This window comes from Mesorhizobium sp. M1365 (genome assembly GCF_040317865.1).
Lineage (GTDB): Bacteria > Pseudomonadota > Alphaproteobacteria > Rhizobiales > Rhizobiaceae > Mesorhizobium.
Window position 1 is genome coordinate 1 of sequence record NZ_JAMYLG010000017.1, and the last position, 54,603, is coordinate 54,603.

Annotated in this window: 58 protein-coding genes, 1 tRNA gene and 2 pseudogenes (1 of these 61 only partly in view); 34 read left to right on the plus strand and 27 right to left on the minus strand. The window is 61.7% G+C overall.

Translation table 11 applies throughout. From position 1 onward, the window contains the following. Nucleotides 1-355: 355 nt before the first annotated feature. The 3 genes from NKH04_RS18985 to rimO all read left to right on the plus strand — a co-directional run bounded on the left by NKH04_RS18985 (nt 356) and on the right by rimO (nt 3,066). On the plus strand, nt 356-763 hold the full coding sequence (locus NKH04_RS18985; RefSeq protein ID WP_353044784.1) for a DUF930 domain-containing protein: 408 nt from the start codon (nt 356-358) through the stop codon (nt 761-763). 188 nt (nt 764-951) lie between these two features. Further along, nucleotides 952-1,611: a TerC family protein gene (locus NKH04_RS18990; protein WP_352834953.1), complete on the plus strand. Its 660-nt coding sequence runs from the start codon at nt 952-954 to the stop codon at nt 1,609-1,611. A gap of 141 nt (nt 1,612-1,752) precedes the next feature. Beyond that, nucleotides 1,753-3,066: a 30S ribosomal protein S12 methylthiotransferase RimO gene (gene rimO, locus NKH04_RS18995; protein ID WP_353044754.1), complete on the plus strand. Its 1,314-nt coding sequence runs from the start codon at nt 1,753-1,755 to the stop codon at nt 3,064-3,066. 63 nt (nt 3,067-3,129) lie between these two features. On the opposite strand, the gene NKH04_RS19000 is transcribed toward rimO, so the two are convergent. From NKH04_RS19000 to NKH04_RS19035, 8 genes are all read right to left on the minus strand, one after another. Next, on the minus strand, nt 3,130-4,197 hold the full coding sequence (locus NKH04_RS19000) for a BMP family ABC transporter substrate-binding protein (protein WP_353044755.1): 1,068 nt from the start codon (nt 4,195-4,197) through the stop codon (nt 3,130-3,132). A 47-nt stretch (nt 4,198-4,244) separates the two neighbouring features. Next, nucleotides 4,245-5,219 (minus strand): ABC transporter permease, encoded by a 975-nt coding sequence (locus tag NKH04_RS19005; protein WP_352448916.1) that lies wholly within the window; start codon nt 5,217-5,219, stop codon nt 4,245-4,247. After that, on the minus strand, nt 5,219-6,331 hold the full coding sequence (locus NKH04_RS19010) for an ABC transporter permease (RefSeq protein ID WP_352636755.1): 1,113 nt from the start codon (nt 6,329-6,331) through the stop codon (nt 5,219-5,221). The genes NKH04_RS19005 and NKH04_RS19010 overlap by 1 nt, the downstream gene beginning before the upstream one ends. After that, a complete protein-coding gene (locus NKH04_RS19015) occupies nt 6,328-7,920 on the minus strand; it encodes an ABC transporter ATP-binding protein (RefSeq protein WP_502906898.1) in 1,593 nt (530 codons plus the stop codon). The genes NKH04_RS19010 and NKH04_RS19015 overlap by 4 nt, the downstream gene beginning before the upstream one ends. Before the next feature lie 152 nt (nt 7,921-8,072). Next, nucleotides 8,073-9,050 (minus strand): quinone oxidoreductase family protein, encoded by a 978-nt coding sequence (locus NKH04_RS19020; protein WP_352919744.1) that lies wholly within the window; start codon nt 9,048-9,050, stop codon nt 8,073-8,075. An 18-nt stretch (nt 9,051-9,068) separates the two neighbouring features. Continuing rightward, entirely contained in the window at nt 9,069-9,845 is a 777-nt protein-coding gene (pcsA, locus tag NKH04_RS19025; protein WP_502896505.1) for a phosphatidylcholine synthase, read from the minus strand. A gap of 35 nt (nt 9,846-9,880) precedes the next feature. Next, nucleotides 9,881-10,495 (minus strand): DUF1326 domain-containing protein, encoded by a 615-nt coding sequence (locus NKH04_RS19030; protein ID WP_352471871.1) that lies wholly within the window; start codon nt 10,493-10,495, stop codon nt 9,881-9,883. Nucleotides 10,496-10,509: 14 nt separating this feature from the next. Then, on the minus strand, nt 10,510-11,406 hold the full coding sequence (locus tag NKH04_RS19035) for a DUF2182 domain-containing protein (RefSeq protein WP_352919741.1): 897 nt from the start codon (nt 11,404-11,406) through the stop codon (nt 10,510-10,512). Nucleotides 11,407-11,509: 103 nt separating this feature from the next. Between NKH04_RS19035 and NKH04_RS19040 the strand changes: the two genes are divergently transcribed. Together NKH04_RS19040 and hspQ are read left to right on the plus strand one after the other, a co-directional pair. Further along, nucleotides 11,510-12,718: a UbiH/UbiF family hydroxylase gene (locus tag NKH04_RS19040; protein WP_352502442.1), complete on the plus strand. Its 1,209-nt coding sequence runs from the start codon at nt 11,510-11,512 to the stop codon at nt 12,716-12,718. A gap of 221 nt (nt 12,719-12,939) precedes the next feature. Further along, nucleotides 12,940-13,263, plus strand: a complete 324-nt coding sequence (hspQ, locus tag NKH04_RS19045) for a heat shock protein HspQ (protein WP_023675043.1) — start codon at nt 12,940-12,942, stop codon at nt 13,261-13,263. Nucleotides 13,264-13,373: 110 nt separating this feature from the next. Here the strand turns inward: hspQ and NKH04_RS19050 are convergent, their stop codons facing one another. Then, on the minus strand, nt 13,374-14,003 hold the full coding sequence (locus tag NKH04_RS19050; protein WP_352873374.1) for an invasion associated locus B family protein: 630 nt from the start codon (nt 14,001-14,003) through the stop codon (nt 13,374-13,376). A 231-nt stretch (nt 14,004-14,234) separates the two neighbouring features. Between NKH04_RS19050 and NKH04_RS19055 the strand changes: the two genes are divergently transcribed. Both NKH04_RS19055 and NKH04_RS19060 read left to right on the plus strand, forming a co-directional pair. Then, entirely contained in the window at nt 14,235-16,055 is a 1,821-nt protein-coding gene (locus NKH04_RS19055; RefSeq protein ID WP_353044756.1) for an extracellular solute-binding protein, read from the plus strand. A 23-nt stretch (nt 16,056-16,078) separates the two neighbouring features. Next, a complete protein-coding gene (locus tag NKH04_RS19060; RefSeq protein WP_352471875.1) occupies nt 16,079-16,756 on the plus strand; it encodes a DsbA family oxidoreductase in 678 nt (225 codons plus the stop codon). Between the two features lie 6 nt (nt 16,757-16,762). Here the strand turns inward: NKH04_RS19060 and NKH04_RS19065 are convergent, their stop codons facing one another. After that, the gene (locus tag NKH04_RS19065; RefSeq protein WP_352613631.1) at nt 16,763-17,197 is read right to left on the minus strand and encodes a hypothetical protein; all 435 of its coding nucleotides are present in this window, start codon (nt 17,195-17,197) and stop codon (nt 16,763-16,765) included. 624 nt (nt 17,198-17,821) lie between these two features. Here NKH04_RS19065 and NKH04_RS19070 point away from each other — a divergent pair. Further along, entirely contained in the window at nt 17,822-19,711 is a 1,890-nt protein-coding gene (locus NKH04_RS19070) for an ABC transporter ATP-binding protein/permease (protein ID WP_352682747.1), read from the plus strand. A gap of 268 nt (nt 19,712-19,979) precedes the next feature. Beyond that, nucleotides 19,980-21,344 (plus strand): magnesium transporter, encoded by a 1,365-nt coding sequence (mgtE, locus tag NKH04_RS19075; protein ID WP_353014113.1) that lies wholly within the window; start codon nt 19,980-19,982, stop codon nt 21,342-21,344. Nucleotides 21,345-21,400: 56 nt separating this feature from the next. On the opposite strand, the gene gor is transcribed toward mgtE, so the two are convergent. From gor to rpiA, 3 genes are all read right to left on the minus strand, one after another. Further along, nucleotides 21,401-22,789 carry a glutathione-disulfide reductase gene (gene gor / locus NKH04_RS19080; protein WP_353044757.1) on the minus strand — a complete coding sequence of 463 codons (1,389 nt, stop codon included), beginning with the start codon at nt 22,787-22,789 and terminating at the stop codon, nt 21,401-21,403. A 117-nt stretch (nt 22,790-22,906) separates the two neighbouring features. Next, on the minus strand, nt 22,907-23,485 hold the full coding sequence (locus tag NKH04_RS19085) for a DUF2059 domain-containing protein (RefSeq protein WP_352542027.1): 579 nt from the start codon (nt 23,483-23,485) through the stop codon (nt 22,907-22,909). Further along, complete coding sequence (rpiA, locus tag NKH04_RS19090; RefSeq protein WP_023675034.1) at nt 23,472-24,203, minus strand: ribose-5-phosphate isomerase RpiA; 732 nt, start codon at nt 24,201-24,203, stop codon at nt 23,472-23,474. Before rpiA ends, NKH04_RS19085 begins: the two co-directional genes overlap by 14 nt. A gap of 144 nt (nt 24,204-24,347) precedes the next feature. Here rpiA and NKH04_RS19095 point away from each other — a divergent pair, with 144 nt between their 5' ends. Both NKH04_RS19095 and NKH04_RS19100 read left to right on the plus strand, forming a co-directional pair. Continuing rightward, nucleotides 24,348-25,031: a phosphoglycolate phosphatase gene (locus tag NKH04_RS19095; protein ID WP_352873387.1), complete on the plus strand. Its 684-nt coding sequence runs from the start codon at nt 24,348-24,350 to the stop codon at nt 25,029-25,031. 103 nt (nt 25,032-25,134) lie between these two features. After that, nucleotides 25,135-25,209 (plus strand) — tRNA-Val (locus tag NKH04_RS19100). A gap of 34 nt (nt 25,210-25,243) precedes the next feature. On the opposite strand, the gene NKH04_RS19105 is transcribed toward NKH04_RS19100, so the two are convergent. Next, nucleotides 25,244-25,456 (minus strand): hypothetical protein, encoded by a 213-nt coding sequence (locus NKH04_RS19105; protein ID WP_023717618.1) that lies wholly within the window; start codon nt 25,454-25,456, stop codon nt 25,244-25,246. 257 nt (nt 25,457-25,713) lie between these two features. Between NKH04_RS19105 and NKH04_RS19110 the strand changes: the two genes are divergently transcribed. Continuing rightward, nucleotides 25,714-25,965, plus strand: a complete 252-nt coding sequence (locus tag NKH04_RS19110) for a PepSY domain-containing protein (RefSeq protein WP_023675031.1) — start codon at nt 25,714-25,716, stop codon at nt 25,963-25,965. 127 nt (nt 25,966-26,092) lie between these two features. Then, complete coding sequence (locus tag NKH04_RS19115; RefSeq protein ID WP_353044785.1) at nt 26,093-26,569, plus strand: hypothetical protein; 477 nt, start codon at nt 26,093-26,095, stop codon at nt 26,567-26,569. An 11-nt stretch (nt 26,570-26,580) separates the two neighbouring features. Here NKH04_RS19115 and NKH04_RS19120 read toward each other — a convergent pair whose 3' ends face one another. Both NKH04_RS19120 and NKH04_RS19125 read right to left on the minus strand, forming a co-directional pair. Beyond that, nucleotides 26,581-28,473, minus strand: a complete 1,893-nt coding sequence (locus NKH04_RS19120) for a L,D-transpeptidase family protein (RefSeq protein WP_353044758.1) — start codon at nt 28,471-28,473, stop codon at nt 26,581-26,583. A gap of 219 nt (nt 28,474-28,692) precedes the next feature. Beyond that, nucleotides 28,693-29,439: a 3-oxoacyl-ACP reductase family protein gene (locus NKH04_RS19125; protein ID WP_352471883.1), complete on the minus strand. Its 747-nt coding sequence runs from the start codon at nt 29,437-29,439 to the stop codon at nt 28,693-28,695. A 98-nt stretch (nt 29,440-29,537) separates the two neighbouring features. Between NKH04_RS19125 and NKH04_RS19130 the strand changes: the two genes are divergently transcribed. Then, the gene (locus NKH04_RS19130; RefSeq protein ID WP_352471884.1) at nt 29,538-30,152 is read left to right on the plus strand and encodes a TetR/AcrR family transcriptional regulator; all 615 of its coding nucleotides are present in this window, start codon (nt 29,538-29,540) and stop codon (nt 30,150-30,152) included. A gap of 33 nt (nt 30,153-30,185) precedes the next feature. Here the strand turns inward: NKH04_RS19130 and NKH04_RS19135 are convergent, their stop codons facing one another. After that, a complete protein-coding gene (locus NKH04_RS19135; protein WP_353044759.1) occupies nt 30,186-31,094 on the minus strand; it encodes an alpha/beta hydrolase in 909 nt (302 codons plus the stop codon). Between the two features lie 47 nt (nt 31,095-31,141). Here NKH04_RS19135 and NKH04_RS19140 point away from each other — a divergent pair, with 47 nt between their 5' ends. Then, on the plus strand, nt 31,142-31,594 hold the full coding sequence (locus NKH04_RS19140; RefSeq protein ID WP_352502431.1) for a MarR family winged helix-turn-helix transcriptional regulator: 453 nt from the start codon (nt 31,142-31,144) through the stop codon (nt 31,592-31,594). A 27-nt stretch (nt 31,595-31,621) separates the two neighbouring features. Here NKH04_RS19140 and NKH04_RS19145 read toward each other — a convergent pair whose 3' ends face one another. Continuing rightward, nucleotides 31,622-32,233 carry a pyridoxamine 5'-phosphate oxidase family protein gene (locus NKH04_RS19145; protein ID WP_023675024.1) on the minus strand — a complete coding sequence of 204 codons (612 nt, stop codon included), beginning with the start codon at nt 32,231-32,233 and terminating at the stop codon, nt 31,622-31,624. Between the two features lie 159 nt (nt 32,234-32,392). Between NKH04_RS19145 and NKH04_RS19150 the strand changes: the two genes are divergently transcribed. After that, nucleotides 32,393-32,821, plus strand: coding sequence for a nuclear transport factor 2 family protein (locus NKH04_RS19150; RefSeq protein WP_353044760.1), 429 nt, complete (start codon nt 32,393-32,395; stop codon nt 32,819-32,821). A gap of 24 nt (nt 32,822-32,845) precedes the next feature. On the opposite strand, the gene NKH04_RS19155 is transcribed toward NKH04_RS19150, so the two are convergent. Further along, a complete protein-coding gene (locus tag NKH04_RS19155) occupies nt 32,846-33,199 on the minus strand; it encodes a gamma-butyrobetaine hydroxylase family protein (RefSeq protein ID WP_023717628.1) in 354 nt (117 codons plus the stop codon). 199 nt (nt 33,200-33,398) lie between these two features. Here NKH04_RS19155 and moaA point away from each other — a divergent pair, with 199 nt between their 5' ends. Together moaA and NKH04_RS19165 are read left to right on the plus strand one after the other, a co-directional pair. After that, complete coding sequence (moaA, locus tag NKH04_RS19160) at nt 33,399-34,394, plus strand: GTP 3',8-cyclase MoaA (protein ID WP_352568644.1); 996 nt, start codon at nt 33,399-33,401, stop codon at nt 34,392-34,394. A 94-nt stretch (nt 34,395-34,488) separates the two neighbouring features. Next, nucleotides 34,489-34,923, plus strand: a complete 435-nt coding sequence (locus NKH04_RS19165; protein ID WP_353044761.1) for a hypothetical protein — start codon at nt 34,489-34,491, stop codon at nt 34,921-34,923. A 51-nt stretch (nt 34,924-34,974) separates the two neighbouring features. On the opposite strand, the gene NKH04_RS19170 is transcribed toward NKH04_RS19165, so the two are convergent. After that, nucleotides 34,975-35,703 (minus strand): DUF1579 family protein, encoded by a 729-nt coding sequence (locus NKH04_RS19170; RefSeq protein ID WP_353044762.1) that lies wholly within the window; start codon nt 35,701-35,703, stop codon nt 34,975-34,977. 196 nt (nt 35,704-35,899) lie between these two features. Between NKH04_RS19170 and NKH04_RS19175 the strand changes: the two genes are divergently transcribed. The 11 genes and pseudogenes from NKH04_RS19175 to NKH04_RS19225 all read left to right on the plus strand — a co-directional run bounded on the left by NKH04_RS19175 (nt 35,900) and on the right by NKH04_RS19225 (nt 43,967). Next, nucleotides 35,900-36,256, plus strand: a complete 357-nt coding sequence (locus NKH04_RS19175) for a hypothetical protein (RefSeq protein WP_352448884.1) — start codon at nt 35,900-35,902, stop codon at nt 36,254-36,256. 121 nt (nt 36,257-36,377) lie between these two features. After that, nucleotides 36,378-37,298 (plus strand): DMT family transporter, encoded by a 921-nt coding sequence (locus tag NKH04_RS19180; protein ID WP_352540518.1) that lies wholly within the window; start codon nt 36,378-36,380, stop codon nt 37,296-37,298. A 58-nt stretch (nt 37,299-37,356) separates the two neighbouring features. Further along, the gene (gene mobA / locus NKH04_RS19185) at nt 37,357-37,986 is read left to right on the plus strand and encodes a molybdenum cofactor guanylyltransferase MobA (RefSeq protein WP_352744194.1); all 630 of its coding nucleotides are present in this window, start codon (nt 37,357-37,359) and stop codon (nt 37,984-37,986) included. Further along, nucleotides 37,983-38,492 (plus strand): molybdopterin-guanine dinucleotide biosynthesis protein B, encoded by a 510-nt coding sequence (mobB, locus tag NKH04_RS19190; RefSeq protein WP_352471893.1) that lies wholly within the window; start codon nt 37,983-37,985, stop codon nt 38,490-38,492. The genes mobA and mobB overlap by 4 nt, the downstream gene beginning before the upstream one ends. A 212-nt stretch (nt 38,493-38,704) precedes the next feature. Further along, a complete protein-coding gene (locus tag NKH04_RS19195; protein WP_352471894.1) occupies nt 38,705-39,487 on the plus strand; it encodes an ABC transporter substrate-binding protein in 783 nt (260 codons plus the stop codon). Nucleotides 39,488-39,605: 118 nt separating this feature from the next. Continuing rightward, nucleotides 39,606-40,319, plus strand: a complete 714-nt coding sequence (locus tag NKH04_RS19200; RefSeq protein ID WP_352471895.1) for an ABC transporter permease — start codon at nt 39,606-39,608, stop codon at nt 40,317-40,319. Beyond that, nucleotides 40,316-41,143: an ABC transporter permease gene (locus tag NKH04_RS19205; protein ID WP_352502421.1), complete on the plus strand. Its 828-nt coding sequence runs from the start codon at nt 40,316-40,318 to the stop codon at nt 41,141-41,143. Before NKH04_RS19200 ends, NKH04_RS19205 begins: the two co-directional genes overlap by 4 nt. Before the next feature lie 58 nt (nt 41,144-41,201). After that, nucleotides 41,202-42,077 (plus strand): annotated as a pseudogene (locus NKH04_RS19210) (NAD(P)-dependent oxidoreductase); the annotation flags it as partial. A gap of 9 nt (nt 42,078-42,086) precedes the next feature. Further along, entirely contained in the window at nt 42,087-42,791 is a 705-nt protein-coding gene (locus NKH04_RS19215; RefSeq protein WP_353044763.1) for a DNA alkylation repair protein, read from the plus strand. After that, complete coding sequence (locus NKH04_RS19220; RefSeq protein WP_353044764.1) at nt 42,751-43,332, plus strand: GNAT family N-acetyltransferase; 582 nt, start codon at nt 42,751-42,753, stop codon at nt 43,330-43,332. The genes NKH04_RS19215 and NKH04_RS19220 overlap by 41 nt, the downstream gene beginning before the upstream one ends. Before the next feature lie 62 nt (nt 43,333-43,394). Then, a complete protein-coding gene (locus NKH04_RS19225; protein WP_352471902.1) occupies nt 43,395-43,967 on the plus strand; it encodes a DUF3299 domain-containing protein in 573 nt (190 codons plus the stop codon). Nucleotides 43,968-43,978: 11 nt separating this feature from the next. Here NKH04_RS19225 and NKH04_RS19230 read toward each other — a convergent pair whose 3' ends face one another. The 4 genes and pseudogenes from NKH04_RS19230 to NKH04_RS19245 all read right to left on the minus strand — a co-directional run bounded on the left by NKH04_RS19230 (nt 43,979) and on the right by NKH04_RS19245 (nt 46,579). After that, nucleotides 43,979-44,470: an Lrp/AsnC family transcriptional regulator gene (locus NKH04_RS19230; RefSeq protein ID WP_023675006.1), complete on the minus strand. Its 492-nt coding sequence runs from the start codon at nt 44,468-44,470 to the stop codon at nt 43,979-43,981. A gap of 201 nt (nt 44,471-44,671) precedes the next feature. Then, nucleotides 44,672-45,289: pseudogene (locus tag NKH04_RS19235) on the minus strand (uracil-DNA glycosylase family protein); the annotation flags it as partial. A 13-nt stretch (nt 45,290-45,302) separates the two neighbouring features. After that, entirely contained in the window at nt 45,303-45,914 is a 612-nt protein-coding gene (locus tag NKH04_RS19240; RefSeq protein WP_352540524.1) for a glutathione S-transferase, read from the minus strand. Between the two features lie 41 nt (nt 45,915-45,955). Next, nucleotides 45,956-46,579 carry a thermonuclease family protein gene (locus NKH04_RS19245; RefSeq protein WP_352997021.1) on the minus strand — a complete coding sequence of 208 codons (624 nt, stop codon included), beginning with the start codon at nt 46,577-46,579 and terminating at the stop codon, nt 45,956-45,958. A gap of 75 nt (nt 46,580-46,654) precedes the next feature. On the opposite strand from NKH04_RS19245, the gene NKH04_RS19250 reads away from it, so the two are divergent. After that, complete coding sequence (locus NKH04_RS19250) at nt 46,655-48,169, plus strand: sensor histidine kinase (RefSeq protein ID WP_353044765.1); 1,515 nt, start codon at nt 46,655-46,657, stop codon at nt 48,167-48,169. Between the two features lie 4 nt (nt 48,170-48,173). On the opposite strand, the gene NKH04_RS19255 is transcribed toward NKH04_RS19250, so the two are convergent. Continuing rightward, nucleotides 48,174-49,172: a nicotinate-nucleotide--dimethylbenzimidazole phosphoribosyltransferase gene (locus NKH04_RS19255; RefSeq protein ID WP_353044766.1), complete on the minus strand. Its 999-nt coding sequence runs from the start codon at nt 49,170-49,172 to the stop codon at nt 48,174-48,176. Nucleotides 49,173-49,369: 197 nt separating this feature from the next. On the opposite strand from NKH04_RS19255, the gene NKH04_RS19260 reads away from it, so the two are divergent. Both NKH04_RS19260 and NKH04_RS19265 read left to right on the plus strand, forming a co-directional pair. After that, nucleotides 49,370-49,603, plus strand: coding sequence for a DUF1289 domain-containing protein (locus tag NKH04_RS19260; RefSeq protein ID WP_352471906.1), 234 nt, complete (start codon nt 49,370-49,372; stop codon nt 49,601-49,603). Between the two features lie 13 nt (nt 49,604-49,616). After that, nucleotides 49,617-50,321 carry a TIGR02281 family clan AA aspartic protease gene (locus NKH04_RS19265; protein ID WP_352540527.1) on the plus strand — a complete coding sequence of 235 codons (705 nt, stop codon included), beginning with the start codon at nt 49,617-49,619 and terminating at the stop codon, nt 50,319-50,321. 8 nt (nt 50,322-50,329) lie between these two features. Here NKH04_RS19265 and dusA read toward each other — a convergent pair whose 3' ends face one another. After that, on the minus strand, nt 50,330-51,322 hold the full coding sequence (gene dusA / locus NKH04_RS19270; protein ID WP_352815609.1) for a tRNA dihydrouridine(20/20a) synthase DusA: 993 nt from the start codon (nt 51,320-51,322) through the stop codon (nt 50,330-50,332). Nucleotides 51,323-51,487: 165 nt separating this feature from the next. Then, nucleotides 51,488-52,159, minus strand: coding sequence for a GntR family transcriptional regulator (locus tag NKH04_RS19275; RefSeq protein ID WP_023674997.1), 672 nt, complete (start codon nt 52,157-52,159; stop codon nt 51,488-51,490). Nucleotides 52,160-52,299: 140 nt separating this feature from the next. On the opposite strand from NKH04_RS19275, the gene NKH04_RS19280 reads away from it, so the two are divergent. Both NKH04_RS19280 and NKH04_RS19285 read left to right on the plus strand, forming a co-directional pair. Next, entirely contained in the window at nt 52,300-52,887 is a 588-nt protein-coding gene (locus NKH04_RS19280) for an amino acid synthesis family protein (RefSeq protein ID WP_352815611.1), read from the plus strand. Then, nucleotides 52,880-54,603, plus strand: the 5' portion of a protein-coding gene (locus NKH04_RS19285; RefSeq protein WP_353044767.1) for an alpha/beta fold hydrolase. The gene runs 76 nt beyond the window's last position; only the first 1,724 of its 1,800 coding nucleotides appear in the window; the start codon lies at nt 52,880-52,882; its stop codon lies off the right edge, out of view. Before NKH04_RS19280 ends, NKH04_RS19285 begins: the two co-directional genes overlap by 8 nt.

Here is a 54,603-nt window from a genome sequence, read left to right on the forward strand (position 1 = left end):
CCACGGCATCAACACCTCCGGCCAAAAGCCAAAAGTGTTACCCATGTGTCCGGTACAAAACGTCACCTATGTCTCAGGCCGCGCACCAATTTCTTCAATCCTGCAGGCATGATGTCGAGTTTTCCGCTCGTCGGATTCTTTGACTGCCTGGGTTTAACAGGCCGGCCCGCTTCGGGCAGAACCGCCGCTCTGCCCATGCAGCGCACCACCTCAGCGTCGCTGAGATGCGACAGGTGCTGATCGTGGCAACGATACCAAAGTACCGGTGACACCATTGCGTAATCAACAACCTGCCACAAAGCGAAGACTGTCACCCGCCGCGCCGCGCTCGTCGGGTTGCTTTCTCCGCGCGAATATGGAGCTTCTCCCGCCTATGAATAAACTATTTTCTGCGGTCCTCGCATGGATGATACTGGCTTGGCCGGCCAGCGCGATGGACAGCGCATTGCGCGCCGGCCTGCTGAAACTCGACCCGCAAACCCGGCTGGAGCAGCGATGCGACGCCGAAATTCTCGACCGGATTACCCGCGACGACCACAAATACAAAGCCGATCGTGTCGTCGCCTACGCTTTTGCGACGCCCGAAATGGGCGCCGATGCGATCAAGAGCCCGGGTGCTGCGTTTCGCAGCAAGGGACAGTGGTACCGGCTGAAATTCAAATGCGAAACAGCGCCGGACCATATGGAAGTCCTGCAGCTCCGCTACCGGATCGGTGATGAAATTCCGGAAAGCGACTGGCCCAAATACAATCTCTATAACTAGGCATTCACGACCTGTGGCCGCATTTTGCCGGTGTTCGGGCCGATCGTCGCAAACTCTGTATATCGCCGCAATAACGGGCGGTTTGCCGACCGTGTTCCAACCAGTCCCTTGACGCGCGGGAACCATACACGTTAGGCCCTCCAGGCATTCGACGCGAACGCGGCCAACCAGCAAGGGACTTCCAGTCGATGGAAATTTTCACTGCCGCGGGCTTCTCTGCCCTGCTCCAGGTCATCGCCATCGACCTCGTGCTTGCAGGCGATAACGCCATCGTCATCGGCTTGGCCGCGGCCGGCTTGCCCATCGAGCAGCGCAAGAGAGCGATTCTCATCGGTGTGGTGGCGGCGACGGTGCTGCGCATCGGTTTTGCCGCGATCACCGTCACTCTGCTGCAGATTGTCGGCCTGCTGCTGGCCGGCGGCATCTTGCTGCTGTGGGTGTGCTGGAAGATGTATCGCGAGCTGCGCACGTCGCATGCCGACGAGGTGGAGGCGACCGAAGCGCTGTCCAATTCCGATATCAACAGCGATGCTATGGTGGCCGGCAAGGCGCGCAAAAAGACCTTGGGTCAGGCGGCATTGCAGATCGTCATCGCCGACGTGTCGATGTCGCTCGACAACGTGCTGGCGGTCGCCGGCGCGGCGCGCGATCACTTCCAGGTGCTGGTGATCGGCCTCGTCCTGTCGATCGCGCTGATGGGCCTTGCCGCGAGCTTTATCGCCAAGCTGCTGCACCGCCATCGCTGGATCGCCTACATCGGCCTTTTGATCATCTTCTATGTCGCACTCGATATGATCTATCGAGGCGCTGTGGAAGTATTGCCGCATGTCAGCAGTGCGATGAGCTGACGCATCGACTCGAACTCGCATCGGCCGGGCCTTTCAGCTTCGGCGACGCTGGCGGTTGCGTTTCGCCGCAGCCGCCGCCCATACCAATGCCGCGACAAGTGTGGTACTGCGCCGCCAATCCTGAAAATCCGGAAAGCTTTGATGTCCGCCCCTCGCGTCAGTTTCGTCAGCCTTGGATGCCCGAAAGCCCTTGTGGATTCGGAGCGCATTATCACGCGCCTGCGCGCCGAGGGCTACGAGATCGCCCGCAAGCACGACGGTGCCGACCTGGTCGTCGTCAACACCTGTGGCTTCCTCGATTCGGCTCGCGACGAATCGCTCAACGCCATCGGCTCGGCACTTTCGGAGAATGGCAAAGTCATCGTCACCGGCTGCCTCGGCGCCGAGCCGGACGTCATCCGTGAAAGACATCCCAACGTCCTGGCCATCACCGGCCCACAAGCTTATGAAAGCGTGATGGCGGCAGTGCATGAGGCTGCCCCTCCGAGCCACGATCCTTACGTCGACCTTTTGCCGCCGCAGGGCGTCAAGCTCACGCCGCGCCACTATGCGTATCTCAAGATTTCGGAAGGTTGCAACAACCGCTGCACCTTCTGCATCATTCCGGCGCTGCGTGGCGACCTCGTATCGCGGCCGGCCGCCGACGTGTTGCGCGAAGCCGAGAAGCTGGCCAAGGCCGGGGTCAAGGAGATCCTCGTCATCTCGCAGGATACCAGCGCCTACGGCATCGATATCAAATACCAGACCAGCATGTTCGGCGATCGCGAAGTGCGGGCGAAATTCCTCGATCTATCGGAAGAACTGGGCAAGCTCGGTGTCTGGGTGCGCATGCACTATGTCTATCCCTACCCGCATGTCGCGGACGTCATCCCACTGATGACCGAAGGCAAGATTCTTCCCTATCTCGATATCCCATTCCAGCACGCCTCGCCGCAGGTGCTGAAGAACATGCGCCGGCCCGCTCATGGCGAAAAGACGCTCGAGCGCATTCGCGGCTGGCGCGACGTCTGCCCGGACCTTGCCATCCGCTCCACCTTCATCGTCGGCTTCCCCGGCGAGACGGACGACGACTTCGAGATGCTGCTCGACTGGCTGGACGAGGCCAAGATCGACCGCGCCGGCTGTTTCAAATACGAGCCGGTCAGAGGCGCCCGCTCCAACGAGCTCGGCCTCGAGCAAGTGCCGCAGGAGATCAAGGAAGCCCGCTGGCACCGCTTCATGCAGCGCCAGCAGAAGATTTCGGCAACGCAGCTAACCAAGAAAATTGGCAAGCGACTGCCGGTCCTGGTCGACGAGGCGCATGGCAATTCGGCCAAGGGCCGGACCAAATACGATGCGCCCGAAATCGACGGTTCGGTCCATATCCAGTCGCGGCGGCCACTGCGCGCCGGCGACATCGTCACGGTCAAGGTCGAGCGCGCCGACGCTTACGACCTTTACGGCTCAGCCGTCTGATATTCCGTCCAAAATGAAAAGGGCGCCGCGTGGCGCCCTTTCGTTCGATATGTTTCCGACCGCCTACTGCGGCAGCTTGTCGTCGACGCCCTTCACGTAGAAATTCATGCCGAGCAACGTGGCGTCGTCGGCGACCTCGCCCTCCTTCAGCCAAGGTGTGCCGTCCTGCTTGGCGACCGGCCCGGTGAAGGGGTTCCAGCCGTCGGCGATCTTCTTGGTGGTGGCTTCGGCCATCGCCTTGACGTCGTCGGGCATGTTGGTGAACGGCGCCAGCTTGACGGCGCCGTCCTTAATGCCGAGCCAGACATTGTCTGGCTTCCAGGTGCCGTCGAGCGCCGCCTGGACCCGGCTGATGTAGTAGGGACCCCACTCGTCGGTCAGCGCGGTCAGCTGCGCGTGCGGCGCGAACTTGATCATGTCGGAGGACTGCCCGAAGCCGTGCAGCTTGCGCTCCTCCGCCACCTGCAAGGCAGCGGTCGAGTCGGTGTGCTGGACGACGATATCGGCGCCCTGGTCGAACAATGCCTTGGCAGCATCGGCCTCCTTGCCCGGATCGAACCAGGAGTTCACCCACACGATCTTCGCCTTGAAGTTCGGGTTGATCGACTGTGCGCCGAGCATAAAGGAATTTATGCCCATCACCACTTCCGGGATCGGGAAGGAAACGATGTAGCCGGCGACGCCCGACTTCGATTGCTTGGCGGCGATCTGGCCAAGCACGTAGCGGCCTTCGTAGAAACGCGCATTGTAGATGCCGAGATTTTCGGCCGTCTTGTAGCCGGTGGCGTGCTCGAACATCACCTTGGGGAATTTCTTGGCGATCTTCACTTCCGGGTCCATGAAGCCGAAGGACGTGCCGAAAATGATCTTGCATCCCTCGCGCGCCAGGCGCTCGAAGGCGCGGTCGGCATCGGGGCCTTCGGAGACGTTTTCGAGATAGGCGGTCTCGACCTTGTCGCCGAGTGCCTTTTCCACCTCGAGGCGGCCTTGGTCGTGCTGGTAGGAGTAGCCGAAATCGCCGATCGGGCCGGTGTAGACCCAGCACGCCTTCAGCTTGTCCGCCGCCCGGGCTGATGCCGCCAGCGACAATGCGGCCGTCGTCGCCATCAGGGCAATAAGCAGGTTTTTCATTGTGTTACCTCTCTGAGTTAAGCCTTGGAGCTTCCGTCTTTTTGTTGTCAACGATCCGGAACGAATGGCTGGCCCAAGGAGGCCGGCGTGTTCATCATCGTCAAACGCTTGTTGCGCGAGATTAGAACGAGAACCACGACGGTTGCCAGATAGGGCAGCGAAGAAAGCAGTTGCGAGGGAAACGATTTTAAGAACGCAATTAACTTGTAGAGCAACCAGGGCGCGTCGACGAAGTCCTGCAGATTTATGGCTTGGACGTGAAGCTGGCCAACCCAGATCGCGCCGAAAATATAGGCGCCGGCCAGCACCCGCCATGGCCGCCAGGAGGCGAAGACGACCAGAGCCAGCGCGATCCAGCCGCGGCCGGCGGTCATGTTCTCCACCCATTGCGGTGTGTAGACCAGCGATAGGTGACCGCCGGCGAGGCCGGCACAAGCGCCGCCGAAAATCACTGAGAGATAGCGGTAGCGGATGACGTGGATGCCAAGCGCATGGGCGGATGCATGGCTGTCGCCGATCGAGCGCAGCGTGAGCCCGGTGCGGGTCTTGAACAGGAACCACATGACGGCGGCGGTCAGCGCGATCGAGATGTAGAAGATTGGATCCTGGCCGAACAGCAGCCTGCCGACGACGGGGATTGCGGTCAGGCCGGGAATATCGAGGTTTGGCAGCCTTTCGCCAGGCTGGCCGACAAAATTCGTTCCCATCATGCCGGAAAGGCCGAGGCCGAGCAGTGTCAGCGATAGGCCGGTGGCCACCTGATTGGTGGCCAGCGACAGCGTCATGACGGCAAACAGAAGCGAGAACACTGCCCCCATGGTGATTGCCGCCAACAGCCCTATCCAAGGCGAGCCGGTGAGATAGCCGGCGCCGAAACCGCCGACGGCACCCATGATCATCATTCCTTCGACGCCGAGATTGAGCACACCCGAACGTTCGACCACCAGTTCGCCGATCGCCGCGATCAGAAGCGGCGTCGCCGCCGTCGCGATGGTCAAGAGGATGTTGACGGTGATGTCCATCAGCGGGCTTCCTCCAACTTCGGCGCTGCCTCGAGCTTCGGCGCGGAAAAGCCGGTCAGGCGAATGCGGTAATGGATGAGCGTGTCACAGCCGAGCACGAAGAACAAAAGCATGCCCTGGAACACGCGCGCCACCTTGTCGGAGATGCCGAGCGCGCTTTGCACTGCCTCGCCGCCCAGATAGGTCAGCGCCAGCACAAGGCCTGCGGCGACGATGCCGAGCGGATTGAGCCGGCCGAGAAATGCCACGATGATAGCGGTAAATCCGTAGCCGGGCGAGATCACCGGCTGCAATTGTCCGATGGCTCCCGAGACCTCCGAAATCCCTGCAAGTCCGGCCAGTGCGCCCGACAGCAGGAAGGCAAAGAAGACCATGCGGTTAAGGCCAAACCCGGCGAAGCGCCCTGCCCTCGGGCTTGAGCCGAGCACGCGGACCTCGAAGCCTTTCAACATACGGCTCATCAGGATCCAGATCAGTATCGCCGCGATCAGCGCGAAGACAAATCCCCAGTTTGCCCGGCCGGATTCCGGGAGGAGTTCCGGCAGTATGGCCGAGTCGTTGAACTGGATGGTCTGCGGGAAACCGTGGCCCTGCGGATCGCGCCACGGCCCGCGTACGAGCCAATCGAGGAAGAGCTGGGCGACATAGACCAGCATCAGGCTGGTCAGGATCTCGTTGGTGTTGAAGCGCGTCTTCAGCAGTGCCGGGATTGCAGCATAGGCGGCCCCACCGACCATGCCGAGCAGAAGCATCAGCGGCAGCACCAATGGGCCTTCGAACTGCGGAAACAGCACGGGGATGATCGAGCCGACAATGCCGCCCAGGATGAACTGGCCTTCGGCGCCGATGTTCCAGATGTTGGCCTTGTAGCAGACCGACAGTCCGACTGCGATCAGGATCAGGGGGGCGGCCTTGATCGCCAGCTCATGCAGCTGCCACACCTGGCTGATCGGTTCGATGAAGTAGATGCGGAACGCAGTCAACGGGTTGACGCCGAGCAGCGCGAACATGATGGCACCGGCAATGATCGTCAAAACGAAAGCGATGAAAGGCGAGAGTGCCGAAAAAAGCATCGAGCGCTGCGGGCGTTTTACAAGTTCGAGGCGCATCAGGCCGTCTCCAGCGTATGTTCGGCATGACCGGGTTCGGCGCCGCCCATCAGCAGCCCGATTTTCTCGAATGTCGCTTCAGCTATCGGCAGCGGCTTCGACAATTCGCCATTGTGCATTACCGTGATCGCATCGGAAATCTCGAACAGCTCGTCGAGGTCCTGGCTGATCACCAGCACCGCCGAGCCGCTGCGCGCCAGTTCGATCAGCGCCTGGCGGATGTGGGCCGCCGCACCCGCGTCGACCCCCCAGGTCGGCTGATTGACCACCAAGACGCTCGGCCGGCGGTCGAGTTCGCGGCCAACGATGAATTTCTGCAGATTGCCGCCCGAAAGAGCCGCAGCCTCCGGATCCGGCGCGCTCTTGCGCACGTCCATTGCCTTTATGATGCGCTGGGCAGCGGTATGGATCGCATCGCCCTTGACCATTCCACCGGCGCCGACAAACATCTTGCCATCGGTGGCGTGGCGCGACAGAAGCAGGTTCTCCGAAAGCTTCATGCGCGGTGCTGCGCCATGGCCGAGCCGCTCTTCCGGGACGAAGGCAGCGCCCATCAGACGCCTGCCGGTGATGGTGAGACCGCCGGCATCCTTGCCGCGGATGCGGACCGAGCCGGCATCCGGCTGCAGCACCTCGCCGGAAACGGATTCGAAGAATTCGCCCTGGCCGTTGCCGGCCACACCGGCAATGCCGATCACCTCGCCGGCGCGGACCTCGAGATTGATGTTCCTGAGCGGGATCGAGAACGGGGTCGCCGGCTTGCGGGTGAGTTCGCGGATTTGAAGCAGCACCGGCGCGGTCTCGATACCCTCGGCCGGCGCCCGCACCACGGCCAGCACCTCGTTGCCGACCATCATCCGCGCCAACGAAGACGCGGTTTCCTGGCGCGGATTGCAATGGCCGACCACCTTGCCGTGACGCAGCACGGTGGCGCGGTCGCAGATCCGTTTGACCTCTTCCAGCCGGTGCGAAATGTAGAGGATGGACTTTCCTTCCGAACGCAGCCGTTCGAGCGTCTCGAACAACTTATCGGCCTCCTGCGGCGTCAGCACCGAAGTTGGTTCGTCGAGGATGATGAGTTGCGGCGTCTGCAGCAGGCAGCGGATGATTTCGATACGCTGACGCTCGCCGACCGACAGATCACCGACCAGCGATAGCGGATCGAGAGGCAGGCCGTAACTGTAGGAGAGCGCCCTCGCCTTGGCCGCGATCGTGCTGATCGGCGAGCCGTCATCCAGCGACAGCGCGATGTTCTCCGCCGCCGTCAGCGCTTCGAACAGGGAAAAATGCTGGAAAACCATGCCGATGCCGAGCTTTTTTGCGGTGCCGGGGCTGGTGATCCTGACCGCCTGACCATTCCAGAAAATCTCGCCGGAATTCGGTTCCAGCGATCCAAACAGCATTTTCACCAGGGTCGACTTGCCCGCGCCGTTCTCGCCAAGCAACGCATGGATCTCGCCCTTGGCGATGTTGAGATCGACATGGTCGCACGCCGTCAACGTGCCGAATATCTTTGTGAGGCCGCGAACCTCAAGCAGGTTTGCGCCGTCCTGATCTGCACTCACGGTGCCTCCATCTGGTTTGCCAGACATGTTCTGTGTTCCCGCAACCATCGTATGCGCGGGCTGCTCTCTACGGTAAGCGCCTCACGACTTGAAAGAGCTTCAAGAATTTCAGCGGAAACTCAAGCGGTAAAGAGCAGTTCGCAAGAACGGCGGCGTCGGCGGCCCGAAACTGCGGGCGCCTAAGGGATAAGTATTGTTGTCCCGGTGGTCCGGCGCTCTTCGAGATCGGAATGCGCTTTGCCGGCCTCGCTGAGCGCGTAACGCTGGTTGATCTTGATCTTGACGGCGCCGCTGAGCACCACACCGAACAAGGCGGCGGCGGAAGCTTCGAGGTCTTCGCGCTTGGCATTATAGACGAACAGTGTCGGCCGCGTTGCGAACAGCGAGCCCTTCTGCGCCAGCAACGAGATGCTGAAGGGCGGGATCGGCCCAGACGATTGACCGAAGCTGACGAAAGTGCCGAGCGGCCGCAGGCAATCGAGCGAGGCTGGAAATGTGTCGTTGCCGACTGAATCGTAGACAACGTCGCATTTCTTGCCACCGGTGATAGCGGCAACGCCGGCCACGAAATCCTGTTCGCGATAGTTGATCACGTGGTCGAAGCCATGCGCCTTGGCGAGCTCGATCTTGTCGGTGGAACTCGCCGTGCCGATCACTGTCGCGCCGAGATGCTTGGCCCATTGGCCGAGGATCAGCCCGACACCGCCGGCCGCCGCATGAAACAGGATCGTGTCGCCGGCTTTCACCTTGAATGTACGGCGCAACAGATATTCGGCGGTCATGCCCTTTAGCATCATGGCTGCGGCCTGTTCGTCGCTGATGCCGTCCGGCACCTTCACCACGCGGTCGGCGGCGATCACGCGCTGCCCGGCATAGGCGCCGGTCGTCACGGCGTAGGCGATGCGATCGCCGGGTTTGAGCCAGTCGACATCCGAGCCGACATCCAAGACCACGCCGGCCGCCTCGCCGCCAGGGATCAGCGGAAATCCGCCCTGCGGCGGATAAAGGCCAGAGCGATAATAGACGTCGATGAAATTGAGACCGATCGCGGTATGCTTGACCAGGATCTGTCCCGAGCCCGGCTGCCCGGGATCGGCATCCTCATAGGTCAGGACCTCCGGGCCGCCATGGGCATGGATGCGGATCGCTTTGGACATCTTCTGGCTCTCTTGGGATCAGGCTTTCTTATCCGGCTTGGCGCCGAGATTTGGGAAGAACTGCATGATAGCGCCGATGCAGGCGAGGTAAAGCCCGGTGAACGTAATCCCGAACTTGATGAAATCGCTGACCTGCTCGCCCAGCACGCCGATCTGGTCGTAGAAGGAGGCAAGTGCGGCCTGCGCCAGCGCCAGCGCGCCGAAAGCGCACCAAAGCAGCGTCATGCCGAGATTGATTGGCCGCAGCCGCTTCACCCGCACCGGATGGATGAAATTGATCGGCACGAAGGTGAGAATGCCGGCCACCACGACCACGGCGAAAGAAACCCATTGTCCGGGCTCGATGACGAACAGCGTGAACACCACCATGTTCCAGACGACCGGAAAGCCCTTGAAGAAATTCTCCTTCGTCTTCATGCCGGTATCGGCATAGTAGATTGCGCTCGACACCACGATGATCGCCGCCGACAGGAACGACAGGCGCTCGCCCATGAAACCGCGCTGATAGAGCGCGAAGGCCGGAATCAACACGTAGGTCACGTAATCGATGATGTTGTCGAGCAGTTCGCCCGACCAAGTCGGCAGGATTTCCTTGACATCGAGCTTCCTGGCGATCGGCCCGTCGATGCCGTCGACGAAAAGCGCCAGCCCCAGCCACCAGAACATCGCCGTCCAGCGCTGCTCGCTTGCTGCCACCAGCGACAGAAACGCCAGGAATGAGCCCGACGCGGTCAAGAGATGGACCGAGAACGCCCGCGCCTGAGGCCATGTGACTTTCTTCTTCGGCCGCGGAATCCGGTCGGCGATTTTCCTGGCCGTCGTCTTCTTGCTCACGGGCCCCGCCAGTCCAGCTTGCAGATTTCGGCCGAACGGCCAGCAAAGTTCCAGTTGCGGCCAAAGGCCCGCATTTTGCTCTTGTCGGATTTGGCGACGATGATTTCCGGCGCAATCCAGTATTCCGAATTGCTGATGACCGTATCCTTGTCGCGATCCTTGCCGGTAATTGGCGTCACCGCACCATCGATGATCTTCGGTATCTGAAAGATGCGTGTTTTCTCACGCGTCTCGTAGGTGATCGGCACCTGCTCGGCACCGAGGAACTGTCCGACCAGGATGGAGAGCAGCGATGTGGTTCCACCGGCCTTGCCGGTGAATATCTTCGTCAGTCCCTTCACAGCGTAAACCGAGGCGCGCTTGTCGATGAACAGGCCCGCCGTCCAGTTGCCGCGGCTCATATAACCGGGGATTTCCATGACCAGCCCAAGATTGAGGCCGGACAGGTCGACCTCGCCGAAATGGCCGGCATCGATCCGGAACCCCGCCCAGGTTTGGCAATAGCCTTCCGTAGGCGGATGATTGCCGAGCGACAGAACGCAAGGGCAAAAAACCGTGCAATTGCAGGAAAGGATGAGCTCTCCCTTCATTGCCCAGTTTTGATCTGTCATCGAATTCTCCCCCCTCATGCCGAGACTACTAGTAGCGCGGCTGCCCAGACAAGCAGTATCGCACCGCCCAACCGCGTCGGCAGATTGCCTGCCGTCTGTTTTTCGACCAGGCTGAACAAGCCGACCAGCGCCATCCAGAACACGTTCATCACACCGACGGCAAACATTACCAGCATCAGCGCCCAGCAGCATCCAAGGCACCACAGGCCCTGCTCTATACCGAGCCGGAAAATGCGAATGGGCCTGGCGCTCCAGTTGGCGAACAGGACCGAGAACGGATTTCTGCACTTCACCAGACAGGCTTCCTTCAGCCAGCTGAACTGATAGAGACCAGCGATCGACAGTGCGGCTGCTCCGGCAATTCCAAGCAGCGGATCGAGCATCTGCCCGGATGACACGAATGCATGGACTGCGAGCGTCAGGGCAGCGAATATTGCCGAGGCGGCAAGCCAGACGCTCAAATATCCAGCGACAAGGATCAGCGGATGGGCAACGGGTTCCCCCTTGATCCGGGCGGTATCTGCGATCTCGCAATAAGTGCGGATCATCGGCGCCGCGGAGGGCAGCATGGTCGCGATGGCCATCAACAGCCACATCGCGGTGAGTGCCCCGCCTTGCGCGCCTACGCTTGCGCGAAGCGGCGCCGGCGCCAGGCAAAGGGCGAAGAAACGCGCAAGGAAATCCGGCAGCGGCAGTTGCGGCAGGTATTCCAGCACGGCGTCGCCGGGTACATCGGCGCCCGGGAGCCGGCTCACCGCCCCCCGAACTGCCATTGCGCCGAGAAGGAGCCAGGCAAGGGCGATGCCCATGCCGGCAACGACGCTCACCGTCAGTCGAGGGCTGCGCGCAACGCTCGCAATCGCGCGGCCGGTGCCGTCGAGGTGGCTGAAATCGTCTTGTTGGCCAGTCATGGCAACCGAATGGGCCGAATCGCCGCGTTGATCAAGCCGCATCACCTGATCTATATGGACCAGCAGGCCGGACGGGCCTCACCTCGCAATCCGGAAGCCGAATTTGAACCATCGGGAAACAGCACGGATACTGGTCGCCGGCAGCGGCCCTGCGGGGCTGATCGCGGCGCTTGGCTTTGCCGAGGCGGGCTTTCCCGTGACGCTCGTCGGACCCGACGCCGCCGGCCCCGACGGCCGGACGACAGCCTTGATGAACCCTGCCCTGAAGATGTTCGAACGGCTAGGGATCTTCGACGGAATCAGGCCGCACGCAGCGCCGCTCAAGGTGATGCGTATCGTTGACGCAACCAACCGGCTGATCCGCAGCCCGACAGTGACCTTTCGCGCCAGCGAGATCAACGAAGAGCAATTCGGGCTGAACTTGCCCAACAGCGTTCTCAACCGCATGCTAGCCGAGGCTGTCGCGCATTCGGGCATCGAATGGCGAAAGTCGATGGTGGAGGCATGGCGCCTCGATGCCGACCATGCCCATGCCGTTCTCGCCGACGGCAGCGAGGTTGAGGCATCGTTGGCAGTTGCCGCCGATGGCCGTCAGTCGCCGGCCCGCGAGGCAGCCGGCATCCGCACCTCGATCCGATCCTATCCGCAGGCGGCGTTGGTGCTCAATTTCGGTCACCGCAGCGACCATGCCTTCACCTCGACCGAATTCCACACCGAGACCGGTCCGTTCACACAGGTTCCCCTGCCCGGCAACCGGTCCAGCCTTGTCTGGGTGCTCGAACCCGATATCGCCAAGGACCTTGCAGCACTCGACGACGCTGAGCTTTCGACGCGGGTCGAACAGCGAATGCAATCGATGTTGGGCCGCGTGTCGGTTGAGCCCGGCCGGCAGGTCTACCCACTTTCAGCGGTGAGCCCGTGGCGGTTTGCGCATCGCCGCGTGGCACTTGTCGGTGAAGCCGCCCACGTGTTTCCCCCAATTGGCGCGCAAGGCCTCAATCTCGGCATCCGGGACATCGACGACCTGATTGGTGCCGCAAGCAGAAACCGCTCGGACCCGGGCGCCCCCAAGGCGCTTGCAGCCTATGATTTCAAGCGGCGGCCGGACATTCTGGCGCGCAGCAGCGCGGTCAACCTGCTCAACATGTCGTTGCTTTCCGACATGCTGCCGGCTCAGATGGTGCGCAGCGCTGGCCTTGGCGCGCTTGAGCGGTTTGCGCCGTTACGGGCGTTTTTCATGCGCGAGGGTCTTCGACCCGGCAGCGGTTTTGCGGCGTTTTTTGGCGGATTGCGAAAACCGGCTGAGCGATAGCGATCTTGGCCACCGCCCTTGATCCGCATCTCGCGATGCTCAACCCGGCATCAAGGGGATCGGGATTGAATTGACGCGGCGTCTGCGCCAAATAATGACGATGTCGACCTTAAGGTCTGGGCCAATCTTTGCCGGACCGGTGCGTAAGAATCTAAAGTCCTGGAGCGTTCCTTGCGTGTTCCAGGATGCGTGGCGTTCAAGAAGTTCAAGTGGTGAGTGCGATGAAGACAGCCAAATTCTCGATCGGACAGGTGGTTCGGCACCGGCTGTTTCCGTTCCGCGGCGTCATTTTCGACGTCGATCCGCAATTCGCCAATACTGACGAATGGTACGAGGCGATCCCCGCTGACGTGCGGCCGCGCAAGGACCAGCCTTTCTATCATCTGCTCGCCGAGAATTCCGAAACGGAATACATCGCCTATGTGTCCGAGCAGAATTTACTCGAGGACCGGTCGGGCGAACCGGTCCGGCATCCGCAGATTGGTGAAATGTTCGACAAGAAGCCGGACGGGCGCTACGAGCCGAAGCACCAATTGAGACATTGACTTAGTCGGAATCTGGCTGGCCTGAGACATGGCTGGACCCGACAAACAGCCGGTCCAAACGAAAAAAGCGGGGCATGAACCCGCTTTTTTATTCGTCCGAAACCCGTCGATCAGTTGGCGGCCTTCGCCTTTTCCTGCTCTTCCTTGAGCTTCTTGGCAAAGTCCTGATTGTTCTTGGCGACGAACTCCTGGAGCTTCTTCTGCCGGTCCTCGATGTCCGACTGCTGCAGCGGCGGGCCGTCGAAGGCGCCGCTGAAGCCGGTCAGCGCAATCTTGATCGGGTTCGGCTGGTTCTGGAAATTGACCGAGGTGAGCGTCAGCGCCGATCCCTTTTTGAAGGATGCGACAAGCTGATCGCTCAGCGGCACTTCCGCCACGCAGCGATCCGGAAAACAAATCACATAGTCGAGCTTCTGCGCCTTGCCGCCGTCGATCTGGAGGCCGATGCCGGGAGGAACGAGACGGCCGGTCGGAACCGTCACCTGGAACACCTTGCGGTTCACCTTGCCCTTCAATTCGATCAGGCTGACGCCGGTGATGAGCTGGCCGTTGCCAGCGGTGGTGATGTTCTGGACATTGCAGATGTCGACGTCTTCCTGCTTGGTGCAGGCCTTGAACCAGCCTTGCGGAATCTGCTGTTGCTGCTGCGCGGAAGCAGCGGGAATCCCGGCGCCCAGAATGCCGACCACGCCAGCGGCCATGACCGACAGGCGGTGCGCGTTGCTGTTCAGGCTCGTCATGTCGTGCATTCCTCTCAAATGATCCCGGAACCGGCTTGTTTCATGCCGTGTGGTCCAGCTACCTGTTGCCGAAATGAGGCAACAGAATGACTTCGGACGGCGTGTTACACTGCAAGCGGTGCCGAATCCAGCCCGGGTCTCGCGAATCTTGGCCAAGGGATAGGCTCAAGGGGTTGGCCGGTGCACGACCGGCTCATGTATGCTGCGCATCGAATCGGGAAGGAGACGGTCATGGGCCGCGTTGTCGTTTGGCTGATCGCCGCAATCTTGTTTGTCGGCCTTTCCCTGCAGCCGGCTCTGTCGGAACCGAAGCACGCGCTTGCCATGCAGGGCGAGCCGGCGCTGCCGGCCGACTATGATCATTTCAATTACGTCAATCCCGACGCGCCGAAAGGCGGCAGCATTACCTATTGCGTCGTCAGCAGCTTCGACAATCTCAATCCGTTCATCCTGAGAAGCCTGCGCACCACCGCGCGCGGCATGATGGATCAAGCCTTTGGCAATCTTGTCTTCGAGCCGTTGATGCAGCGCAACTACGACGAGGCCTTCAGTCTCTACGGCCTGCTCGCCGATACCGCCGACATGGATCCCGAGCGCAAGAGCATCGAATTCCACCTCGATCCCAACGCCAAATGGTCGGACGGCGAGCCGGTGACGCCCGAAGACGTGTTGTTTACCTATGACGTCTTCACCGAGAAGGGCCGCCCACCTTACAGCCAGCGAATGAAAGCGATTGCCAAGCTCGAAAAGACCGGCGACCGCAGTGTGCGCTTCACCTTCAACGACAAGGCCGACCGCGAATTTCCTTTGATCATTGCGCTGACGCCGATCATCCCGAAACACGCCTTCAACAAGGACACCTTCGACAGGACGACGCTAAAGCCGGTGATCGGCAGCGGGCCTTACACGGTGGCGCAAGTCGTGCCCGGTCAGCGCATCGTGTTCAAGCGCAATCCGGACTATTGGGGCAAGGACGTGCCGTCCAAGCGCGGCTTCGACAATTACGACCAGATCACCATCGAATATTTCCTCAACGCCAACGCCAAGCAGGAAGCGTTCAAGAAAGGCATCTGCGCCATTGACGACGACAGCGACCCGGTCAAACGCGAGCGCGATCTCGATTTTCCGGCCTTCCACAGGGGCGAGGTCATCGCCGAAACTTTCGATACCGGCATTCCGCCGGTGGTCAACGGTTTCCTGTTCAACACGCGGCTGCCGAAATTTTCCAATCCGGTCGTGCGGCGCGCGCTCGGCATGCTCTACGATTTCGAATGGGCCAACAAGAATCTGTTCGGCGGCAAATACACGCGCACGATGAGCTTTTGGCAGAATTCCGAGCTGTCCGCGCTCGGCCACCCGGCCAGCGAAAAGGAAAAGGCCCTGCTGGCCCCCTACCCCGGCCGAGTGCCCGCAGATGTCATGGACGGCACCTACAGGCCGCCCGCTACCGACGGCTCCGGCCAGGACCGCAAGGTGCTGAAGGCGGCATTCGAGCTGCTGAAGAGCGCGGGCTATACGGTGCAGGACGGCGCGATGCTCGATCCCGAGGGAAAGCCGTTCGGTTTCGAGATCCTGACCGCCTCGCAGGACGAAGAGCGACTTGCCGCTATCTATCAGCGCACCCTTGAGAAGCTCGGCATCGATGTCGGCATCCGCAGCCTCGACGGTGATCAGATCCAGTCGCGCAAGCAGCGTTTCGATTTCGAGGTGCTGGTCGGCTCGACCGGTTTCAACAACTCGCTGTCGCCCGGTATCGAGCAAACCGGGCGCTGGGGATCCGCTGCCGCCAAGGCCGAAGGCTCGTTCAACCTGGCGGGTGTCGCCGACCCCGCAGTGGATGCGGCGATCGAGGCGATGCTGAGAGCTCGTTCGAAGGAGGACTATGTAGCGGCCGTCCGCGTTCTCGACCGGCTGCTGATCTCCGGCAATTACATGGTGCCGACGCAGCACAACAACCAGCAATGGCTCGCTTATTGGAACTATCTGGAACATCCGCAAAAGACGCCCATATACGGTTATCAGTTGCCGACCTGGTGGCGCAAACCGAAGTGACCTCTTCACAACAGGAGATCAAGATGAACGACGAGAGCTCGATTACCGTCGATGTGGTCTCCGACGTCGTGTGTCCCTGGTGCTTTATCGGCCAGAAACGGCTCGACAAGGCGATTGCCGCCGTCGATATCGACGTTCACATACGCTGGCGGCCCTTCCAACTCGACCCAACAATCCCGCCCGAAGGCAAGAACCGCCGCGACTATATGGTGGCGAAATTCGGCAGCGAGCAACGCATCCGCGAAATCCATGCCCGGATCGAACCGCTGGGCGAGGCTGAAGGCATCTCCTTCGCATTCGACGCCATCAAGGTCGCGCCCAATACGCTGGATGCGCACCGTCTCATTCGCTGGGCCGGCACGGCCGGCGAGGCCATTCAGAACCGGCTGGTGCGCCGGCTGTTCCAGCTGAATTTCGAGGAAGGCGCCAATCTCGGCGATCATGCCGTGCTGATCGAAGCCGCCCGCGAGGCCGGCATGGATGCGTCCGTGGTCGAAACGCTTCTGCCGACCGACGCCGATGTAGAGGCCGTGCGCACCGAAATCGCCACCGCTTCGCGCATGGGCATATCGGGTGTGCCGTGCTTTCTGCTTGAAGGCAAATATGCGGTGATGGGTGCCCAGGACGCCGATACGCTCGCCGATGCACTCCGCCAGGTCGCCGCGGCCAAGGCACGCGGCGAACTGGAAACAGCGAACTGAGTCGGACTATTTCACGGTCACCTTGGCCTTGCTGACGAAAAAGCCATGGCCATGCTTGCCGGTGCAGGTCAATCCCTTGGTGGATGACTGGCAGGAAAATGGCCCCTTGCTCCAGCTGTTGCCGTAGGCCAGCCTGGTGACGCCGCCGCAGCAGCCTTGCTCGCCCGGATTCTTGATCAGCGTCGCCGGGCCTTTCGGGCCGAGGATGATCGTGACGTAGCTGGGCTCGACGCGCGAACAACTCAGTTCCGGTCCGCCATCCTGTGGCTCGTAGGTGCTGGTGCCGCCGTTCGGCGTGTAGATGCAGCCGATATTGCCGGACGGCGTGTTGAACTCGATCTGTCCCTCGGCATTTGCGGGAACGGTCTGGCTGCCGGCATATGTTTGCGGCAGCCAGAAAAATGTTGCGAGCGTCGCGACAAAAAATGTCCGTGCAAGCATGGCGAACTTCCCCCCGGTTCAAACCTGGATGCGTCCGGCAGGTTCAATCCGAAGCGCGTGTTTGTCAAACGCGGTTTGTGCGCGCTCTTAAAAAGGCACGGGCCAATTGATAGATCTTCATCCCGGACTGTGTCGGCAAAGTCATTGCTTGGCCGACTACGGGTCCTGACAAGGCGGCTTCAACCACGAATCATACGTCACGTTCTGGCCGCCGACGAGGCCGGACTGGCCGTGAAGGCGGTTCAGGCTGTGAAGATCGGCCGCTGGAAGGCGCTTCTATGTTCACAAAGCTGTGTGAAGACCTTCCCTTGGGGAAGATCTCTACTTGCTCGGGCGCAGGCAAGTAACTAATTGAAATTTCGTTGGTATTCCGCCCCTCGAAACGTGACGGCACAGCGCCGTGATCATTCATTCTGTTGCTCCACTGCAACGGCCGGCAAGCTAAGCCACCTGCGACTGGTGAAAAGCTAATGGAAAATGATCAATTGGTGTTACTGTCCGTAACAAAAGAAAAATCGTTTGGGCGGGATAGTGATTCGGGTCGATAGACCAACGCGACATTCAATATCGGAAAAATGGCTCCGCGGTGCCGCAAGGCAGTCGCCCCTGACGCCCGTATCGTCGATGCGCAGCTTCTGGGGGCTGATGCGGGTCTACTGGTTCTCGGACCGCTGGAGGGAAGCCTGGACGCTGACGCTGGTGATCGCGCTGATCATCGCGCTGTCCAGCAAAGCCGACGTCTGGTTTACGGTAGCTGGGGCTGAGCTGGCGACTTCGATCGCTTTTTTCCACGATGCCGCGAACACGACGCCACTCAAGACAATACTGACCAACGCCGGTTGGCTGGTGCTGCTGGTCCTGCTCAAGGACTTGGTTATTGCCGGCATTCACAACCTGGTTTCCAAGACATTGCATCGCAAATGGCGTGGCTGGCTGGACAGCCGATTCAACGAGGCCCTGCTCGACTCTAACCATACGCATTTCCATGCCCAGCATGGCTCTTCCGGGAATGCAGCTCCCGACAATATCGACCAGCGCGTGCAGGAATCCATCAAGGCCATGACTGGCGGAGCCATCGGGCTTGCTTCGGGTGTGCTAAGCGTCTTCGCTTCGTTCTACTTTCTCGGTGGCGAATTGCTGAAAAACTCTGTCGAGGTGAAGGGCCTGGAGTTTCTCGGCAGCTACGGCAGCGCCGTCCTTGCTCTCCTGGCAATCGCTGTGTATGTGCCGTTCAACACCTGGATCGCATTGAAACTCGGCCGAATGCTGGAGTGGCTAAACGTCAGAATGCAGCAGGCCGAAGGCAGTTACCGCAGCGAGTTGATCACATTCCTGCGCCGCAGTTTTCATGTCGCCGCATCGCAGGGCGAGAATGTGCAGAAGACTGTAAACAGCCAGCGTTATGCCGACATTGACCGTACCTGGGCCAGACTGAACATCGTCAATACTGGCTACGCCTCGTTCGAGCTGATCTATAATTTCATCGGTGCCAAGATTGTCGCTTTCGGGCCAGGGCTCGTGCCCTTCATCCACAACGGCCTCGACCTCAAGGGTTATCTGACAGCTTCCGGCCAGGTCGATAAGCTGATCAGCAACTGTTCGTGGTTCATCCATGTGATGCCGGACATCGCCACCTTGCGCGCCAACAGCCAGCGCGTCATCGAATTGGCGCAGGCAATCGAGAACGTGCAGCAGCCACAGGAATTCTATCAGCAGACCGGCCGGTCCGACTTCCGCTACGACCACCAGAACCCGGTTTTCGGACTGACCATCCAGAAGCTCGAACTGGCGCATCAGGGCGAGGACGCAACGCCCTTCCTGAGTGCCGCGAACTTGCGCTTCCGGCGTGGCGAGTGGACTTTCCTCAAGGGCGAATCCGGTTGCGGCAAGACCTCGCTCGTCAAGGCGATCAACGGCCTGTGGCCTTATGGCCGCGGCACCATCGTCTTCCCGGAAGGGGTCAGGAGTTTCTACGCCGCCCAGGAGGTGAAGCTGCAGCAGGTTTCGTTGAAGCAACTGGTCTGCCTGCCTGGTTCCGAGCATGATTACGCCGACATGCAGGTCGCATCCGCCCTGCACAAGGCCGGCCTCGGCGATTTCATCGAGCATTTGGCCGATGAGAGCCGTGAAGGAAAGATCTGGGATCAGGTTCTCTCGGGTGGGCAGAAACAGAAGCTGGTTGTCGCCCGCATCGTGCTGCAGCAGCCGGGATTGCTGTTCCTCGATGAAGCCACCGGCGCGCTCGACCCCGATGGACGGATCGCCTTCCACCAGGCGATCAAGGACAATTGCCCTGATGCAACCGTGATCTCGATCATGCATGAGGCGACGCCGCCGAGATCGCTCGCGGGCACCGAATTCTACCACAGCGTGGTTGCGATCGCCGACGGCGTCGCTACCAAGAAGCCGCTGGTTCCGAGTCTGCCGGTCGAGCTCACCACCATCCTCACGCAGCCGACACGGCCGGCCGAGGACAAGTGGCTGCGCTTTCCCCGCCGGCTGAAGCAGAGATAGCCGCGGCACCACTGCCGGCATCCAGCCACTGCCACGTAGCCCGATCACAGTCTCGCGATCCGCCGGTTTGCCGCCGTTTTAACCCGCTCTCGCGATTGACTCGGCAAGGCGCGCTCCTATGTTGCGCCGGCTTGCAGAATCTCAACTCGAACCCGCGAGCAGAAAGGTCACCGCGCCATGCCTGGCGACAGTCACAGTCGAACGCAACCGCCGTCCGCTTGACGTGACCTGACAGGCTCACGTCCTGCCGGACGGCAAGGAGTGAGCTATGAACGAGTTTTCCCCTGTCGCGGGCGGCGATGCCATCGCCATCGCTCGCGTACTTGCCAACGAACACGTCGCCGACATCGTCGAGGCCTTGAACCAGGAGCCCCGCGAGACGGCATCGGAGCTGCTTTGCGAAGTGCCGTTCGGGCGGCTGGTGGAGATCTTCGACCAGCCTGAACTCGACGGCGCATCCGAACTGGTCGAGGCGCTGCCCCGCATCAAGGCAGGCAGACTGCTTGCCGCCATGTCGGTCGATCGCGCCGCCGACATACTGCGCGATCTGAACGAGCCGGCTCGTTCCGAACTGCTTGGTGGCCTGGCGCCACCGCTGCGCGCGACGCTGCTTGCCATTCTCGGCTATCCCGAAGGCAGCGCCGCCTCGCTCATGACGACCGAATATGTCAGCGTGCCGCCGGACTGGAGCGTGGCCCGCACGCTGGATTATATCCGCAAGGTGGAGCGGACGCGCGAAACCGTCTACGCGATCTACATCGTCGATCCGCAAACGCATGTCCTGTTGCGCTCGACCAGCCTGCGTCGACTGATCGCTGGCGGGCCCGACGAGCTGATCATGGCAATCGCGCCGGATCGTGCGCCTATCACCGTTTCACCGCTGACCGATAGTGAAAAGGTTGCTCAGTTGATCTCGAAATATGATCTGCTCGCCGTTCCGGTCGTGGACAACGGCAAACTGCTCGGCATCGTTACCATCGACGATATTATCGACACGATGATCGACGAAACGACGGAGGATGTGCATCGTTTCGGCGGCATGGAGGCTCTCGACGAGCCCTATATGAAGATGGGCTTTCTGGCGATGATCCAGAAACGCGCCGGCTGGCTGTGCGCGCTGTTTATCAGCGAGATGCTGACCGCCAACGCGATGCAAAGTTACGAGGGCGAGCTGGAAAAGGCGATCGTGCTGACGCTATTTATTCCATTGATCATGAGCTCCGGCGGCAATTCCGGCTCGCAGGCGACCTCGCTGGTCATCCGGGCGCTAGCGCTGCGCGAGATCGGCCTTGGCGACTGGTGGCGGGTGGCATTGCGCGAGCTGCCCACCGGCCTGGTGCTTGGCTCGATTCTTGGCGTGGTGGGCGTCTGCCGCATCGCGCTCTGGCAGTATCTCGGCTTCTACGACTACGGCCCGCACTGGCCGCTGATCGCAATGACGATCGGCGCCACGCTGGTTGGTATCGTCACCTTCGGCTCGCTGTCTGGATCGATGCTGCCCTTCGCCCTGAAGCGCATCGGCTTCGACCCGGCCAGCGCATCGGCTCCGTTCGTCGCCACGCTGGTCGACGTCACCGGCTTGGTGATTTATTTTTCGGTTGCGCTGGTGATCCTGCGCGGAACGCTGCTGTAAAAAACTCACACACTTCCATCGCGGCAATCTCGTTGCCGCGATGGGTTCTCGTCGCGTCAGACGCGCTCACCATCTCTCACCCGGTAAGTCGGCTTGTACATGGTGACGAGTTCTTCCGCCGCGGTCGGATGTACCGCCATGGTGCGATCGAAATCATCCTTGGTCAGGCCGGCCTTCAGCGGTATGCCGAGAAGCTGCGCCATTTCGCCGGCATCCGGCCCGAGGATGTGGGCGCCGAGGACCTTTTTCGAGGCGCCGTCGACGACCAGCTTCATCAGCATCTTTTCGTCGCGGCCGGAAAGTGTGTGCCGCATCGGCCGGAAGGTGGCGCGGTAGATTTCAACATCCGAAAAGCGCTTTGCCGCCTCATCCTCCGACAGACCGACCGTACCGATCTCGGGCTGCGAAAAGACTGCGGTAGCGATCGTGTCATGGTCGGGCGCCGTCGGCTTGTCCTTGAAGGCAGTCTCGACGAAGCACATCGCCTCGTGGATTGCCACCGGCGTCAATTGCACGCGATGGGTGACGTCACCGATTGCCCAGATGTTGTCGATGTTCGTGCGGGAGTATTCGTCGACGTGGATTGCCCCGGTATTGGTCATCTCGATGCCGACGCCTTCCAGGCCCATGTTCTCGGTATTGGGAATGCGGCCGATGGCGAGCATGACCTGGTCGACCGTCAGCACCGTGCCGCCGGTGACAAGCGCGTCGAGCCGGCCGTCAGGCCGCTTCCTGACCCACTCGGACACGGCGTGGCAGAGGATTTTTATCCCCTTCTTTTCCATCGTTTCGTGCAGCACACGTCTGAGGTCCATGTCGAAACGGCTGAGGATCTCCTTGCCGCGGTAGACCAGCGTCGTGTCGACGCCGAGGCCGTGAAAGATGTTGGCGAATTCGACGGCGATATAGCCGCCGCCCTCGATCATGATTGCCTTCGGCAGTTCCTTGAGGTCGAAGGCCTCGTTGGAAAAGATGCAGTGCTCATGGCCGGGCAATGCCGGATGCGGCGCCGGTCGCCCGCCGGTAGCGATCAGGATCTGGTCGGCGGTAACGGTGCGATCCTCACCAAGAAGATGCACCACATGCCGATCGACCAGGATGGCGCGCGAATGAAAGACCTCGCCGCCGGCGCCCTGCACGTTCTTCTTGTAGATGGCCTCCAGCCGGCTGATTTCGCGGTCCTTGTTGGCGACCAGCGTCTGCCAGTCGAAACGCGCCTCAGGCACCGTCCAGCCATAGCCGGCGGCATCGGCGAAATGCTCGGGGAATTGCGAGGCGTAGACATAGAGCTTCTTCGGCACGCAGCCACGGATCACGCATGTGCCGCCATAGCGATATTCCTCGGCAATGCCGACACGCTTGCCGAGTGCGGCCGCGACGCGCGCCGCCCTCACCCCGCCGGAGCCGCCGCCGATGACGAAAAGATCGTAGTCGTAACCGGCCATGGCTGAACTCCTTGCCCCTCAAACCCCGAGACAGGTAGGCTGCCGACTATCAAAAGAAAAGCCCGGACTTGCCGGGCTTTTGGTCCAGTGGCGGTCAGGCGGCCCGGAAGTCCGCAATCAATTCGGTGTAGCGTCCGCGGGAGCTGCGCCATCGGCCGGAGCGGTACCGTCGGCAGGTGCAGCCGGCGCTTTGGCATTCGCCGCCGCACCCAGGGTCTCGCCGACCTGCTGGGCGAGATCGCGAGCCAGGCCGTTCTGCCAGATCTCGGCAGCCTTCACCAGTTCGCGCGTCACGATCGGGCCGTTGTCGAGCAGCTTCTTGCCGGAATCGGAATTGTAGAAGGCGGCAATTTCATTGAGTTCCTTTTCCGAGAACACCTTTGCATAGGCGAGCGCCGCTTCCTTTTCCAGGTCGGCGCGGCGCGATGCCAAGGCCATCGCCTTCTCGTTGATCGTCTTGGCGATCAGTTCCTGCATGTCCGGGTTCTTCTGGATCATCTGCTGCTCCAGTGCCGCGGCTGCTTGCGGCAGGATGCTGTCGAACGTATCCGTCGCATGGATCGCCGCGACGGCGGCGCGCGCCGCCTTCAAATGCGCATCGGTGACGTCCTGCGAAAACGCAGGCGACGAAAACGCGAAAACGGCCGAGGCCGCCAGAATGGCAAAAAAGCGGCCAACCCGGTTATGCAACATCATGATCGGTAAAACTCCCTGATTTTCGGGCGGCATGGACGGTTTGAATGCCGTCGCCGCCGGCTATGATGGCCGTTGATGCCAGCCCGATGAAAAGACCATGCTCGACCACGCCCGGAATGGCGTGGAGAGCATTCGAAAGCGCTCTTGTATCCGGAATGCGGCCAAAAGATGCATCGAGGATAAAATGGCCGCCGTCTGTAACAAATGGCTGGCTCCCCGTCATCCTCAATGTAACAGGGCCGGAAAGGCCAAGGTTTGCAGCCGCCGCGCCGACCGCAATTTCGGTGGCGCGCAGGCCAAACCGGTTGACTTCGATGGGCAGCGGAAAACGGCCGATCATCTCGACCATCTTGGAGCTGTCGGCGATGACGATCATGCGGGCGGAGGCCGCCGCGACGATCTTTTCGCGCAGCAGCGCACCGCCGCCGCCCTTGACCAACGTCAGCGCCGGATCGATCTCGTCGGCGCCGTCGATGGTGAGGTCGAGCTCGGGGGTTTGCTCGAGGGTGGACAGCGGCACACCAAGCTCGGTGCAAAGGACGGCGGTGCGCTCAGAGGTCGGCACGCCGATGACAGTCAGGCCGGTGGCGACCTTGTCTGCGAGCAGCCGCACGAACTCGTCCGCCGTCGTGCCGGTGCCGATGCCGAGCCGCATGCCATCCGTGACATGGGCAAGCGCTGCCCGCGCGGCCTCAACCTTCAATTGCCTCGCATCCATGCTGGGTCCCGAGATTTGTTTCGGCGCTCGTAGCATTTTTGCCGGGTTGGTCAAAGGACCTTGCCCGCGGTGGATAAGCCGTCTTGCCTGAACGGGCCGCAGCGGTTATCGCCTGCCGGCAATCAAATCGTCACAGGACAGGCCATGACCCGACCGATCATCGTGTTCGACCTCGACGGGACGCTGATCGACACGGCGCCGGACCTGCTCGACAGTCTCAACCACAGCCTTGCCGCCAGCCAGCTCGCGGCCGTCGACGAAGCCGGCTTCAAGCGCTTCGTCGGCCATGGCGGCCGGGTGATGATCGAGCGTGCTCACGCAGCGCAGCACAGGTCGCTGGCAGTGGAGGAGCACGACCGCCTGCTCAAGCTGTTTCTGGACCATTACACCGTTAACATCCCCGGCAAATCGCGCCCCTACCCTGGCGTCCCCGAGGCGATCGCACGGTTCGAGGCAGCCGGTTACCTGCTGGCCATCTGCACCAATAAATACGAGGCCAATTCGGTGGCGCTGATCGAGGCGCTCGGTATGACCAGGCATTTCGCGGCGATCTGCGGTCAGGATAGTTTTCCGTTCCGCAAGCCCGACCCGCGCCATCTCACGCAGACCATCGCGCGCGCCGGTGGCGACCCGCACCGTGCACTGATGGTCGGTGATTCGCAGACCGACATCGACACGGCGAAAGCCGCCGGGATTCCGGTGGTGGCAGTCGATTTCGGCTACACAGACCGCCATGTGCGAGAGTTCGAGCCGTCGGCGGTAATCTCGCATTTCGATTCGCTGACGCTCGATCTGGCACAAAGACTGATGGCCGCGGCAGAGGGCTGAAAGCCGGTCATCGGGCGGACCGCCAAATGCCGACCGACAAGTGGTTGACTTAGCAGGCCGGCCTCCCTTATATCGCGGCGCGCTTGGCCCTCGGGCAGCGAGCGGGCGATTAGCTCAGCGGGAGAGCACACCCTTCACACGGGTGGGGTCGCAGGTTCAATCCCTGCATCGCCCACCATCTGCTTTCCTGAATCAATTCCAAGCCGGAGCGGCTAGCAGCTGCAGGTCGCCCCCTCGCCGCCAAAATTCTTTTGGGCGAAATTCAAAGCGCTGCTGTAGCTCGTATAGCTCTGGAACTGGCAAACGTTGGAGCCGGCCCGCACCTTCATCTGCTCGATATCCCAGAACGAAACCTCGATGCGGTCGTCGGCGCAATAGACCGTATAGCGTTCAGGTTCCAGCGCCTCGGCTTTCTGGACAGGCATCGAAATGGCCGGAATGGAAAATATGAAAAGTACAAATATGATGGCATGATGCATTTGCATGTAGCCCCCCGAATGACCGCCGGCACTATTATGGCCGCGATGTTGAGGCGACGCATCATGATTTTAAGCGACCTGCCTTTCTTTCGGCAGCCATAAATCAGGTACGGACGGCGCCTCCTTGTAGCGCAACCCTCCGCGATCCCGGAACAAACCTGCATGGACGTGAGTTTCTGCTGATCGAGATGTGAGGGAAAGCCATGTCCAGACTTGTTTTGGCGGCCGCCGTGCTGCTTGTCGGCGGATCGGCCTTTGCCGCGGACGAAAATCCGGTGCCGCCGCAGAATGCCAAGAAGCTGTCGGAAATCATCGCCAAGGTCGAGCAGCGCGACGACTTCCGCTACATCAAGGAAATCGATTGGGACAGCGATGGCTACACCGTCATTTATTACACGAGCGACAAGGCCAAAGTTGAAATCACCTATGATCCGGTGACAGCCGCGCCGAAATGAAGCTGGCCGCCAACGGTCCAGATTCTAAAAAATGGCGCGCCTCGAAGGCCCCCGGCCTTCGGCACGCCCTTGCGTAGATATGACTTTGATGGCTGACTGGGTGCTATCATTGCGCGCGGGGGTGGGCATGGCGACGGCAAAGCACGTATTGAAACGCTTTCTGATGATGCTCGCGGGTTATTTCATAGCGGTACTGGTTGGGCTGATCGCGGTGGCGGCGATCTATGGCGGGCTGAGTTCGCTGCCAAATGCGCCGAATTATTTCGACGTCATGGGTGTCACCCCCATTGCGGTGCTGCTGTTGCCGCCGCTCGGCATGTTCATCTATTTTCTGACGATCGTGCTGACCGGCCTGCAGACGCTGATCTTCGCACTGATTGCCGAGTTTTTCTCGCTGCGCTGTTTTTGGCTGCACATGGTCTTCGGCGCGGCGGCCGCTGTTGGCGGCTTCGCCTTGATCTGGCCCAGTGTACCGGATGACACGAACCCGGAGCGCTGGGCCGATATCGGCATCATTGCCGCCGCAGGCATTGTCGCGGGCCTGGTCTATTGGCTCATCGCCGGACGCGATGCCGGTTTCCGGCGCCCACTGTTTCAGCGCTAGAACCGCATTCGTCAGCTTGCCGGCGAACGCACCGCTTCCGTGCTGTCGAGCGCCTGCTGCAGCCTTGTATCGCGGCCGTAGACGTCGTTGAAATATTCGACCTTGCCGGACAGGTCCGGCCACGCGGTGAAATAGGCGACATAGACCGGGATCTTGCGTGTCACGTCCTCGGTCGAATGTCCGTGTTTCAGTTTGTCCTCGATGTAGTCGACCGAGGTGCCGAGCACGGCAGCGGCCATGCCGCGCGGATCCTGCAAGCGAACGCAGCCATGGCTGAGCGCACGCATGTCGCGCTGGAAAAACGACTTCTGCGGCGTATCGTGCATGTAGATTGCATGCTTGTTGGGGAACAGTATCTTCAGCTCGCCCAGCGCATTGGCCTCGCTTGGCAGCTGGCGCACGCCGTAGGGTATCTTTGCGCCGTAGGCGCCCCAATTGACCGAGGACGAGGGAATGCGCTTGCCGCGGGCATCGACCACCTCGTAGCCGGCGCGGTCGAGATAGCCAGGATCCCGGCGCAGCCGCGGCAGCATCTCGTTGACCAGGATCGATTGCGGCACGCCCCAATAGGGATGGAAGTCGACCTGCTCTATCTGGTCATAGAAGAAAGCAGTCTGGTTGGTGGGCCTGCCAACCACGGCGCGGGTCTTCAGCTTCTCCTCGCCATCATCGATATAGCTCGCGGTGAAAGCCGGCTGGTTGATGAAGACGCGCGGGCTGCCAAGGTCGGAAGGCAACCAGCGCAATTCTTCGAGCGCAACCCGAACCTTCTGAACTTTGTCGGCCTTGGACGTTCCGGCCAACGATGCAACGGTACGCGGGCCGATGACGCCGTCGCCTTTCATGCCGGCCCGTTTCTGCACCGCCTTGATCACCGGCACCAGCTCCGGATCGTAGACCTCGCTGGTAGCGAGCCTCGCCAGGACCTCGCCATAGGCGCCGCCCATCTCGTCATCGAGATTGCGCGCGATCTTTGTCAAAAGCTTCGGCAGCTCGGGGCTGGTCTGCCCCGGCTTCAACAGCAGATCGGGATCGATGGTGATTTCGTCTTCGGCGCTGGCCTGGAGCGCTTCCAGTTCGACGCGCAGCGCCTGATACTCGGAATTCTGTGGATGCCGTGACTCGAGATAAGTGCGCACTTGCTGGGTATGGGCCAGCGTCTTCAGCACCCCTTCCATGTCGAGCGGCTTCGGCGGAAAATCGTAGTAGCCGGTTATGCGGTTGGGATCGACGCGGCCGCTTTGTGCGTCACGGGCGTAGCGCAGGACACGCGCCGACAGCGCCATCTCGAAGCGGACCAGCTCTTTCAGGCGTTCATCGACATTGCCGGCCGATGTGCCTGCTGCCGGAACTTCGACGGTGTAGTCGGCGGGCGTCAGGCCGTAGCTCACGGCCTCGCCCAGCACCCGCACGGCATCCTGGGCACGGCTGCTGGGACTGGTTCCCGCCACCCAGATGAAATCCGGATTGGCCGAGTAATAGGCGATCAGCGCCTTGGCGATGTCCTTCTCGGCGTAGAGGTCATAGCCGTCGAGGCCGGCAATGGCTTCGCGGAATGCAGCCCCGGTGGCCGCCGGCTCGAAAGCAGCGTCCTGAGGCGTTGCTGGTTCAGGCGCTGCCGACAGTGCCGAAAAATCGACGCGCACCAGCGGATCGCTCTTGTAGGTATAATAGGACGGGCTGCTGATTTGCGCACCACCACCGGAAGCGGCCGGCGCCTTGGGCTTCGGCTTGTATTTTGACGGTGGCGGCGGAAAGTCACTTTTCGGCGGTGCGTGTTTGACGCCGCCGCCGAAAAGCATGTCGAAGAACCCTTGCGCTTCAGCCTTCGGCGCCCCGAAGGCCAGCATTGCCGCGGCCACCGCAAACGGCAGCACGGTTGCTTTGTTTCCAAGGACTTTCATGGATCACCCGCTCCGGTTGAACCGGATCCCGTTCCGCACCGCTTTCACGGTCTCGCCCACCGCATGGCGGATGTAAGGCGTGACTACACTGATTCATACTGATTTCGTTAAGCTTTCATAAATTTCGGAACGTCTGTTGCAGAAGGGTTTCACAAGATCGTGACGGGTCGAGTCAATCCGTCATCGCCCCCGTTAATGATAGCGCCCGTGAGCCAAGCCTCAAGCGTTGGCGCCACCGTCGATGGTCAATGCCGTGCCTGTCACGAAGCGCCCTTCGGGACCGGCAAGCCAGGCGACCATGCCGGCGATCTCGTCGGCCGTGCCGAAGCGAGGCATCGCCATCTTCTGGCGCTGATGCTCGGCGTGCGGGCCGGCTGCCGGATTCATGTCGGTATCGGTCGACCCCGGATGGACGACATTGGCGGTGATGCCGCGCGGACCGAGATCGCGTGCAAAGGCCTTGGTCAGGCCAACCAAGGCAGCCTTGCTGGCCGAGTAGGCGCTCAGGCCGGCGTCCGTGGCACGCTCGGCCAGATTGCTGCCGATCGAGATGATCCGGCCACCCTCGCCCATATGCGCTGCTGCCGCCTTGGCGGCGACGAACGGGGCTCTGAGGTTGACCTCCATCGTCTCGTCGAAATCGGCAAGCGACAGGGCATCGATCGGCGCAGCGCGCCAGATCCCGGCGCTATTGACCAGGATGTCGAGCCGTCCGAAGGCTGTTGCTGCCTCATCGACTGCCGCCTCGATCGCCCCAGCATCGCGATTGTCGGCCTTGATGGCAAAGGCCCGGCCGCCGGCCGCCTCGATTTCCCTGACCACCGCACACGCCCCTTCCTCGCCATTCACATAGGTGATCGCCACGCCTGCCCCGTCGGCCGCGAGCCTTCTTGCGATCGCCGCACCAATGCCGCGGCTGCCGCCGGTGACGAGGGCGGCCTTGCCGTTCAAGCTTCTGGATGACATCTGCTTCTCCATTTTGTAGTGATTGATACATAAATATCTGCCAGCCTTGCTGAACCACGTCAACGGAATTATGTATCGATCAATACAGAAAGAATGCCATGCCGGAACGAGGCCGCCCCCGCACCTTCGATCGAGCCGCCGCCTTGCGGCGCGCAATGGAAGTGTTTTGGGCCAAGGGTTATGAGGGCGCGTCGATAAGTGACCTGACCGCTGCAATGGGCATCAACTCACCCAGCCTCTATGCCGCCTTCGCCAGCAAGGAAGCGCTGTTTCTCGAGGCAACCGAGCTTTACACGCGGGTCGAGGGAACCGAGATCTGGTCCGCGCTGGAAAAGGCGCCGACCGCGCGCGAGGCCGTCGAACGGTTCCTGCGGCAGACTGCCAGGGCCTATTCACAGACCGGTCGTCCGCAAGGCTGCCTTATCACGCTCGGCGCATTGCACCAGGATTCAAGCCGCGGCGCCATCTGCGATGATCTGCGCCGTCGCCGCGCCGAAAACCGCGAAGCCTTGCTGAGACGCCTCGAGCGTGGCGTCGCCGAGGGAGAGTTGCCGGCCGATTTCGACTGCGGTACGGCCGCGACCTTCTACGCGACCGTGCAGCACGGCATGTCGATCCAGGCGCGCGACGGCGCGTCGCGCTCGGCTCTTCTGGCGACGGTGGCCGGGGCAATGGCGGCTTGGATAGCGATGGCCAGCACCGGGGCAGCGTGACGTCGAACCCGGCTGACAAGAACGATATTCAGGTCACTGCAGAGACGGCTCGAGCCTGCCGGCAACGAAGCCAACGGCACGCTCCGCCACACCCCTGTCGGCGAGAATGCGGCGGTGGCCGAGCCCGTCGGCCCAGTAAAGCCGCACATGGTCGCCGGCGCGCGTGTAGAGCCTTGCATGCTCGGCGGACACTTCGCGGTCGTCCGGCGCGTGGATCACCAGCGTCGGCAGCGGCGTGCTTGCGAGCTGGCGGTCACCGGTGAACTCGTGCAACGGCCGGCCGGCGATGCGCTCGACCCGGTCGGCCATGGCGGCCTGCGAGCGCGAGCCGACATTCAGCATGCGGCTGAAATCAGCGAAGATCGCCGGCAGCGAGCTCGGCGCGGCGATAAGCACCAGCGGCCCGGCCGCCAATCGCGGGATGTTCCTGATCGAACCGGCGACGGCGTTGGCGGCAACGGCACCACCGAAGGAATGGCCGACAATGGCGGCAAACGGCCCGAACCATTCGCCGGCAACCCGTGCCGCATCGACCGCGGTGACCAGGGTAAGCCGGCGGCCCTGCGACTGGCCGTGGCCCGGCAGGTCGAGCGAGACCACCTTGTAGCCGGCATCGCGATAGGCTTCGATCAGCGTGCGCATGTATTCGGTGCGCGAACGCCAACCATGGATGACGAGCACGGTGCCGGCAGCCGCCCTGCCCGGCTCGGGCCGGAACTCATGCACCATGACGCAGCCGGTTCTGGTCTTTAGCCGATGATGGCGTGCCTGGGTCATGAAATCGGCGGCGCGGTCGATTGCGCGGCGCTCGCCTTCGCTCAAGCTTTTCTCGTGCGGCGTGCGGCAGAACAGCTCGAATGCAGCACGCCCGGTGAGTCGCGGTGCCACATGCTCAGCCACGCCGAACGTGCCGCGGATGACCTTCAGTCCAAATGATGCCATAGTGGCGATCCATTCATTGGTTCAAGCATGAACATAATAGTTCAAACATGAACATTAAGCAAGACCTGCCCTGGGACAACCCGCGTTTTCGCAACTGGGTCGCGGTGGCGCGCGCCTGCCATGTGCTGGAACGCACCCTGGCGGTGAAGCTTGCGCCGCTCGACCTGAAGCCGGCGCAGCTCGACGTGCTGATGAACCTCTACCGTCATCCCGGCATGTCGCAGCACGACCTCGCTCGCCGGCTGCTGGTCGGCCGCTCCAACATCACCATGCTTTTGCCGCAGCTGGAGACCCGCGGTCTGCTGCGCCGCGAGGGCGACGAGAAGGACAAGCGCGTGCTGCGGCTTGCGTTGACCGAGGCCGGCGAGGCACTGCTGATGCAGGCGCTGAAGGTCCATATGGCGCTGATCGAGAAGGCGATGAGCCAGTCGACACCGGAACAATGCGACATGATCGGCGAACAGATGCGTAGGGTTGCCGAGGTTTTGAAGACCGCCTGACAGCCCAGTGCTCCACCACCAAATGCTTCACCACATCGATTTTTTCGCGCGCTCGGGCCATTCCTTGTCGTAGACCTCGCCGTCAATGTTCTTGCGGCTGGTGATTTCCAGGATTTGGCCGGGAGTCGGCAGCGATCTCGGGTCGACATGCCTTGCCGGGTTCCACAGTTCCGATCGGTGGATGGCGCGGGCGCACTGGAAATAAACCGCATCGATCTCGATGATCGTCACCGAGCGCGCCGGCTTGCCCTCGACGGCGAACGAGGCGCAGAGCCCGGTATCGGTGGTGATGTGGGCGCGGCCATTGACGCGCAGCGTCGTGCCGGAACCCGGCACCAGGAACAGGAGCGCGACGCGCGGATCGCGAAGGATGTTCCTTAGCGAATCGGCACGGTTGTTGCCGCGCCGGTCCGGCATCATCAGCGTTTTCGGATCATGGATGCGGACGAAGCCGGCGAGATCGCCGCGCGGCGAGCAGTCCAGCCCTTCTGGCCCGCAGGTTGCGAGCGCGGCAAACGGCGAAGCCTCGATGATAGCTGCGTATTCGCGAATCAGCTGGTCGAGTTCCTTGACCACCGACGCCTCGCCGGGCAGGCCATAGAGCGCTTCAAGCTGTTCGATGCTGGTGATCATGGACATGTTTTCGTCTCCAAAGCTTTGCCGGCGCTACTCCAGATGGATGACGTTTTCACGACAAATGCCCGTTTGCCGGTCATCAGGAAACGGGTGTCGAGGCAACGCAAACAAGGGCAAACCGCTTTACCTGCATGATCGTGCCAAGGGATACGGAGGTCAAAAATGGATAAACCGCTCGACCGGCGACGCACCGCCATGGAACTTATTGAAAACATGTTCAATGTTGAAATGCGTTTCCTGCAATCAGGGTCGGAGAGCCTCGATGTGCTTGCCTGCGCATTTCATGCCGAGATTGTCGTGCATGAGCCGCGCTCCCTGCCCTATGCCGGTGACTGGAAAGGCCTCGACGGCGTTGGCGTCCTTTTCCGCAAAATGCGGGAAATCTGGAGCGACGTGGCGGTGGAGGACCTTCAGGTCGCCCAAAACGATGACACGGTGTTCATGAGCTGCTCGCTTTCGCTGACATCGCGGGCCAATGGTGCAACCATCAAACAGCCGTTTGCCGAAGTCTTGCGCTTCAAGGATGACCGGCTGATCGAAGGCACGCCGTTTTATCACGACACCAGCGAGATACTGGCGATCCTGCGTTGACCTGAGAGTCCTGCGGGATCCCATTCAGCGGTCGCGGCTCAGCCCCTTCTCTTCCAGCTCGGCGAGATAGGCGGCCCAGCGTGCATCCTTCTCATGACCCAGCGTATGCAGGTAATTCCAGGTGAAGATACCGGTGTCGTGGAAATCATCGAAGGTGATGCGCACGGCATAATTGCCGACTGGCTCGATCTTCAGGATCGCCACGTTGCGCTTGCCGGGAACGGTGACGCGCTGTTCGGGCGAATGGCCCTGCACCTCGGCCGATGGCGAGGCGACGCGCAGCAGCTCGGCCGGCAATTCGAACGGCTGATGGCCAGGAAAGGTGACGGAAAGCAGCTTGCGGTCCTTCGAGACCCTGAGTTCCTTGGGCGCTGTCATGGTGGTGGATCCTGCGGAGAACCGCCCTTCCCTACGCCGCTTCGCGTCGAGGGAAAAGGCCGCATGGAAAGTTCCGACATGATCTGTCGGCGTCGGAATGTTACCGATGATCGCGAGCTTCTATCTTGAATGGCAAGTTGGCTCGTATCACATAGCCATATATAACGAAGCCGTTCACGGCCACGGAAAGCGCATACGCATGGATATGATCGATCCTTTCGGTCGCACGATTACCTACCTGCGCGTGTCGGTCACCGACCGCTGCGATTTCCGCTGCACCTATTGCATGGCCGAGGACATGACGTTCCTGCCAAAGAAGGACCTGCTGTCGCTGGAAGAGCTCGACCGGCTCTGCACGGTCTTCATCGAAAAGGGCGTGCGCAAGCTCCGCCTCACCGGCGGTGAGCCGCTTGTGCGCAAGAACATCATGCACCTGGTACGCCAGCTTTCGCGGCATCTCGAGAGTGGTGCACTGGAAGAGCTGACGCTGACCACCAACGGATCGCAGCTTTCCCGCTTTGCCGCCGAGCTCGCCGACTGCGGCGTCAAGCGCATTAACGTCTCGCTCGATACCCTCGATGCCGACAAATTCCGCCAGATCACCCGCTGGGGCAATCTGGACAAGGTCATGGACGGCATCGACGCCGCGCAGGCGGCCGGGCTAAAGGTAAAGCTCAATGCCGTGGCGTTGAAGGACTTCAATGACGCCGAATTGCCTGAAATGCTGCGCTGGGCGCATGGCCGCGGCATGGATCTGACGGTCATCGAAACCATGCCGATGGGCGAGATCGATGCCGACCGCACCGACCAGTATTTGCCGCTGTCGCTGCTGCGCGCGGCTCTCGAACGCCAGTTCACGCTAAGCGACATTCCCTACAAGACCGGTGGCCCGGCCCGCTATGTCCAAGTCGCCGAGACCGGCGGGCGGCTGGGCTTCATCACACCGATGACGCATAATTTCTGCGAAAGCTGCAACCGGGTCCGGCTGACCTGCACCGGCACCCTTTACATGTGCCTCGGCCAGGAAGATGCGGCCGACCTGCGCGCGCCGCTGCGTGCGTCGGAAGGCAACGAGCTGGTCGCCGATGCCATCGACGAAGCAATCGGCCGCAAGCCCAAAGGCCACGACTTCATCATCGATCGCCGCACCAACCGTCCGTCGGTGTCGCGGCATATGAGCGTCACCGGCGGCTGATTTTTCGCCGATTTCGTGCAAGAATAATCGCCTTGGTATCGGCGCGAGGCAAGGCGTGCAGCGGTTTTTTGCAGTCCTGACGTTTTTTGGCGTGATGGCGGGGACCACGGCAGTTGCCGCGCCATTTACCTATACGAACGAGCGCTTCGGTACCATCTGCACCTTTCCGGATGAAATCTTCACTCTTCGCCAGCCTGAGCCGGACAATGGCGATGGACAACAATGGCTCACTGCCGATGGCGCCAGCCTGATCTGTTCGGGTATCCTCAACATCGATGATGACACCCCGACAGCCTTCGTCTCCGCCGAGAGGGCCGGCAAGGAACCTAGCTACAGGATCACCTACAGCAAGACCGGCAAGGACTGGGCGGTGCTGTCGGGCATCAAAGGTGAGAACATCTTCTACGAACGCCGCCTGTTCGGAAAAGACTGTGTCATCCGCACGGTCTGGATCGACTACCCGCCAGCCCTGAAATCGAAATACGACCCGCTCGTCGATGCGATCGCCGGCAGCCTCAGGGGACCGTGAGCATCCGGCGACGTCAGAACTTATTGGCAGCCTATTGTTTTTGCTAGCGAGTCACGGTTGTTGGCGCGTGTAGTCATATCGTACGGCAAGCCATTTTTTGCCGCTGCCATTGGCCTGGAGGAAATGTTGCTCGGCCACTTCGTGATTGTCGCCGTCCCTGGAAATGACGAAATCGGAGGCCGTGAACCGCCCTTCGACCTCGGGGCCGAAGCCGACGAAACCAAGCGGCTGGAACAGGAGTGAAATCTTGCCGTCCTCCTCACCACCAAAACTCCAGGCGGGCATGATCCCTGCCGGGAAACGGGTGTCCATGGAGACATACTTCCAGCGGCCCTCCACTCGGTCATAGCTCAAATAGGCTATCCGCTGGAAGTCCGGCATTGTCGACCCGGGCGCCGGGCGCATCACCTCCTGCATGAAGGGACCGATCATCGTGCGCTCGGCCACCAGCCCGGTCATGACGATCGGCTGCGCACCGGGCGTTGGCCAGATCGTGTTGACGACGGACCATTTCCCGACGCGGCGAGCGAGCTCATCCGCTTCGTGACCCGGCGTGGACATCCGTTCGACTGCCGACGCCGAAGCGCCGTTCTCGGCGAACGCAGGCGCTATCGCCATGAGGATGACGGCCAGGGCAGAAGAGAACCGGAAAGCCGACGAAACATGCCGCCTGCTGCCTGTGCCAAGCCAGTCCGCATTGCCTCGTGCATTCATCATGGACCATCTCCCCAACACGATCAGAAGCTTACAATGACCAATTTGGTGAATCTTGCCGAGCAAATTTGATCTCGTCGAAAAATTTCCTCGCGCCGCAGTGTGATAAATTTGCCCTCCGGACCCATCCTTTAGAACGGCACCTTTTTGGGGTCACACCCAGAAAAGGTCTTGTCCGCAAACGGTCACCGGATTTACCGCAAGCCCATTCGGGCCTAGCCTCTGCTCTGGAGCGGTTCTTCGCCCAGTGGGGGAATACGATATGCGCAAACTCATTCTTTCTCTTGCATTGCTCAGCCTCGCGGCCCTGCCCGCGGCGGCCCAGTCGATCGGCGGCACCTATGCCGTGGCCGGCACCAATTTCGATGGGTCGTCCTATGGTGGCGACGCGACGATCACGCTGACCAGCGAGACGACCTGCACGATCCATTGGGAGACAGGCGGCTCGTCCTCGGACGGTATCTGCATGCGCAACGATGATGCCTTCTCCGCCGGTTATGTCATGGGCAAGGCGGTCGGTCTTGTCGTCTACAAGGTGCAGGACGACGGCTCGCTGCGTGGCCTGTGGACGATCGCCGGCAAGGAAGGCAACGGCACCGAGGTACTGACGCCCAAATAAGCCCTGCCGCTCTTGCGCGACAGATGTTACGGGCCATAGAAAGGCTGTGGCCCAGCCCTTTGACGTTGCTGTTTTGCGGGTGCCTGCTAGACGCTTGCTGCAGGACTCACCGGTAATCGCCTTGCCTCTTTCGCCAAACCTGCGCGGCGCGTTGTTCATGATGGTGGCCATGGCTGGTTTCACCCTCAACGACGCTATCACCAAATTCTCGTCGGAATCGATGAACATGGCGCAGGTCATGCTGATCCGCGGCGCCTTCGCTTCGCTTTTCGTTGGCCTGCTTGCGTGGCAACGCGGCGCGCTTGCCCGGCCAGGTTCGATGCTGCAGCCGACCGTTGCGCTGCGCGTTGCCAGCGAGGCCGGCGCCACGGTGTCCTTCCTGGTTGCTCTGGCGCATCTTCCGATCGCCAATGTCTCCGCCGTGCTGCAGGCGCTGCCGCTGGCGGTGACGATGGGCGCAGCACTTGTGTTCAACGAGGGCGTCGGCTGGCGGCGCTGGCTGGCTATTGCCGTCGGTTTTGCCGGCGTGCTGATCATCGTGCGGCCGGGCTTCGAAGGGTTCAGCGTCTTTTCTCTGCTGGCGCTGGCCAGCGTGGCATGCTGTGCGGTGCGCGATCTCGCCACCAAGCGGATACCGCAGGCAATTCCGACATTGCTGGTGTCGAGCGCCACCGCCCTTGCCATGACGTTTCTGGGCGCGGCATTGCTTTCACCGATGGGCGGCTGGACACCGATGACGGGACAAAGCACGGCGTTCCTGGCGCTGGCGGCGGTGCTCGTGCTCATCGGCTACCACTTCATCATCACGGCGATGCGGGTGGGCGATATCTCCTTCATCGCGCCGTTCCGCTACACCGCCCTGCTCTGGTCGATCCTGCTTGGCTTCACGATCTTCGGCGATGTCCCGGATCTGCCGATGATCGTCGGTGCCACGATCATCATCGCGTCGGGCCTCTATGCACTCTACCGCGAACGGATCGTCGGCCGGCGAAAGACAGCCGCCGAAAGCACTGGACCGGACATGGCGCCGGACGGCATATAGAGTGACTGTCGACGACTGTCTGATTTGAAAACTGGATTTTGGGTCTAGGCAGCAAACGATGGGCCGACATATCGCAGGGATCATTCTGGCCGGCGGCCGGTCGAGCCGGATGGGCGGCGGCGACAAGACGCTGCTTGCGCTGGGCGACGGCACCCTGCTCGACCGTGTCGTTTCGCGCCTTGGCCCGCAGGTCGGACCGCTTGCGCTAAACGCCAATGGCGATCCGACACGGTTTGCCGCGACGGGGCTTCCGGTGCTTGCCGATACCGTCAAAGGTTATGCCGGGCCGCTTGCCGGGATCCTGACCGGCCTCGAATGGGCTTCCGACACGACCTGCCAGGCGCTGGTCACGGCTGCCGGCGATACGCCTTTCCTGCCGAGGGATATGGTCGAGCGGCTGCTCGCGGCAGCCTATGCGCGCTCTGGCTCGATCGCCGTTGCTTGTTCCGGCGGCAAACGGCATCCGACCTTTGCACTCTGGCCGCTAGGGTTAGATCAGGCCTTGCGACAATTTCTCGTCGAGGAAGACAACCGGCGCGTTGCGGCGTTCATCGACCGGCACGGTTTTGTCGAGGTGGAATTTCCCATCCTGAAATCGGGCGGGGCCGAGGTCGATCCGTTCTTCAACATCAACACTCCCGACGACCTTGCCCAGGCCGCGCATCTGTTGCGGAGCATCGAGCCATGAAAAGACGTGTCTTCGGCATCACCGGCTGGAAGAACTCCGGCAAGACGACATTGACCGAAAAGCTGGTGGCCGAGTTCGTCCGGCGCGGCTGGAAAGTGTCGACGGTAAAACACGCCCATCATGATTTCGACATCGACAAACCCGGAGCGGACAGCTTTCGCCACCGGCAGGCGGGAGCAGTGGAGGTCGCGGTCGTGTCGGGCAGGCGCTGGGCGCTGATGCACGAATTGCGCGGCGAGGACGAGCCGACGCTGGACGCGATCCTGTCACGGCTGGCACCCTCCGATATCGTGCTGGTCGAGGGTTACAAGCGCGAGGCGCACAAGAAAATCGAGACGCGACGGCTCGAGGCCAAGGACCGGACACCGCTCTCGGCAGGCGATCCACACATTGTCGCCATCGCCTCCGACTTCCACATTGTCGGCGAAGACCTGCCGGCCTTCGATCTCGACGACACGAATTCGATAGCTGACTTCATCGAGCGCGCCACCGGCCTGACGCGCTGAGATCGCGGCCGCAGGGGGCTTCCGGCCACTTTCTCTCCATTCAGGCGTTTGACCCAGCGTCACCGTTTCCTGAACATGACCTTCCCTCAAGCGACGGTTTTGCAGTTGCTTTTTCTTGGGAAAGAATGGGAGTATCGCGCCAGCGGGCGGTCAAAAGCACCGCCCACAGAGCCGTTCGGGAACGACGGCCGGGACCAACAGAGAGGACCATTATGCGTATTGCACTGCGTATCGCGCTCGCCGCTTCGGCTGCGCTGCTGACGCTTGGCGTTGCCCAGGCCCAGGAAAAAACCTTGAGGATCGGCACCGAGGGAGCGTATCCGCCATTCAACAATCTCACCGCCGACGGCCAACTCGTGGGCTTCGATATCGACATCGCCAAGGCGCTTTGCGACGAGATGAAGGTGAAGTGCACCTTCGTCGCGCAGGACTGGGACGGCATCATTCCAGCCCTTCAGGCAGGCAAGTTCGACGCCATCGTCGCGTCGATGTCGATCACGCCGGAACGCGCCGAGAAGGTCGACTTCACCCACAAATATTACAATACGCCGCCGGCGATCGCCGCGCCCAAGGACACCGACATCAAGGGTGTCACCAAGGAAGATTTGGCCGGCAAAACGATCGGCGTGCAGGCGTCCACCACGCATTTCAACTATTCGACCAAGACTTATACCGACAGCACCGTCAAGCCGTACCCGACCGCACAGGAATACCAGCTCGATCTGGCCAATGGCCGGCTCGATGCCGCCAACGACGACGTCGTCGTGCTGCAGCAATGGCTGGATTCGCCGGACGGCGCCTGCTGCAAGCTGGTCGGCACAATCAAGCCGGTTATCGAAATCCACGGTCCGGGCGCCGGCATTGCCGTGCGCAAGGGCGAGACCGATCTGGTCAACCAGTTCAATGCGGCGATCGACGCCATCCGCGCAAACGGAAAGTACAAGGAAATCAACGACAAATACTTCAAATATGACGTTTATGGCGGCGAGTCCTGATCGACCGACATAGGATGACGTGAACGGCGGGAGATTCCCGCCGTTCTTATAAGGACGCCGCGCACGAGGGGTGATGCGGTACGGGTCTCGAAGAGCCTCAAGGAGAACAGGCAGGCGGATGCAGAGCGCACTGACGCTTCTCAGTTGGGGACCCGAAGGCTGGCTCGACGACATCGCCGCGGGTGTATTTGTCACGGTATGTCTTGCGCTGGCCACTCTGCCTTTCGGGCTGACGCTCGGCTTTTTCGTGGCGCTGGCCAAACAATCGGAAGAGCCGTCGCTGAGACTGGCCGGGAACATCTACACCACGATTTTTCGCGGAATACCCGAGCTGCTCACCCTATTTCTCATCTTCTTCGGCATCCCATTGATCCTGCAGTACATTGTCCGGCTGGTGAGCCCTGGCACCTCCGCCGACGTCAACAGCTTCGTCGCCGGCATGATCGCGCTGTGCTTCATTTTCTCCTCTTATTCCAGCGAGGTGTTTTTATCCGCATTCCGCGCCATTCCAAAAGGGCAATATGAGGGAGGCTATTCGGTTGGCCTGTCCAGCGGCCAGACGATGCGGCTGATCGTGTTGCCGCAGTTGATCCGCATCGCGTTGCCCGGACTTGCCAATCTCTGGCTTATCCTGCTCAAGGACACCGCGCTCGTCTCGGCCGTCGGGCTCAACGAGATCCTCCGGCAGAGCGGGGTTGCCGCTCGCGTCACCAAGCATGCCTTCCTGTTTTACGGTTTTGCCGGCCTGATCTATCTCCTGCTGGCGATCGTCTCCTCCTTCGGCATCAATGCGATCGAACGAGCGGTCGGCAGCAGCGAGGTCAAAAGATGAGCCTGGCCACCGACACGCTGAAGGTCGACCGGCCGCCGCCGCCCGCACGCGGCTGGTCGCGCCAACGCATCCTCGGCCATGTCCTGGTCGGCCTGTGGATCGCTCTCGGCATCGGCATGGTCGTCTACCTGGTCGCTGCGTGGAACCCGGAGTTCTTCCAGAAATATGCACCCGGCTACATATCCGGCCTCGGCATCACCCTGTTGCTGGTTGCCATCTCGATTGTGCTTGGCGCGATCCTGTCGGTGCCGATCGCCTATGCACGTATGTCGAAGAACCCGATCCTCTCGGGGTTTGCCTATGCCTATGTCTATTTTTTTCGCGGCACGCCGCTGTTGGCGCAGACCTTCCTGGTCTACTACGGATTGGGCTCCTTCCGGCCGGAACTCGAGATGGTCGGCCTGTGGGGTTTCTTCCGCGAGGCGTTCAACTGCGCGATCTTCGCCTTTTCGCTGAATACGGCCGCGTACCAGGCCGAGATTTTGCGTGGCGCGATCGAGAGCGTGCCGAGAGGCCAGTGGGAAGGTGCCGCCTCGCTCGGCCTGCATAAACTACAGACGATGTGGAAAATCATCCTGCCGCAGGCGCTGATTGTGGCGCTACGCCCCTATGGCAACGAGATCATCCTGATGATCAAGGGCTCGGCAATCGTCGCCATTATCACGGTCTACGATTTGATGGGCATCACCCGGCTCACCTATGCGCGCACCTTCGACTTTCAGTCGTATATCTGGGCGGCGATCATCTATCTGATCATCGTGGAAACATTGCGCCACGGCGTCGAGTGGATCGAACGGCGCATCACCATCCACCTGCACCGCTGACTCCCATCACCTTGCCTGATCCGGTAAGAAGACCGCAAAGCAGGCTTCTAAGGGATTCGAAAACATGGCTTCGGTGGCATTTCTTGGTCTTGGCGTCATGGGTTATCCGATGGCCGGACATCTCAAGAACAAGGGCGGTTACGATGTCACCGTCTACAATCGTACCAGCGCCAAGGCCGAGCAGTGGGTTGCCCAGCACGGCGGCAGCTTCGCTGCGACGCCAGCGGAGGCGGCGGAGGGCAAGGACTTCGTCTTTTCCTGCGTCGGCAATGACGACGATCTGCGCTCGGTGACGACCGGCGCCGGAGGCGCCTTCAATTCCATGAAGAAAGGCGCCATCTTCATCGACAATACCACCGCATCGGCGGAGGTCGCGCGCGAACTGGCGCAGCACGCGCAAGCGCTCGGCTTTTCGTTTCTGGATGCCCCGGTCTCCGGCGGCCAGGCAGGCGCCGAGAACGGCGTGCTGACCGTGATGGTCGGCGGCGAGCCGGACGCCTTCGACAGGGCCAAGCCAGTCATAGATGCTTATGCCCGCATGGTTGGATTGATGGGACCGGCCGGGGCTGGCCAGCTCACCAAGATGATCAACCAGATCTGCATCGCCGGCCTCGTTCAGGGCCTGGCCGAGGGCATCCATTTCGGCAAGAAGGCAGGGCTCGACATCGAAAAGGTCATCGAGGTGATTTCCAAGGGTGCGGCCGGTTCCTGGCAGATGGAGAACCGGCACAAGACGATGAATGCCGGCAAATATGATTTCGGCTTCGCCGTCGACTGGATGCGCAAGGATCTTGGCATCTGCCTCGCCGAGGCCGACCGCAATGGCGCCAAACTGCCGGTGACGGCACTTGTCGACCAGTTCTACAAGGACGTGCAGGCGATGGGCGGCAAGCGCTGGGACACGTCCTCGCTGCTGGCGCGGCTGGAGAAATAGGACTTCACCGTGGCCGAGCTTTCGCCTCAATCCAGCGCCGATGAAATCGTTGCTCATCTGCGCTCGATCGCCTCGGAGGAAAATCGGCTTGGCATGCTGCGCTACGGCATCAAGATCGAACGTGCGCTCGGTATCTCGCATGGCGTGCAGCGGCAGATTGCCAAGAAAATCAAGCGCAACCATGAGCGTGCCTTCGAGCTTTGGCAGACAGGCATCATGGAGGCGCAGTTCATCGCTTCCGTGACAGCCGATCCGGAGCGGTTCTCCGCCGCGGATGCAAGACGATGGGCGGCGACTTTCGACTCGTGGGATATCGTCGACGGGGTCTCCGATCTCTTTGTCGACACGGATTGCTGGAAGGAATTGATCGCCGAATTCGCGGTCGACGAACGGGAATTCGTTCGACGCACGGCTTTTGCGATGATGGCCTGGTCGGTAGCCCACCGGAAGAAGGAACCCGAGACGACCTTCCTCGAATTCTTGCCGATCATCGAAGCGCATGCGACCGACGCCCGCAATTTTGTGAAGAAGGCCGTGAGCTGGGCGCTTCGTTCGATCGGCAAGCGATCGATGAATTTGCACGGCCCTGCCCTTGCCGTGGCGCTAAAACTGGCGGCCTCGACAGACAGGACCGCACGCTGGATCGGCAAGGACGCCGTGAAGGAACTTTCCGATGCCAAGACGCTCGAGCGGCTCGCCGCCAGAAAAGCTTGACCTGAGCGAAGTGCGCTTCACGGAGGTGAAGCAATCGACGCGCGCCGATTTCGAAAACCTGTTCGAGCAACCCGGCGGGCCGAAATACTGCTGGTGTATGGCTTGGCGCAATCTCGACCGCCGCGAGCATGTCGAGAACGACGAGACGAAACGCGCGATGATGACGCTGATAGACGCCGGCACGCCGGTCGGCATTGTCGCCCAGATCGATGGCCGGACCGTCGGCTGGTGCTCGATTGCGCCGCGCGAGACCTACCGCAAGCTGTCACGGCAGCAGGACGATAGCGAGATGGACATCTGGTCGATCGTCTGCTTCTTTGTGCCGAGAGCGTTGCGCGGCGGCGGGCTGGCAAGCGCATTGCTCGACGCGGCCATCGATCACGCCTTTGCCAAAGGCGCCAGGACGATCGAAGCCTATCCCGTCGACCAGGCTTCGCCGAGCTACAGCTTCATGGGTTTTCGCGACATGTTCGTCGCCCGCGGCTTTCGCGAGATCGGCATGACCGGCTCACGCCGGCATGTGATGCGGCTTGAGCGTTGACCTGTGAGGCAGCGGCAGCTTTACTTGATGTCCGCAGATCAAGGCTCAACGGCGGAGCAGCGATGAGCAACCGTTTTAAATCAGGCACGATCATGGCAACTGCCTTGTTGGCGTCCGCGATCGCGGCAAGCGCTTCCACTGGGACCACGCACATTTTCTGGAAGGATCTGCGCCCGGCTACCCAGGCAGCCGCCGAAAGCGTCGGACTGCCGATGATCGCGGCCAAAATGCCGGATCGTGGCGAGACGCTCTCACTCGACTTGCAGGACAAGACCGTGCAACTCGCAGGCTATGCGCTGCCGGTCGACCGCGATGGTGATCTCGTCTACCAATTCCTGCTGGTGCCGTGGACGGGAGCCTGCAGCCACATGCCGACGCCGCCGCCCAACCAGATCGTCCTCGTCACGCCTGCACAGCCTTACAGGATGTCCGAGGCCTACCAGCCGGTTTCGGTGACCGGCGCATTACGGCCGGGCATGGAGAAGAGCCAGCTTTTCATCCTCGACGGCGTCAGTGTCATCCAGTCGGGCTACACCGTGCGCAAGGCCGAGGTGGTTAACGTCGACGCCGTGCCGGACACGATCACGCTGCCGGTCAACTCGCCCTGGAGTTTCCTCAACAAAAAGAAGAACTAAACAGAAAAATCTCAGGCGGCGTTGGCGCCGGACTCCTTGTCGAGCATCATGTAATCCAGCGGCATCTCGGTCGTGTATTTGATCTGCTCCATGGCGAAGGAAGACGACACGTCGCGGATCTCGATCTTGGCGATCAGCCGCTTGTAGAAGGCGTCGTAGGCGGCGATATCGGGCACCACGACGCGCAAGAGATAGTCGACGTCGCCGCTCATGCGATAGAATTCGACCACTTCCGGGAATTCCTGGATGACCTCCGAAAAGCGCCGCAGCCATTCATGGCTGTGCGAATTGGTGCGGATCGAGACGAACACCGTTACCCGCACGTTGACCTTTTCATGATCGAGGATGGCGACGCGCCGCTTGATGACGCCCTCTTCCTCGAGCTTCTGGATGCGCCGCCAGCACGGCGTCGTCGACAGGCCGACCTTCTTGGCGACGTCGGCGACTGCAAGCGTCGCATCCTCCTGCAGGAGGCGGAGAATTTTTCTATCAAGGCGGTCCATTGGGTGCTCCCCTGATGCAAGTCGTCCAAGTGCGCAGCGGCCTTGGCACAACGACATGCATAAAAACAAGAATTTAACGCGCGTCCCCTCATGCGCGGCGCGCTTCGAGGAATGGATTACCATAATCCCTCTTGCTCGAGCCTATTACAAGAAAGAAATTCTGCCACATAGTGCGAAAGCGAGTGATTTCTTGCTGAATGCCTAGCCGAGGCGATAGCGGATTTCCGATCTCAGAAAGGGCAGCAAATCCATTTCAAACCATGGATTGCGCTTCAGCCAGCCGGTGTTGCGCCAGGACGGGTGCGGCAGCGGCAGGACTTTCGGGTCGGTTGCCGCCGCCCAGATGGCACGCCAATCCATGACCGTTTCCGTCAGCGAGGGACGGCGCGCCGCGCCCATATGCCAGCTTTGCGCGTAGATGCCGATCGTCAGCACCATATCGACTTGCGGCATCAGCGCCATCAGCGATGTGCGCCAGGCCGGCGCACATTCGCGGCGCGGCGGCAGGTCGGCGCCCCTGGCGTCCTGACCGGGAAAGCAAAAGCCCATCGGCACGATGGCGAATTTGTCCGTGTCGTAAAATTCCTCGCTGCCGACGCCCAGCCAGCTTCGCAGCCGGTCGCCGGAGGCGTCGGTGAACGGCATCCCTGTAATGTGAACCTTGGTACCCGGCGCCTGGCTGGCGATCAGGATACGCGCACTCGACGATGGCCTGAGCACCGGACGCGGCTGGTGCGGCAACGGCCTGCCGGCCGGGTTATCGACGCAGGTGCGGCAGGCGCGTACCCTCGCCGCCAAGGCTTCCAGCTCTTCGCTCATTCGGAACTCGTTGTCAGGCGGCGGCACTCGGCCGGCTGGAGATTTCCCGATGCCAGCGCAGCACGTTCGTGCACTCTTCGGGTACCTTGATGCGAGCCGGCTTCATGAAGTCGATGGCGACCAGCCCGGTGATGTCGGCGATCGAATAGGCATCGCCGGCGACGAATTCCCTGCCGGCGAGCTCAGTGTCCAGAAATCTCAGGAATTCGATCGCCTTCGGCTTGTTGGCCTCGCCCCATTCGGGGATTTGCGGGATCTCCCATTCCCTCATTGCGGGGTGGATGTGCCGGAACGCCGCGGCGACGCAGCCGAACAGATTGAACTCCACACGTCTTTGCCACATCTCGACGATCGCCTTGCCGAGCGCGCCACGCCCGAACAAAGCCGGCTCGGGGTGCAGTTCCTCGAAGTAACGACAGATTGCGACGGATTCGGTGATGACTGTGCCGTCGTCGAGCTCGAGCACCGGCAGACGCTTCAGCGGATTGCGCGAGCTGACCGGCTGCTCTTTGTGCTCCAGCGCGCCCATGTCGACGGGCACCAGCGGAACCTGAAGTCCCTTTTCGGCCAGAAAAATCCGAACCCGGCGTGGGTTGGGCGCGCGCCCGCCGTCGAACAGCTTCATCTCTATCCTCCTCGTCCGCCTCGACGAACTATAGGCACAGCTCACCAGAAGCGAAAAATTTTGCGCAAGGCGTCGCCGATCGACGCCAAGGTACCGTGCTTTCTTTCAACCAGCTCGTGGCCGTGGCTCTCGCGCCAGTTCTTCGGCTCGTCGAAAGTTCCGCCCCAGATGCCGGCTTTGCCCGCGCGCGCAGCAGCTTCCTCGGTCTCGAAATCGCCAAAGGCGACCGCCCAGCCGGCCTCGACCTGTGCGCGGTTGAGATCCTTGCCGCCGGCCTTGCAGTCGCCGAGCAGCCTGCCGTAGCGGTCCCGCTGCCAGCCGCTGCAGGAGACGGCTTTGCCGGCGATCAACCGCACCAGGGACTGCCGCGCGAGCTTGCCGCAAGGATAGTCGGCACCGTCCTTGCGGCAGATCTGCGAATATTCCGGCGCGTCGATGCCACGCATGCGGATGCGCTCGCCGCCGAGCGTGATGCTATCGCCGTCATTGACAGTGGCCGCGCCCTCCGTCTTGCGCGTCTCGATCCGGTCGAGTCGCGCCGCCAGGAGGATCGCCAGGCCGAGCACGATGAGTGTCAGCCCATAGTCCATCAGTCGGCGCCACAGGCTTCGCGGACGCGGCGCATAGTATCGCTGGCGCGGCCATCGCGACCACGAACGGCTCATATGGCAAACCGTTGGTTAATCATTCGAACGTAGCTTAACGATTTGAAATTGCTGCCCGCGTAAATTGAAGACTTCATGCCCCTGCAACGCTCGACCATGGCAGACAAGTTTATTGTGGACCGCAGAAAACGCCATCGCAACAGCGATGTCGCGCGCGCGGTGCGCAAGACGCGCGACCGTCTTTCGCAGCAAGCCGGAAATCCCGACTTCGACCGCGAGCTGTTGAAGCTCCACGCGCTTTCGATGACCGGCGGCGTGATCGTCATTCCGCTGCTCATCCTGGCAACGGCCGCGGCAGGCTTGTTCGCGGGCGTCGGCAAGGAGATCGGCGTCTGGGCGCTGTTCACATTCATCTGCTATACCATCGTTGCATTCATGGCCAGACGCGTCACTCAAGCGTCCGAGCTCAACCCGCTGGAAACGCATAGGGATTTCCTGATCGGCCATTTTCTGTGCGGGCTTGGCTGGGCCTGGTTCGCATGGCTCGGCTGCGAAACTTGCCAAATGGATCAGTTCCAGGTCGCCAAGGCGGTGGTGCTGCTGCTCGCCATGTCGGCAACCGCGATCCTGGCCTCGTCCCTGCGCGGTGCGCTGTTGGCGACCTTCGCCCTCCCGGTCGCCATCTATGCTTATGCCATTGTGAAATTATGGATGCCGGTCGAAGTGATCATGGCAGGCTTGCTGATCTCCTCGTTGCCTTTCTTCGCCTATGTAGCGCGCCAGCTCAACCGTTCCTCGCTGATGCTGCTGTCGTTCCGCTCCGAAAAGGATGCGCTGATCGCCGAACTGGAGACGGCGAAATCGATGTCGGACGAGGCACGGCGGCGGGCGGAAGACGCCAATCTGGCGAAATCGCGTTTCCTGGCCTCGATGAGCCACGAACTGCGCACACCGCTCAACGCCATTCTCGGCTTTTCCGAAGTGATGGCCAACGAGGTGCTCGGCCCGATGAGCAACCCGACCTATCGCGACTATGCCCGTGACGTGCACGACTCCGGACAGCATCTGCTCGACCTGATCAACGAAATCCTCGATTTGTCGCGCATCGAAGCGGGCCGCTACCAGCTCAACGAGGAGCCGATGATGCTGCTCTCAGTCGTCGAGGATTGCTGCCACATGATGGAGCTGAAGGCGCGCAACAAGGACATCCGCATCGTCCAGGATTTCGAAAACGCCTTGCCGCGCCTGTTTGCCGACGAACGCGCGGTGCGGCAGATTGCGCTCAACCTGTTGTCCAATGCCATAAAGTTCACCGCCACCGGCGGCGAAATCCGTGTGCGCGTCGGCTGGACGGCGGGCGGCGGGCAATATCTCTCCGTCAAGGACAATGGGCCGGGCATACCAGAAGACGAGATTCCGATCGTGCTTTCGGCCTTCGGCCAGGGCTCGATCGCCATCAAGAGCGCCGAACAGGGCACCGGGCTTGGCCTGCCGATCGTGCAAGGCTTGCTGGCCATGCATGGCGGCGAATTCCAGCTCCATTCCAGGCTGCGCGAAGGCACCGAGGCGATCGCCATCTTCCCGCTGAGCCGGGTGATGGAGGAACTGCCGGCGCTGCCGACCAAGGCGGTTGCCTCGCGCCGGCGCTGAATGCTTAACCGCGGACCGCCGCTGCCATGCCGGAGCTGGTCAGCGCGGCCGCCCTGACCAGGCCGGCGGCAAGAGCCGCCCCTACCGCCTCACCTTGACTGACGCCCAGATCGAGCAGCGGGCGAAGGCCGAGGCGCTCGGCGGCCTTGGCATGACCAGGCTCCGGCGACAGGCTCGCGAGGAGACAATGATCGAGCGCGGCGGGGTTGGCGGCATGTAGGACACCAGCGGCGGCAGTCACCGCAAACCCATCGAGCAGCACCGGGATCTTCTGCATCCGCGCCGCCAGAATGGCGCCGCAGATCGCGGCGAATTCCCGCCCGCCGACCCGGCGCAGCGCTTCCAGCGGGTCCTTGAGGCTCGCGCCGTGAAACGCGACCGCGGCATCGACCACCTCCGCCTTGCGCCTCTGCATCGCCGCGTCTGCCCCTGATCCAGGGCCGACCCAGTCGGCGCCGGTGCCGCCGAACAGTGCCGTGCAAAGGGCCGCGGCGACAGTCGAATTGCCGACGCCGAGGTCGCCAAGGCAAAGCAGGTCGGTACCGCCGGCAATCGCTTCCATGCCGAAGGCCATGGTAGCGGCACAACCGCGCTCGTCCAGTGCCGCATCCTCGGTAATGTCGGTTGTCGGGATGTGCAGAGCCAGATCGAACACCTTCAAGCCGAGATCGTTGGCGATGCAGATCTGGTTGATTGCTGCACCGCCGGCGGCGCAGAGCTCGACTGCATTTGCCGTGGCGGCGGCCGGGCGCGGCGAAATGCCGTGGCGGGTGACGCCATGATTGCCGGCAAAGATCGCCACCAATGGCCGCGTCACCGCCGGCGGCGCGCGGCCGCTCCACCCGGCAAGCCAGGCGGCGATGTCCTCGATGCGGCCAAGCGAGCCTTTGGGCTTGTCTGCCTTGGCAAACAACTGGCGCACGCGGGCCTTGGCCGCCATATCTCCCGGCGGCAGGCTCACCAGGAGGTCGCGAAAATCGTCGAAAGGCAGCGCGCTGGTCATGTCGATGGCGATCGTCCGTGTGAATTGGTGAGCGGCATAGCCGCCTTGGCCAGCCGGCACAACCTCAAGCCGGCACAAGCTCCAGGCCTGGTACAACTTCGAGGTATTGACGCGAAAGCACCCGTTGGCGGCGCTTCCCGGAGGGCTTGTATTGACTTTGTCGTTGCACCATGTGGAGGCTAGCCAAGGAAATCCTTATGACGGCCATTGAATCCCCGTGCATCCTGGTCTGCTCGATCGATATGAAAACCGGCTTCTGTTTCGGTTGCGGGCGCACGCGCGCGGAAATCGCTGCCTGGATCGACATGACCCCGCAAACCCGCCGCAGCGTCATGGCCGAGCTGCCGGCAAGGCTGGAAACGGTCGAGCGACGCCCCCGCCGGGAAACCCGTCGCAGCCGCATGGCACGCGAACGCGACGCCCTCTCGTGAACCGGCCGCAGAGATGAACCGACTGCTGTGGATTCTGATCGTCGCGATCGGGGCAGGTGTACTCCTGCTCATGCTCAACGATTCCGCCGGCAGTACATTCGGCATTGAAAATTACGATTTCAGCCAGCTGATCTGGCTTAGCGCTTTAGCGGCGCTCGTCGGCGCCGGCCTGCTCAGATCGGGCAGGCCGTTAGGCACCATGGCCCGCAGCCTCGGCGCCTGGGGCGCAATCGTGCTGGCGCTGATCGCCGGCTATCAGTACCGCTATGAGTTGCAGGATTTCGCCAGCCGCGTCACCGCCGGCCTTGTTCCCGGCAGTCCGCTGGCGCTGGGCGTGGAAGAAGGCCATGCCACCGTCACCCTGGACAAGGCCGGCAGCGGCCATTTCGAAGCGCGCGTCACGATCAACGGCACGCCGATCCTGACCGTTGTCGATACCGGCGCGACCAGCACCGTTCTGACCGCCGAGGACGCGCTGGCGGTCGGGTTCAATTCGGCGGCTCTCCGCTTCACCATACCGATCTCTACCGCCAACGGCATGACACGCGCGGCGGCGGTGCGAACCGACGAACTGTCGATCGGCGGCATCGTGCGCAAGGACATGCCCATCATGATCGCCGCACCCGGCACGCTCGGCCAGAGCCTGCTCGGCATGAATTTCATCGGCTCGCTATCGGGCTTCGACGTACGTGGCGATCGCATGATTTTGCGGGATTGAGTTTTTCCTCAGGCCGCCTCTGCGGTCCGGCCGAAATCGACCTCTGCAAAAGCCGCCTTGAGCACCTGCGGTCCGGCACCCGGCCTTGTCGCATCGGTGGACAGGATCTGCCGATAGCGGCGTGCACCGGGCAGGCCGTGAAACAGCCCGACCATGTGCCGGGTGACATGCCCGAGGCGTCCGCCCTGCTCGATATGGCGTGACGCGTAATCCGCCATGGCATCGATCAGTGCGACAAAATCGAACGACTCAGCTGTGCTGCCGTAAAACGCGGCATCGATGCCGGTGAGTATCCCTGGCGTGTGATAGGCAGCGCGGCCGAGCATGGCGCCATCGACATGGTCGAGATGCGTCAGCGCCTCTGCGAGAGATTGAATACCGCCATTGATGCCGATGAATTTGTTTTGTTTTCTGGCTTTCAGCCGATAGACGCGGCCATAGTCGAGCGGCGGGATGTCGCGATTTTCCTTTGGGCTCAGTCCTTCCAGCCAGGCCTTGCGGGCGTGCACCCACAGCGCGTCGGCGCCGGCCGCGAAAACACCATCGGCCAACGCATCGAGTGCCGGTTCCGGATCCTGCTCATCGACGCCGATGCGGCACTTGACGGTGACCGGTATTTTCACCGCCGCCTTCATTGCCGCGACGCAATCCGCGACGAGCACGGGCGTCTTCATCAGGCACGCGCCGAAGGTGCCCGACTGGACGCGGTCGGACGGGCAGCCGACATTGAGGTTGATTTCATCATAGCCGAAGGCTTCGCCGATGCGCGCCGCCTCGGCCAGCTTTCCCGGATCGGCGCCGCCGAGTTGCAGCGCCAACGGATGTTCGTTGTCGTCGAAGCCAAGCAGCCGCTCGCGTGCGCCGTGGATGACCGCATCGGCCACCACCATCTCGGTATAGAGCAGCGCCTCGCGCGTCAGCTGGCGATGGAAGAACCGGCAGTGCCGGTCCGTCCAATCCATCATCGGCGCCACGGCAACTTTGTGGCGTAACATGTTCATTTTACTACTTTTCTGTCTCAGTCCGTTCGAAAGATGCGCACACCTAACTGACCCGATATACGATTTTGCCGCCGCAACTGAAAGCAAATTGGCATGTCACACATGTCACTGTACGCACCAGTTAGATGCCTGCCGTGGAACGATGGACCGCCGGCGGCATACCAGTCAGCCAAGGCGAAGCGTGTTGCGGGCGATCTGCCACGCGGATTCGACATGCCGCCGCGCCGCCTCCTCCGCCTCGTCCGGCTTGCGCGAGCGGATTGCATCCATGATTTCGGTCATTTCGGCGATCGCCGGCTCGCGGCGGTTCTCCGACGCGATCGTCATTGAGCGGAGCTGGTTGATGCGGACATTCAGCCCCGTCACGATTTCCCAGGCAATGCGCTTGTCCGCCGCCTCGAACAGCGTTTCGTAGAACTTGGTCGTTGCCCGCATCACCTCGACAGGCGCACCGGACGCCCACGCCTCAAGCAGGTTAGTCAAGGCGGCATCGAGCGAGGCGATCTGCGCGTCCGTGGCTGTCAGGGCGCAAGCCCGCGCCGCGATGCCCTCGAGCAGCGCCCGCAATTCATAGATTTCGTCGGTGCGGCCGAGATCCGGCTTGGCCACGGCGGGTCCGTGGCCCGGTATCATCTGCACCAGGCCTTCCGCCTCCAGCTGCCGCAGCACCTCGCGCACGACGGAACGGCTTACCCCGAGCTGATCGCATAGCGGCCGCTCGACCAGCCTTTCGCCAGGCTGGAAATGGAAGCCCATGATCGCCTCACGCATGCGCTCCAGCGCCAGCGTCCTCAGCGTCTTGGCAGAGCGGTCGATCCGCAGCGTATCGCCTGACATTTTCTCTCCCTACCCCGATCCGGCCACAAAACAGATTCCATAGCCGATTGACAAGGCTTCTGGTGCTCCATAGCATGGTATACCATAAGATGATGTAAAGATTTCGGCGTTGCACAGCGCCGCGGCGACCGAGGACTTTCATGAAACCAGCCATTCGAAAGATCGTCACCTACATCGAGAACACGCTAATCGAGGGCGGCAAGGAAGCCCCAAAACCGCTGCGTCTGATCGGTGTCGCCGCTGTGCTGACAAATCCTTGGGCCGGCCGCGGTTTCACCGACGACCTGTCGCCGGAGATCCGCGCCATTGCTCCCGTCCTCGGTGAACTGCTGACCCGCGAGATTATCGCCGTTGCCGGTTCCGGCGAGGCGATAGAGGGCTACGGCAAGGCCGCGGTCTGCGGCACGGCGGGCGAGATCGAGCATGCATCGGCGCTGATCCATACGCTGCATTTCGGCAACCATTACCGTCGCGCGGTCGGCGCCAAGACCTATCTCGCCTTCACCAATCTGCGCGGAGGGCCGAACACCCCGATCATGATCCCGCTGATGGACAAGAACGACGAAGGCCGCCGCTCCCACTATCTGACCATACATTTCCAGATCGGCGACGCGCCCGCGCCCGACGAGCTGGTGGTGGCGCTTGGCGCTTCGATTGGCGGCCGCCCGCACCATCGTATCGGCGACCGCTATCAGGACCTCAAGGAGGTCGGAGACCTGCATGGCTGACGTCGCTGCCACCGCATGGGTCCGGAACACGGCTCCGGACGGCACCGGCTTCATCCGCGCCGGCTCCGGCGCGCCGGTTCTGCTCATTCACGGTGTCGGCATGAACGCCGCAATCTGGCACGATCAGATCGTGGCGATGAAACACCATCATGACCTGATCGCCATCGACATGCTCGGCCACGGCGTTTCACCGCTGCCGCCGGAAGAAGCCAGCCTGTCGGATTTCGCCGATCAGGCGGTTCGCCTTCTCGACCATCTCGGCGTGGCGTCGGTGTCGATCGTTGGCCATTCGATGGGCGCGCTGGTCGCTCTGGAGATCGCCCTTCGCACCCCATCGCGCGTTCGCTCCATCGTCTGTCTCAATGCGGTATTCCGCCGCCCCGCGGCCTTGGCGCAGGCCGTACGCGAGCGTGCGGCCGCGCTCGACACCCATGGCAACCCTTCCGCCATTGCGGCTACGCTTGCCCGCTGGTTCGGCGACCCGCTGCCGGCGAATCTTATCGGGGCGGCCTCTACCGCGCGCGCCGCCCTTGAAAGGGTCGACCCCGAAGGCTACGCGCGCACCTATCGCCTCTTTGCCCATGCCGATGCCGAGCATGCTGATGCTCTCCCCGGTCTTGCCGCGCCGGCCCTGTTCATGACCGGGTCGCAGGACAGCAATTCGACCCCGGCCATGTCGGCGGCGATGGCGAGGCTTGCGCCGCACGGCCAATGCCTCGTGCTCAATGGAGAAAGGCATATGATGGCAATGGCTTCACCTGAAAAAGTGACCAAACACATCATGGATTTTCTCGACACGGCAGGAGACGCTGGCGTGAAGCCGGAGACGGATGCAGTCTTTGACAGCGGCGAATTCCGGCGCGCGCTCGGCTCGTTCCTGACCGGTGTCACCATCGTCACAACGATCGGAGCGGAAGGCGAACCGCGCGGCTTCACCGCCAACTCCTTCACCTCGGTCTCGCTCGAGCCGCCGCTGGTGCTTGTCTGCATCGCCAAGAGGGCCCTGGGGCACAGTGCTTTTTCGACATCGAGAGGTTTCGCCATCAACATCCTGTCGGAGGACCAGAAGGCCCATTCCGGCATCTTCGCTTCCAAAGCAGCGGACAAGTTCGCGGCCGTGGCCTGGCAGCCGGGCCGGACCGGCAATCCGCTGATCGACGGCTCCGTTGCGGTGTTCGATTGCGGCATGGAGCAGCTGGTCGATGCTGGCGATCACTCGATCCTCATCGGCCGCGTCCACGACTTCAGCCACAACGGAGCCCAGCCCCTCGGTTATTGCAGAGGCACCTACGTCACGCCCGGCCTCAGCCAGGAGGCGCTGGCGGCGGCGCCCCCCAATACGGAGGTCGGCGCCATTCTCGAGAACGAGGGCCGTGTGCTGTTCTTCGCAACGGCCGACGGGTTTCATGAATTGCCTGCGGGGCGCGGACTGGGCACGCCCAACGATGCGCGCAGCCTCAAGGGGCGCCTTGCCGCCAGGGCCATAGACGCCCAGCTCGGCTTCCTTTTCGCGGTGTGGGACGATGCCGCCGAACCCTGGCGCACGCATGTTTATTATCGCGGAACGGCCGAGGGGTCCTATTCCGACGATCGCCAGATGCGGCTTGTCGACATCGAGCAGATCGCCGATCTGGAGATCGCCGATCCCGCGGTGCGTTCGATGCTTGCCCGCTATGCGCGCGAACGCACGGAAGATGCATTCGGCGTCTATGTCGG

Bases quoted from the DNA above. Each gene is read 5' to 3' on its own strand.
- NKH04_RS18985 (WP_353044784.1), top strand. From the start codon at position 356: ATGGAGCTTCTCCCGCCTATGAATAAACTATTTTCTGCGGTCCTCGCA.
- NKH04_RS18990 (WP_352834953.1), top strand. From the start codon at position 952: ATGGAAATTTTCACTGCCGCGGGCTTCTCTGCCCTGCTCCAGGTCATC.
- rimO (WP_353044754.1), top strand. From the start codon at position 1,753: ATGTCCGCCCCTCGCGTCAGTTTCGTCAGCCTTGGATGCCCGAAAGCC.
- NKH04_RS19000 (WP_353044755.1), bottom strand. From the start codon at position 4,197: ATGAAAAACCTGCTTATTGCCCTGATGGCGACGACGGCCGCATTGTCG.
- NKH04_RS19005 (WP_352448916.1), bottom strand. From the start codon at position 5,219: ATGGACATCACCGTCAACATCCTCTTGACCATCGCGACGGCGGCGACG.
- NKH04_RS19015 (WP_502906898.1), bottom strand. From the start codon at position 7,920: ATGTCTGGCAAACCAGATGGAGGCACCGTGAGTGCAGATCAGGACGGC.
- NKH04_RS19020 (WP_352919744.1), bottom strand. From the start codon at position 9,050: ATGTCCAAAGCGATCCGCATCCATGCCCATGGCGGCCCGGAGGTCCTG.
- NKH04_RS19030 (WP_352471871.1), bottom strand. From the start codon at position 10,495: ATGACAGATCAAAACTGGGCAATGAAGGGAGAGCTCATCCTTTCCTGC.
- NKH04_RS19035 (WP_352919741.1), bottom strand. From the start codon at position 11,406: ATGACTGGCCAACAAGACGATTTCAGCCACCTCGACGGCACCGGCCGC.
- hspQ (WP_023675043.1), top strand. From the start codon at position 12,940: ATGAAGACAGCCAAATTCTCGATCGGACAGGTGGTTCGGCACCGGCTG.
- NKH04_RS19050 (WP_352873374.1), bottom strand. From the start codon at position 14,003: ATGACGAGCCTGAACAGCAACGCGCACCGCCTGTCGGTCATGGCCGCT.
- NKH04_RS19055 (WP_353044756.1), top strand. From the start codon at position 14,235: ATGGGCCGCGTTGTCGTTTGGCTGATCGCCGCAATCTTGTTTGTCGGC.
- NKH04_RS19060 (WP_352471875.1), top strand. From the start codon at position 16,079: ATGAACGACGAGAGCTCGATTACCGTCGATGTGGTCTCCGACGTCGTG.
- NKH04_RS19065 (WP_352613631.1), bottom strand. From the start codon at position 17,197: ATGCTTGCACGGACATTTTTTGTCGCGACGCTCGCAACATTTTTCTGG.
- NKH04_RS19070 (WP_352682747.1), top strand. From the start codon at position 17,822: ATGCGCAGCTTCTGGGGGCTGATGCGGGTCTACTGGTTCTCGGACCGC.
- mgtE (WP_353014113.1), top strand. From the start codon at position 19,980: ATGAACGAGTTTTCCCCTGTCGCGGGCGGCGATGCCATCGCCATCGCT.
- gor (WP_353044757.1), bottom strand. From the start codon at position 22,789: ATGGCCGGTTACGACTACGATCTTTTCGTCATCGGCGGCGGCTCCGGC.
- NKH04_RS19085 (WP_352542027.1), bottom strand. From the start codon at position 23,485: ATGATGTTGCATAACCGGGTTGGCCGCTTTTTTGCCATTCTGGCGGCC.
- rpiA (WP_023675034.1), bottom strand. From the start codon at position 24,203: ATGGATGCGAGGCAATTGAAGGTTGAGGCCGCGCGGGCAGCGCTTGCC.
- NKH04_RS19095 (WP_352873387.1), top strand. From the start codon at position 24,348: ATGACCCGACCGATCATCGTGTTCGACCTCGACGGGACGCTGATCGAC.
- NKH04_RS19105 (WP_023717618.1), bottom strand. From the start codon at position 25,456: ATGCCTGTCCAGAAAGCCGAGGCGCTGGAACCTGAACGCTATACGGTC.
- NKH04_RS19110 (WP_023675031.1), top strand. From the start codon at position 25,714: ATGTCCAGACTTGTTTTGGCGGCCGCCGTGCTGCTTGTCGGCGGATCG.
- NKH04_RS19115 (WP_353044785.1), top strand. From the start codon at position 26,093: ATGGCGACGGCAAAGCACGTATTGAAACGCTTTCTGATGATGCTCGCG.
- NKH04_RS19120 (WP_353044758.1), bottom strand. From the start codon at position 28,473: ATGAAAGTCCTTGGAAACAAAGCAACCGTGCTGCCGTTTGCGGTGGCC.
- NKH04_RS19125 (WP_352471883.1), bottom strand. From the start codon at position 29,439: ATGTCATCCAGAAGCTTGAACGGCAAGGCCGCCCTCGTCACCGGCGGC.
- NKH04_RS19130 (WP_352471884.1), top strand. From the start codon at position 29,538: ATGCCGGAACGAGGCCGCCCCCGCACCTTCGATCGAGCCGCCGCCTTG.
- NKH04_RS19135 (WP_353044759.1), bottom strand. From the start codon at position 31,094: ATGGCATCATTTGGACTGAAGGTCATCCGCGGCACGTTCGGCGTGGCT.
- NKH04_RS19140 (WP_352502431.1), top strand. From the start codon at position 31,142: ATGAACATTAAGCAAGACCTGCCCTGGGACAACCCGCGTTTTCGCAAC.
- NKH04_RS19145 (WP_023675024.1), bottom strand. From the start codon at position 32,233: ATGTCCATGATCACCAGCATCGAACAGCTTGAAGCGCTCTATGGCCTG.
- NKH04_RS19150 (WP_353044760.1), top strand. From the start codon at position 32,393: ATGGATAAACCGCTCGACCGGCGACGCACCGCCATGGAACTTATTGAA.
- NKH04_RS19155 (WP_023717628.1), bottom strand. From the start codon at position 33,199: ATGACAGCGCCCAAGGAACTCAGGGTCTCGAAGGACCGCAAGCTGCTT.
- moaA (WP_352568644.1), top strand. From the start codon at position 33,399: ATGGATATGATCGATCCTTTCGGTCGCACGATTACCTACCTGCGCGTG.
- NKH04_RS19165 (WP_353044761.1), top strand. From the start codon at position 34,489: ATGGCGGGGACCACGGCAGTTGCCGCGCCATTTACCTATACGAACGAG.
- NKH04_RS19175 (WP_352448884.1), top strand. From the start codon at position 35,900: ATGCGCAAACTCATTCTTTCTCTTGCATTGCTCAGCCTCGCGGCCCTG.
- mobA (WP_352744194.1), top strand. From the start codon at position 37,357: ATGGGCCGACATATCGCAGGGATCATTCTGGCCGGCGGCCGGTCGAGC.
- mobB (WP_352471893.1), top strand. From the start codon at position 37,983: ATGAAAAGACGTGTCTTCGGCATCACCGGCTGGAAGAACTCCGGCAAG.
- NKH04_RS19195 (WP_352471894.1), top strand. From the start codon at position 38,705: ATGCGTATTGCACTGCGTATCGCGCTCGCCGCTTCGGCTGCGCTGCTG.
- NKH04_RS19200 (WP_352471895.1), top strand. From the start codon at position 39,606: ATGCAGAGCGCACTGACGCTTCTCAGTTGGGGACCCGAAGGCTGGCTC.
- NKH04_RS19205 (WP_352502421.1), top strand. From the start codon at position 40,316: ATGAGCCTGGCCACCGACACGCTGAAGGTCGACCGGCCGCCGCCGCCC.
- NKH04_RS19220 (WP_353044764.1), top strand. From the start codon at position 42,751: ATGCCAAGACGCTCGAGCGGCTCGCCGCCAGAAAAGCTTGACCTGAGC.
- NKH04_RS19225 (WP_352471902.1), top strand. From the start codon at position 43,395: ATGAGCAACCGTTTTAAATCAGGCACGATCATGGCAACTGCCTTGTTG.
- NKH04_RS19230 (WP_023675006.1), bottom strand. From the start codon at position 44,470: ATGGACCGCCTTGATAGAAAAATTCTCCGCCTCCTGCAGGAGGATGCG.
- NKH04_RS19240 (WP_352540524.1), bottom strand. From the start codon at position 45,914: ATGAAGCTGTTCGACGGCGGGCGCGCGCCCAACCCACGCCGGGTTCGG.
- NKH04_RS19245 (WP_352997021.1), bottom strand. From the start codon at position 46,579: ATGAGCCGTTCGTGGTCGCGATGGCCGCGCCAGCGATACTATGCGCCG.
- NKH04_RS19250 (WP_353044765.1), top strand. From the start codon at position 46,655: ATGCCCCTGCAACGCTCGACCATGGCAGACAAGTTTATTGTGGACCGC.
- NKH04_RS19255 (WP_353044766.1), bottom strand. From the start codon at position 49,172: ATGACCAGCGCGCTGCCTTTCGACGATTTTCGCGACCTCCTGGTGAGC.
- NKH04_RS19260 (WP_352471906.1), top strand. From the start codon at position 49,370: ATGACGGCCATTGAATCCCCGTGCATCCTGGTCTGCTCGATCGATATG.
- NKH04_RS19265 (WP_352540527.1), top strand. From the start codon at position 49,617: ATGAACCGACTGCTGTGGATTCTGATCGTCGCGATCGGGGCAGGTGTA.
- dusA (WP_352815609.1), bottom strand. From the start codon at position 51,322: ATGAACATGTTACGCCACAAAGTTGCCGTGGCGCCGATGATGGATTGG.
- NKH04_RS19275 (WP_023674997.1), bottom strand. From the start codon at position 52,159: ATGTCAGGCGATACGCTGCGGATCGACCGCTCTGCCAAGACGCTGAGG.
- NKH04_RS19280 (WP_352815611.1), top strand. From the start codon at position 52,300: ATGAAACCAGCCATTCGAAAGATCGTCACCTACATCGAGAACACGCTA.